At 68.5% G+C, this 56,158-nt stretch carries 52 protein-coding genes and 4 tRNA genes (2 of these 56 only partly in view); 27 read left to right on the top strand and 29 right to left on the bottom strand.

Annotation, left to right across the window (positions count from 1 at the left end; translation table 11 throughout):
- From LQZ85_RS13090 to LQZ85_RS13065, 6 genes are all read left to right on the top strand, one after another.
- A protein-coding gene (locus LQZ85_RS13090; protein ID WP_056276830.1) for a serine hydrolase domain-containing protein crosses the window boundary here: on the top strand, positions 1-779 show its 3' portion. Its footprint begins 187 nt before the window's first position; 779 of the gene's 966 nt are visible here — the last part of the coding sequence; its start codon lies beyond the left edge, outside the window; it ends in the stop codon at positions 777-779.
- Positions 780-874: 95 nt separating this feature from the next.
- Positions 875-1,267, top strand: coding sequence for an L-rhamnose mutarotase (locus tag LQZ85_RS13085; RefSeq protein ID WP_230100996.1), 393 nt, complete (start codon positions 875-877; stop codon positions 1,265-1,267).
- A complete protein-coding gene (rhaI, locus tag LQZ85_RS13080; RefSeq protein ID WP_053098756.1) occupies positions 1,264-2,430 on the top strand; it encodes an L-rhamnose isomerase in 1,167 nt (388 codons plus the stop codon). The genes LQZ85_RS13085 and rhaI overlap by 4 nt, the downstream gene beginning before the upstream one ends.
- 75 nt (positions 2,431-2,505) lie before the next feature.
- The gene (locus LQZ85_RS13075) at positions 2,506-3,360 is read left to right on the top strand and encodes an alpha/beta hydrolase (RefSeq protein ID WP_230100995.1); all 855 of its coding nucleotides are present in this window, start codon (positions 2,506-2,508) and stop codon (positions 3,358-3,360) included.
- Positions 3,357-5,393 (top strand): bifunctional rhamnulose-1-phosphate aldolase/short-chain dehydrogenase, encoded by a 2,037-nt coding sequence (locus tag LQZ85_RS13070; protein ID WP_056276821.1) that lies wholly within the window; start codon positions 3,357-3,359, stop codon positions 5,391-5,393. The genes LQZ85_RS13075 and LQZ85_RS13070 overlap by 4 nt, the downstream gene beginning before the upstream one ends.
- Positions 5,390-6,787 carry a rhamnulokinase family protein gene (locus LQZ85_RS13065; protein WP_056276819.1) on the top strand — a complete coding sequence of 466 codons (1,398 nt, stop codon included), beginning with the start codon at positions 5,390-5,392 and terminating at the stop codon, positions 6,785-6,787. Before LQZ85_RS13070 ends, LQZ85_RS13065 begins: the two co-directional genes overlap by 4 nt.
- A gap of 175 nt (positions 6,788-6,962) precedes the next feature.
- Here LQZ85_RS13065 and rhaS read toward each other — a convergent pair whose 3' ends face one another.
- Genes rhaS through LQZ85_RS13045 form a run of 4 tightly spaced genes read right to left on the bottom strand, consistent with a single transcriptional unit; the run spans position 6,963 to position 11,668 of the window.
- A complete protein-coding gene (gene rhaS, locus LQZ85_RS13060) occupies positions 6,963-8,006 on the bottom strand; it encodes a rhamnose ABC transporter substrate-binding protein (protein ID WP_056276817.1) in 1,044 nt (347 codons plus the stop codon).
- 55 nt (positions 8,007-8,061) lie between these two features.
- The gene (locus LQZ85_RS13055) at positions 8,062-9,114 is read right to left on the bottom strand and encodes an ABC transporter permease (RefSeq protein WP_053098751.1); all 1,053 of its coding nucleotides are present in this window, start codon (positions 9,112-9,114) and stop codon (positions 8,062-8,064) included.
- Positions 9,111-10,142 (bottom strand): ABC transporter permease, encoded by a 1,032-nt coding sequence (locus LQZ85_RS13050; RefSeq protein ID WP_053098750.1) that lies wholly within the window; start codon positions 10,140-10,142, stop codon positions 9,111-9,113. The genes LQZ85_RS13055 and LQZ85_RS13050 overlap by 4 nt, the downstream gene beginning before the upstream one ends.
- A complete protein-coding gene (locus LQZ85_RS13045) occupies positions 10,139-11,668 on the bottom strand; it encodes a sugar ABC transporter ATP-binding protein (RefSeq protein WP_053098749.1) in 1,530 nt (509 codons plus the stop codon). The genes LQZ85_RS13050 and LQZ85_RS13045 overlap by 4 nt, the downstream gene beginning before the upstream one ends.
- A 150-nt stretch (positions 11,669-11,818) precedes the next feature.
- On the opposite strand from LQZ85_RS13045, the gene LQZ85_RS13040 reads away from it, so the two are divergent.
- Positions 11,819-12,826: a LacI family DNA-binding transcriptional regulator gene (locus tag LQZ85_RS13040; RefSeq protein ID WP_053098748.1), complete on the top strand. Its 1,008-nt coding sequence runs from the start codon at positions 11,819-11,821 to the stop codon at positions 12,824-12,826.
- Between the two features lie 91 nt (positions 12,827-12,917).
- Here the strand turns inward: LQZ85_RS13040 and LQZ85_RS13035 are convergent, their stop codons facing one another.
- The gene (locus LQZ85_RS13035; protein ID WP_230100994.1) at positions 12,918-13,961 is read right to left on the bottom strand and encodes a peptidase M24; all 1,044 of its coding nucleotides are present in this window, start codon (positions 13,959-13,961) and stop codon (positions 12,918-12,920) included.
- A gap of 74 nt (positions 13,962-14,035) precedes the next feature.
- Here LQZ85_RS13035 and LQZ85_RS13030 point away from each other — a divergent pair, with 74 nt between their 5' ends.
- The 4 genes from LQZ85_RS13030 (at position 14,036) to LQZ85_RS13015 (ending at position 18,447) form a co-directional block, all read left to right on the top strand.
- On the top strand, positions 14,036-15,040 hold the full coding sequence (locus LQZ85_RS13030) for a LacI family DNA-binding transcriptional regulator (protein ID WP_230100993.1): 1,005 nt from the start codon (positions 14,036-14,038) through the stop codon (positions 15,038-15,040).
- Between the two features lie 85 nt (positions 15,041-15,125).
- Complete coding sequence (locus tag LQZ85_RS13025) at positions 15,126-16,454, top strand: Gfo/Idh/MocA family oxidoreductase (protein WP_230100992.1); 1,329 nt, start codon at positions 15,126-15,128, stop codon at positions 16,452-16,454.
- Complete coding sequence (locus tag LQZ85_RS13020) at positions 16,451-17,347, top strand: NAD(P)-dependent oxidoreductase (protein ID WP_230100991.1); 897 nt, start codon at positions 16,451-16,453, stop codon at positions 17,345-17,347. The genes LQZ85_RS13025 and LQZ85_RS13020 overlap by 4 nt, the downstream gene beginning before the upstream one ends.
- Positions 17,344-18,447, top strand: coding sequence for a mandelate racemase/muconate lactonizing enzyme family protein (locus tag LQZ85_RS13015; protein WP_230100990.1), 1,104 nt, complete (start codon positions 17,344-17,346; stop codon positions 18,445-18,447). Before LQZ85_RS13020 ends, LQZ85_RS13015 begins: the two co-directional genes overlap by 4 nt.
- A gap of 23 nt (positions 18,448-18,470) precedes the next feature.
- Here LQZ85_RS13015 and LQZ85_RS13010 read toward each other — a convergent pair whose 3' ends face one another.
- Positions 18,471-20,759, bottom strand: a complete 2,289-nt coding sequence (locus tag LQZ85_RS13010) for a glycoside hydrolase family 3 C-terminal domain-containing protein (protein ID WP_230100989.1) — start codon at positions 20,757-20,759, stop codon at positions 18,471-18,473.
- A 93-nt stretch (positions 20,760-20,852) separates the two neighbouring features.
- Here LQZ85_RS13010 and LQZ85_RS13005 point away from each other — a divergent pair, with 93 nt between their 5' ends.
- The gene (locus LQZ85_RS13005) at positions 20,853-21,449 is read left to right on the top strand and encodes a TetR/AcrR family transcriptional regulator (protein WP_230100988.1); all 597 of its coding nucleotides are present in this window, start codon (positions 20,853-20,855) and stop codon (positions 21,447-21,449) included.
- Positions 21,450-21,518: 69 nt separating this feature from the next.
- Here the strand turns inward: LQZ85_RS13005 and LQZ85_RS13000 are convergent, their stop codons facing one another.
- From LQZ85_RS13000 to serS, 4 genes are all read right to left on the bottom strand, one after another.
- A complete protein-coding gene (locus LQZ85_RS13000; RefSeq protein ID WP_053098742.1) occupies positions 21,519-22,772 on the bottom strand; it encodes an LCP family protein in 1,254 nt (417 codons plus the stop codon).
- A gap of 50 nt (positions 22,773-22,822) precedes the next feature.
- Positions 22,823-22,907: transfer RNA gene (locus tag LQZ85_RS12995), tRNA-Ser, on the bottom strand.
- A 42-nt stretch (positions 22,908-22,949) separates the two neighbouring features.
- Positions 22,950-23,771 carry an HAD family hydrolase gene (locus LQZ85_RS12990; RefSeq protein ID WP_053098741.1) on the bottom strand — a complete coding sequence of 274 codons (822 nt, stop codon included), beginning with the start codon at positions 23,769-23,771 and terminating at the stop codon, positions 22,950-22,952.
- Positions 23,768-25,051 (bottom strand): serine--tRNA ligase, encoded by a 1,284-nt coding sequence (gene serS / locus LQZ85_RS12985; protein WP_053098740.1) that lies wholly within the window; start codon positions 25,049-25,051, stop codon positions 23,768-23,770. Before serS ends, LQZ85_RS12990 begins: the two co-directional genes overlap by 4 nt.
- 74 nt (positions 25,052-25,125) lie before the next feature.
- On the opposite strand from serS, the gene LQZ85_RS12980 reads away from it, so the two are divergent.
- On the top strand, positions 25,126-26,124 hold the full coding sequence (locus tag LQZ85_RS12980; RefSeq protein ID WP_230100987.1) for a diacylglycerol kinase family protein: 999 nt from the start codon (positions 25,126-25,128) through the stop codon (positions 26,122-26,124).
- Positions 26,125-26,152: 28 nt separating this feature from the next.
- On the opposite strand, the gene LQZ85_RS12975 is transcribed toward LQZ85_RS12980, so the two are convergent.
- From LQZ85_RS12975 to LQZ85_RS12965, 3 genes are all read right to left on the bottom strand, one after another.
- Positions 26,153-26,893 (bottom strand): hypothetical protein, encoded by a 741-nt coding sequence (locus LQZ85_RS12975; protein WP_230100986.1) that lies wholly within the window; start codon positions 26,891-26,893, stop codon positions 26,153-26,155.
- 52 nt (positions 26,894-26,945) lie between these two features.
- Positions 26,946-28,406, bottom strand: coding sequence for a cardiolipin synthase (gene cls / locus LQZ85_RS12970; RefSeq protein WP_053098737.1), 1,461 nt, complete (start codon positions 28,404-28,406; stop codon positions 26,946-26,948).
- A gap of 100 nt (positions 28,407-28,506) precedes the next feature.
- The gene (locus LQZ85_RS12965) at positions 28,507-28,680 is read right to left on the bottom strand and encodes a hypothetical protein (protein ID WP_171821981.1); all 174 of its coding nucleotides are present in this window, start codon (positions 28,678-28,680) and stop codon (positions 28,507-28,509) included.
- A gap of 120 nt (positions 28,681-28,800) precedes the next feature.
- On the opposite strand from LQZ85_RS12965, the gene LQZ85_RS12960 reads away from it, so the two are divergent.
- Complete coding sequence (locus tag LQZ85_RS12960; protein ID WP_230100985.1) at positions 28,801-29,919, top strand: DUF4192 family protein; 1,119 nt, start codon at positions 28,801-28,803, stop codon at positions 29,917-29,919.
- On the opposite strand, the gene lysS is transcribed toward LQZ85_RS12960, so the two are convergent.
- Positions 29,912-31,438 carry a lysine--tRNA ligase gene (lysS, locus tag LQZ85_RS12955; protein ID WP_053098735.1) on the bottom strand — a complete coding sequence of 509 codons (1,527 nt, stop codon included), beginning with the start codon at positions 31,436-31,438 and terminating at the stop codon, positions 29,912-29,914. The two genes, LQZ85_RS12960 and lysS, sit on opposite strands and share 8 nt — an antisense overlap.
- An 80-nt stretch (positions 31,439-31,518) precedes the next feature.
- Here lysS and LQZ85_RS12950 point away from each other — a divergent pair, with 80 nt between their 5' ends.
- Positions 31,519-33,360 carry a DUF2207 domain-containing protein gene (locus tag LQZ85_RS12950; protein ID WP_230100984.1) on the top strand — a complete coding sequence of 614 codons (1,842 nt, stop codon included), beginning with the start codon at positions 31,519-31,521 and terminating at the stop codon, positions 33,358-33,360.
- 2 nt (positions 33,361-33,362) lie between these two features.
- Here LQZ85_RS12950 and LQZ85_RS12945 read toward each other — a convergent pair whose 3' ends face one another.
- From LQZ85_RS12945 to hpt, 10 genes are all read right to left on the bottom strand, one after another.
- The gene (locus LQZ85_RS12945; RefSeq protein WP_053098733.1) at positions 33,363-34,067 is read right to left on the bottom strand and encodes a DUF2520 domain-containing protein; all 705 of its coding nucleotides are present in this window, start codon (positions 34,065-34,067) and stop codon (positions 33,363-33,365) included.
- On the bottom strand, positions 34,060-35,964 hold the full coding sequence (locus tag LQZ85_RS12940) for a PH domain-containing protein (protein WP_230100983.1): 1,905 nt from the start codon (positions 35,962-35,964) through the stop codon (positions 34,060-34,062). Before LQZ85_RS12940 ends, LQZ85_RS12945 begins: the two co-directional genes overlap by 8 nt.
- Positions 35,961-36,557, bottom strand: a complete 597-nt coding sequence (locus tag LQZ85_RS12935; RefSeq protein WP_053098732.1) for a PH domain-containing protein — start codon at positions 36,555-36,557, stop codon at positions 35,961-35,963. Before LQZ85_RS12935 ends, LQZ85_RS12940 begins: the two co-directional genes overlap by 4 nt.
- Entirely contained in the window at positions 36,493-36,990 is a 498-nt protein-coding gene (locus tag LQZ85_RS12930; RefSeq protein ID WP_230100982.1) for a DUF3180 domain-containing protein, read from the bottom strand. Before LQZ85_RS12930 ends, LQZ85_RS12935 begins: the two co-directional genes overlap by 65 nt.
- Positions 36,987-37,526 (bottom strand): 2-amino-4-hydroxy-6-hydroxymethyldihydropteridine diphosphokinase, encoded by a 540-nt coding sequence (gene folK, locus LQZ85_RS12925; protein ID WP_230100981.1) that lies wholly within the window; start codon positions 37,524-37,526, stop codon positions 36,987-36,989. The genes LQZ85_RS12930 and folK overlap by 4 nt, the downstream gene beginning before the upstream one ends.
- A complete protein-coding gene (gene folB, locus LQZ85_RS12920; RefSeq protein WP_056276771.1) occupies positions 37,523-37,915 on the bottom strand; it encodes a dihydroneopterin aldolase in 393 nt (130 codons plus the stop codon). Before folB ends, folK begins: the two co-directional genes overlap by 4 nt.
- Before the next feature lie 3 nt (positions 37,916-37,918).
- Complete coding sequence (gene folP / locus LQZ85_RS12915; RefSeq protein WP_230100980.1) at positions 37,919-38,719, bottom strand: dihydropteroate synthase; 801 nt, start codon at positions 38,717-38,719, stop codon at positions 37,919-37,921.
- Positions 38,716-39,315, bottom strand: a complete 600-nt coding sequence (gene folE / locus LQZ85_RS12910; protein WP_053098727.1) for a GTP cyclohydrolase I — start codon at positions 39,313-39,315, stop codon at positions 38,716-38,718. The genes folP and folE overlap by 4 nt, the downstream gene beginning before the upstream one ends.
- A 3-nt stretch (positions 39,316-39,318) precedes the next feature.
- Positions 39,319-41,319, bottom strand: a complete 2,001-nt coding sequence (ftsH, locus tag LQZ85_RS12905) for an ATP-dependent zinc metalloprotease FtsH (protein ID WP_056276765.1) — start codon at positions 41,317-41,319, stop codon at positions 39,319-39,321.
- An 81-nt stretch (positions 41,320-41,400) separates the two neighbouring features.
- Positions 41,401-41,952 carry a hypoxanthine phosphoribosyltransferase gene (gene hpt, locus LQZ85_RS12900; protein ID WP_053098725.1) on the bottom strand — a complete coding sequence of 184 codons (552 nt, stop codon included), beginning with the start codon at positions 41,950-41,952 and terminating at the stop codon, positions 41,401-41,403.
- A gap of 137 nt (positions 41,953-42,089) precedes the next feature.
- On the opposite strand from hpt, the gene LQZ85_RS12895 reads away from it, so the two are divergent.
- Positions 42,090-42,680: a DUF937 domain-containing protein gene (locus LQZ85_RS12895; protein ID WP_230100979.1), complete on the top strand. Its 591-nt coding sequence runs from the start codon at positions 42,090-42,092 to the stop codon at positions 42,678-42,680.
- 93 nt (positions 42,681-42,773) lie between these two features.
- On the opposite strand, the gene tilS is transcribed toward LQZ85_RS12895, so the two are convergent.
- Positions 42,774-43,760: a tRNA lysidine(34) synthetase TilS gene (gene tilS, locus LQZ85_RS12890; protein ID WP_230100978.1), complete on the bottom strand. Its 987-nt coding sequence runs from the start codon at positions 43,758-43,760 to the stop codon at positions 42,774-42,776.
- A gap of 77 nt (positions 43,761-43,837) precedes the next feature.
- On the opposite strand from tilS, the gene LQZ85_RS12885 reads away from it, so the two are divergent.
- Entirely contained in the window at positions 43,838-44,494 is a 657-nt protein-coding gene (locus tag LQZ85_RS12885; protein WP_230100977.1) for a TMEM175 family protein, read from the top strand.
- Here the strand turns inward: LQZ85_RS12885 and LQZ85_RS12880 are convergent.
- Positions 44,461-45,258, bottom strand: a complete 798-nt coding sequence (locus LQZ85_RS12880) for a 3-hydroxybutyrate dehydrogenase (RefSeq protein ID WP_230100976.1) — start codon at positions 45,256-45,258, stop codon at positions 44,461-44,463. The two genes, LQZ85_RS12885 and LQZ85_RS12880, sit on opposite strands and share 34 nt — an antisense overlap.
- Entirely contained in the window at positions 45,255-46,634 is a 1,380-nt protein-coding gene (locus LQZ85_RS12875; protein WP_056276751.1) for an MFS transporter, read from the bottom strand. The genes LQZ85_RS12880 and LQZ85_RS12875 overlap by 4 nt, the downstream gene beginning before the upstream one ends.
- A 111-nt stretch (positions 46,635-46,745) precedes the next feature.
- On the opposite strand from LQZ85_RS12875, the gene LQZ85_RS12870 reads away from it, so the two are divergent.
- Together LQZ85_RS12870 and LQZ85_RS12865 are read left to right on the top strand one after the other, a co-directional pair.
- Positions 46,746-47,717, top strand: coding sequence for a LysR family transcriptional regulator (locus tag LQZ85_RS12870; RefSeq protein ID WP_230100975.1), 972 nt, complete (start codon positions 46,746-46,748; stop codon positions 47,715-47,717).
- A 68-nt stretch (positions 47,718-47,785) separates the two neighbouring features.
- Positions 47,786-48,277, top strand: a complete 492-nt coding sequence (locus LQZ85_RS12865; RefSeq protein WP_053098719.1) for an inorganic diphosphatase — start codon at positions 47,786-47,788, stop codon at positions 48,275-48,277.
- A 68-nt stretch (positions 48,278-48,345) separates the two neighbouring features.
- Here the strand turns inward: LQZ85_RS12865 and LQZ85_RS12860 are convergent, their stop codons facing one another.
- Complete coding sequence (locus LQZ85_RS12860) at positions 48,346-49,713, bottom strand: M23 family metallopeptidase (RefSeq protein WP_053098718.1); 1,368 nt, start codon at positions 49,711-49,713, stop codon at positions 48,346-48,348.
- 211 nt (positions 49,714-49,924) lie between these two features.
- On the opposite strand from LQZ85_RS12860, the gene LQZ85_RS12855 reads away from it, so the two are divergent.
- The 5 genes from LQZ85_RS12855 to LQZ85_RS12835 all read left to right on the top strand — a co-directional run bounded on the left by LQZ85_RS12855 (position 49,925) and on the right by LQZ85_RS12835 (position 52,366).
- Positions 49,925-49,997 (top strand) — tRNA-Glu (locus LQZ85_RS12855).
- Between the two features lie 29 nt (positions 49,998-50,026).
- Positions 50,027-50,100, top strand: a tRNA-Asp gene (locus tag LQZ85_RS12850).
- A gap of 70 nt (positions 50,101-50,170) precedes the next feature.
- Positions 50,171-50,243 (top strand) — tRNA-Phe (locus LQZ85_RS12845).
- A 261-nt stretch (positions 50,244-50,504) separates the two neighbouring features.
- Positions 50,505-51,128 (top strand): GntR family transcriptional regulator, encoded by a 624-nt coding sequence (locus LQZ85_RS12840; protein WP_082586498.1) that lies wholly within the window; start codon positions 50,505-50,507, stop codon positions 51,126-51,128.
- A 317-nt stretch (positions 51,129-51,445) separates the two neighbouring features.
- Positions 51,446-52,366 (top strand): AEC family transporter, encoded by a 921-nt coding sequence (locus tag LQZ85_RS12835; RefSeq protein ID WP_230100974.1) that lies wholly within the window; start codon positions 51,446-51,448, stop codon positions 52,364-52,366.
- Here LQZ85_RS12835 and LQZ85_RS12830 read toward each other — a convergent pair.
- Entirely contained in the window at positions 52,347-53,081 is a 735-nt protein-coding gene (locus LQZ85_RS12830) for a DUF2071 domain-containing protein (protein ID WP_230100973.1), read from the bottom strand. The two genes, LQZ85_RS12835 and LQZ85_RS12830, sit on opposite strands and share 20 nt — an antisense overlap.
- 69 nt (positions 53,082-53,150) lie before the next feature.
- Here LQZ85_RS12830 and LQZ85_RS12825 point away from each other — a divergent pair, with 69 nt between their 5' ends.
- The 3 genes from LQZ85_RS12825 to LQZ85_RS12815 form a co-directional block, all read left to right on the top strand.
- Positions 53,151-53,654 (top strand): hypothetical protein, encoded by a 504-nt coding sequence (locus tag LQZ85_RS12825; RefSeq protein WP_056276735.1) that lies wholly within the window; start codon positions 53,151-53,153, stop codon positions 53,652-53,654.
- A 163-nt stretch (positions 53,655-53,817) separates the two neighbouring features.
- Positions 53,818-55,248 (top strand): hypothetical protein, encoded by a 1,431-nt coding sequence (locus LQZ85_RS12820; RefSeq protein WP_056276732.1) that lies wholly within the window; start codon positions 53,818-53,820, stop codon positions 55,246-55,248.
- A 111-nt stretch (positions 55,249-55,359) separates the two neighbouring features.
- On the top strand, positions 55,360-56,158 hold the 5' portion of the coding sequence (locus tag LQZ85_RS12815; protein WP_230100972.1) for an ABC transporter ATP-binding protein. It continues 107 nt past the right edge of the window; the window shows 799 of its 906 coding nt (coding positions 1-799); it begins with the start codon at positions 55,360-55,362; its stop codon lies beyond the right edge, outside the window.

Raw genomic sequence — 56,158 nt, 5'->3', positions numbered from 1 at the left:
CCATCGAGCGGGGTCTGCTCACCCCGAACACTCCGCTCGCCGACGCCCTGCCGCAGTTCGGCATCTCTCGTGACGACATCGTGCGGCTGTGGCACCTGGCATCCCACACCTCGGGGATCTCCGAGCCGGCTCTCGACACCGCGCTTCCGCTGCGCGACGAGCTGCTCAGCCAGGGGCGGGACTTCGCCGCCGGCACCGCGTCGCGGTATTCCACCCTGGCCTTCGAGGGGATCGCGGCGCTGATCGAGCACGCGACCGGTTCGACCTGGGATGCCGGCACATTCGACTGGGCGCATCGCATCGGCGCGATCGGCCTGACCCTCGACCCGAGCGAGTCCCTCGGGGTTCCGGATGCCGCGGCCGGCGGACTCGACCTCGACCGGTTCCACGCCACGCGTGCTCCCGGCGCAGGACTCCTGGGCAGAGCCGAGGATCTCCTGCACCTCGGCGCCGAGCTGCTGCGCATCGGCCAGGGCGCGACAGACGGCATCCTGTCTCCGGCGGGACTGGCCATGATGCTCCGCCCGCTGACCGGCGCGATCCCCCGCCTCGACCCGTACCCCTCTGAGCGCGGTCAGGACTGGGGCTTCACGTTCAACCTGCGCTCACGAGCGCCGGGGCTGGTGGACCGTGACGTCTTCGGCCACGGCGGGTGGGCGGGCACGGAGTTCTGGGTGCACCCGACGGCGGGCGTCTGCTGGGTGCTGCTCACGAACGCGGCCGTGCGCCCGGGCGTGGACGCCGATCAGCTCGACAACGCGGTCATCACCGCCGTGTGACCGCCGACGCTCACTTGACACGTCGCTCGCCCGTGTCTAGGGTTGAGACATTGAATGAAACGATTCAAAATCCGCTCGATGAAGAGAGAACCATCATGACCCGCGTCGCGTTCAAGTTGCAGGTGCGTCCTGAACTGCTCGACGAATACCTCGCCCGTCACTCGCCGGTCCGGCCCGAGATGCTGGCCGAGATCGCGGCCGCCGGCCGCCGCAACTACTCGCTGTTCCTCGCCGAGGGCGGCACGCTCGTCGGCTACTACGAGACCGACGACGATGCCGCCGCCCAGGCGTATCTCGCCGCCTCCCCCGTCGCCGCGCGCTGGGAGTCCGAGATGAGCCGATTCTTCATCGGTCTCGACGGACGCCCCGACCAGGCCGCCACCGCACTCGCCGAGGTGTTCCACCTCGAAGACCAGCTCGCCGACGCCGGTGACTCCCCCGCATCAGACATCGCCAACCGCACCGACACCGAAGGCAGCGCCTCATGAGCATCCTCTCGTCCGACAACCTCGCCGCCCTCGAACAGCAGGGCATCGAACTCCCCAGCTGGGCGTTCGGCAACTCCGGCACGCGCTTCAAGGTGTTCGGCACGCCCGGCACGCCCCGCGACCCGTGGGAGAAGATCGCGGATGCCGCGCAGGTGAACAAGTACACGGCGCTCGCACCCTCGGTCGCCCTGCACATCCCGTGGGACCTGGTCGACTCGTTCTCCGACCTGCGCAAGCACGCCGAGGACCTCGGCGTGACCCTGGGCACCATCAACTCCAACACGTTCCAGGACGACGACTACAAGTTCGGCGCGCTGACCCACGAAGACCCGTCGATCCGCCAGAAGGCGATCGACCACCACCTCGCCTGCATCGACGTGATGGATGCCACGGGCAGCCGCGACCTGAAGATCTGGCTCGCCGAGGGCTCGAACTACCCGGGGCAGGCCGACCTGCGCGGCCGTCAGGACCGCCTGCAGGAGTCGCTGCAGCAGATCTACGCACGCCTCGGCGACGACCAGCGCCTCGTGCTCGAGTACAAGTTCTTCGAGCCGGCGTTCTACCACACCGATGTTCCCGACTGGGGCACGTCCTACGCCCAGGTCTCGTCCCTCGGCGACAAGGCCATGGTGTGCCTCGACACGGGCCACCACGCCCCCGGCACCAACATCGAGTTCATCGTCATGCAGCTGCTGCGCCTCGGCAAGCTCGGGTCGTTCGACTTCAACTCGCGCTTCTACGCCGACGACGATCTCATCGTGGGCGCGGCCGATCCCTTCCAACTGTTCCGCATCCTGTTCGAGGTCGTACGCGGCGGCGGCCTGAACAACCCCGATGTGGCGTTCATGCTCGACCAGTGCCACAACGTCGAGGACAAGATCCCCGGTCAGATCCGCTCGGTGCTCAACGTGCAGGAGATGACGGCGCGTGCGCTGATCGTCGACCGCGACGCCCTGACCGCGGCGCAGAAGTCCGGCGACGTGCTCGCCGCCAACGCCGTCTTCATGGACGCGTTCTACACCGACGTGCGCCCCGCGCTCGCCGAATGGCGAGAGTCGCGCGGCCTCGCAGCCGACCCGATGGCGGCCTACGCCGAGTCGGGCTACCAGCAGAAGATCGCCGCCGACCGCGTCGGTGGCGTGCAGGCCGGCTGGGGCGCCTGAGCCCGCACCCCGCCCCGTCGGGATGCGGGAGCCGATCCCCGTATCCCGACGCCCCCCGACAGAACGGATGACACCGTGAACGAGCAGGTGCTCGACGGACCGCACGGACCGCTGCGCGTGCGGGTGTACACCCCGACCTCTCCCGTCGGCCCCGGACTCGTCTGGGTGCACGGCGGAGGGTTCGCCGCCGGTGAGATCGACATGCCGGAGGCCGACTGGGTCGCGCAGAGCTTCGCCGAGCGTGGCATCGCCGTGTTGTCGGTCGACTACGCGCTGGCTCCCTTCCCTCGCACCTGGGCTGCGGCAGCCGGGGCACCCGAGCGAGAGGGCGTGCACTACCCGGTCGCCTCCGAGGAGGTCGAGGCCGCATTCCGTTGGGCGGTCGACTCCGGCCTCACCGAGGGGCCGTGGTCGATCGGCGGAGCGAGCGCCGGCGGCAACCTCGCGGCCGGCGCGGCACTGCGCCTCAGTCACGGTCCCGGGCCCTTCCCTGCGCTCGCGGTGCTCGCCTATCCGACGCTCCACGCCGTGCAGGCAGCCCCGGATGCTGCGCTGCGCGCCGCCCTCGACGCGGACCCCGATGCCGACGTGTTCGGCCCCGACCCGGTGCGCGGCATGTACGAGAACTACCTCGGCGGGCCGGTCGACGGTGGCGACGTCTACGCCGTGCCCGGCACCGCGTCCCCCGCCCAGCTCTCGCATTTCCCCGCCACGATCATGATCAACGGCGAGGTCGACGAGCTCCGTGTCTCCGGCGAGGCGTTCGGCGCCCTGCTGCGCGACGCGGGCGTCGAAATCGACATCTCGACCGAGGCGGGCACCCGCCACGGCCACCTCAATCAGCCCGAACTCGCGGCAGCGACAGCATCGATCGACCGCTTCGCCGCCCGCATCCTCGCCACGTCTCCACAGAACAGGGAACAGCCATGACCAACCCCACCGCCGCCGCCCTCATCGAGCGGTCGAACCGCCTGGGCGCCGACCCGAAGAACACCAACTACGCCGGTGGCAACACGTCGGCGAAGGGCACGGAGACCGACCCCGTCACGGGTCAGCCCGTCGAGCTGATGTGGGTCAAGGGTTCGGGTGGAGACCTCGGCACGCTCACAGAGCAGGGTCTCGCCGTGCTGCGCCTCGACCGCATGCGCGCACTCGTCGACGTCTACCCGGGCCTCGACCGTGAGGACGAGATGGTCGCCGCGTTCGACTACTGCCTGCACGGCAAGGGCGGTGCAGCTCCGTCGATCGACACCGCGATGCACGGGCTCGTCGACGCCGCGCACGTCGACCACCTGCACCCCGACTCGGGCATCGCGATCGCCACCGCGGCCGACGGCGAAGAGCTGACGGCGAAGATCTTCGGCGACAAGGTCGTGTGGGTTCCGTGGCGTCGCCCCGGATTCCAGCTCGGACTCGACATCGCCACCATCAAGGCGAAGAACCCGCAGGCCATCGGCACGATCCTCGGCGGCCACGGCATCACCGCCTGGGGCGACACGTCGGAGGAGGCCGAAGCCAACTCCCTCTGGATCATCGACACCGCGGCCGCCTACATCGAGGCCAACGGCAAGGCCGATCCGTTCGGCGGCGTCCGTGCCGGCTTCGAGGCACTCCCCGAGGCCGAGCGGCGTGAGCGCGCAGCGACCCTCGCCGGCACCATTCGCGGGATCGCGTCGACCGACAAGCCGATGGTCGGCCACTTCACCGACTCCGACGTCGTCCTCGACTTCCTCGCCTCCGAGCGCGCCCCTGAACTCGCGGCTCTCGGCACGAGCTGCCCCGACCACTTCCTGCGCACCAAGGTCAAGCCGCTGATCCTCGACCTGCCGGTCACGGCATCCGCCGATGAGCAGATCGCCCGTCTGCACGAACTGCACACCGAGTACCGCGCCGACTACCAGGCCTACTACGACGCGCACGCGACCGCCGAGTCGCCCGCGATCCGCGGCGCCGACCCGCTCATCGTGCTCGTGCCCGGCATCGGAATGTTCTCCTACGGCGCCAACAAGCAGACCGCCCGCGTCGCCGGTGAGTTCTACGTCAACGCGATCAACGTCATGCGCGGCGCCGAGGCACTGTCGACCTACTCGCCCATCTCTGACGCCGAGAAGTTCGACATCGAGTACTGGGCGCTCGAAGAGGCCAAGCTGCAGCGCATGCCGAAGCCGAAGTCGCACCAGGGACGCATCGCCTTCGTCACCGGAGCCGCCAGCGGCATCGGCAAGGCCATCGCCACCCGCCTCGCCGCAGAGGGCGCCTGCGTCGTCATCGCCGACCTCGACCTCGAGAAGGCACAGGCGGCCGCCGCCGAGCTGGGCAGCACCGACGTCGCGATCGGCGTCGCGGCGAACGTCGCCGATGCGGATGCCATCCAGGCGGCGCTGAACGACGCCGTGCTCGCGTTCGGCGGCGTCGACCTCGTCGTCAACAACGCCGGTCTCTCGCTGTCGAAGCCGCTGCTCGAGACCACCGAGAAGGACTGGGATCTGCAGCACGACGTCATGGCCAAGGGCTCGTTCCTCGTGTCGAAGGCCGCGGCCCGCGTGCTGATCGACCAGAAGCTCGGCGGCGACATCATCTACATCTCGTCGAAGAACTCCGTCTTCGCCGGCCCCAACAACATCGCCTACTCGGCGACCAAGGCCGACCAGGCCCACCAGGTGCGGCTGCTGGCCGTCGAGCTCGGCGAGTTCGGCATCCGCGTCAACGGCATCAACCCCGACGGTGTCGTGCGCGGCTCGGGCATCTTCGCCTCCGGCTGGGGCGCGAACCGTGCCGCGACCTACGGTGTCGCCGAAGAGGACCTCGGCCAGTTCTACGCCAACCGCACGATCCTCAAGCGCGAGGTCGTTCCCGAGAACGTGGCGGATGCCGTCTACGTGCTGACGGGTCCCGAGCTGAGCCGCACGACCGGTCTCCACATCCCGGTCGACTCCGGCGTCGCTGCGGCGTTCCTGCGATGACGGTGCGGTCCGTCGCCGCCGTCGACCTCGGAGCGACCAGCGGTCGCGTCATGATCGGCCGGATCGGCGACGGCCGGCTCGACCTCGAACTCGTCTCGCGGTTCCCGAACGGGCCCGTCGAGCGCGAAGACGGTCTGCACTGGGACTTCGGCGCTCTCTACGAGCACGTCGTCGCAGGGCTCGCCGAGGCGGTACGGCGCGAACCGGCGATCGAGAGCGTCGGCATCGACTCGTGGGCCGTCGACTACGGCCTGCTGCGAGACGGCGAACTCCTCGCCGAGCCGTTCCACTACCGCGACGAGCGCACGGCGCGCGGGGTCGAGGAGGTGCACACGGTCGCGCCCTTCGCCGAGCTCTACGGCCGCAACGGACTGCAGTTCCTGCCGTTCAACACGCTGTACCAGTACCGCGTCGATGCCCGCCTCGCCGACGCCGACACCGCGTTGCTCATTCCCGACCTCATCGCGTTCCTGCTCACCCGAACAGCGGTGGCCGAGCGGACGAACGCCTCGACCACCGGGCTCCTCGGCGTCGAGTCGGGCGAGTGGGACGCCGAGCTCGCCGAGCGCATCGGCATCCCGACGCACATCCTGCCGACGCTCGTCGATCCGGGCGAGACGATCGGCACACTCCGCGCGGACCTGGTCGAGCGCATCGGCAAGAAGCTGCCGGTGATCGCGGTCGGGTCGCACGACACAGCATCCGCCGTCGTCGCCGCTCCCCTGTCGACCCCGCACTCCGCCTACATCTCGTGCGGCACCTGGGGGCTGGTCGGCGTCGAGCTGACCGAGCCGGTGCTGACGGATGCCGCGCGCGAGGCGAACTTCACGCACGAGCTCGGCGTGGACCGTCGCTACCGCTTCCTGCACAACGTGACGGGGCTCTGGCTGCTGAGCGAGACCGTGCGCGCGTGGGAGGCGGAGGACGGCTCGCGGATCGACCTGCCCGAGCTGCTGGCTGCGGCCGCCGCCGTGACGGACGACGTGCCCCTCTTCGACGCGAACGACGCGTCGCTCAGCGCACCGGGAGACATGCCCGCGCGCATCGCGACACTGCTCGGGCCCGAGGCTCCGACGACGCGACCCGCCTTCGCCCGATCGATCGTCGAGTCGATCGCGACCGCCTTCGCGGATGCCGTGCAGACGGCAGCCGATCTGTCAGGGCGCGAACTCGACAGCATCCACCTCGTAGGAGGCGGCTCGCTGAACCGTCTGCTGTGCCAGGCCACCGCGGATCGCACCGGCCGTCCCGTGCTCGCCGGCCCCGTCGAGGCGACAGCCCTCGGCAACGTGCTCGTGCAGGCACGGGCTCTCGGCGCCGCCCCGGCATCCCTCGAGGAGCTGCGCGCCCTCGTCGCCGCGACGCACGAACCGGAGCGCTTCGACCCGCGCTGACTCCCTCACGCCCGTCGCAGCCCCTCATCCGACCGCCCGAGCCCCCGATGGATGCCGGTGCAGGATCCATCGGGGGTGCGGATGCCAGCCCTGTCAGGCGCCGGAGACGGCACACCGCGGCGCACACGGAAAGGGGCGCCGAGGCCGAAGCCCCGACGCCCCTCACGAACTCGACTCAGAAGTCGAACTCGCCGATGTTGTCTGCGTTGAACTCGAACGGGTCGCCGAGAAGAACGACGCCGTCGGCGCCGACCGTGTACTCGCCGAGGTCTCCGGCCTCGAAGGTGTCGCCCTCTTCGCCGGTGATCTCACCCTCGATCAGCGCCTTGGAGGCGAACGCGGCCAGGTAGCCGAGGTCGGCAGGGTTCCACAGCGCGAACGCGGTGACGGTGCCGTCTTCGACGTACTCGCGCATCTGGTTCGGCGTGCCGAGACCGGTGATGGCGACCTTGCCCTTGTAGTCCGAGGTGGACACGTACCGCGCCGCAGCCGCGATGCCGACCGTGGTGGGCGAGATGATGCCCTTCAGGTTCGGGTGGCTCTGCAGCAGCGCAGCGGTCTTGTCGAACGACGTCTGGTCGTCGTCGTCACCGTAGACGGTCTCGACGATCGTGATGTCGGGGTACTCGCTGGCGACGTACTCCTTCATCAGGTCGATCCAGGCGTTCTGGTTGGTCGCGTTGGCGGATGCCGACAGGATCGCGACCTCGCCGGCTCCGCCGATCTGGTCGGCGATCAGGTCGACCTGCACCTTGGCGATGCCCTCGGAGTCGGCCTGGTTGATGAACAGGTCGCGGCACTCGGGGTTCGTGTCGGAGTCGAAGGTGACGACCTTGACGCCGGCGTCACGGGCCTCGTTCAGCGCGTCGCAGATCGCCTTCGGGTCGTTCGCCGAGACGACGAGCGCGCCCACGGCCTGCTGCGTCGCGGTGTTGATGTAGCTGACCTGGGCGTCGGGGGTGGCTTCGGCCGGGCCGACCTCGGCGAACGTGCCGCCGAACTCGTCGACGGCGGTCTTGCCGCCCTCGCTCGAGGTGTCGAAGTACGGGTTGCCGAGGTTCTTGGGCAGGAACGTGATCGCGAGGTTGTCGGATCCGCCTTCACCCTCTGAACCCGAGCCTCCGGATCCGCCGCTGGTGTCGGCGCAGCCGCTCAGCACGAGCGCTGCGGCCACGGCGACCGCCGCGAACCCCGCGATCTTCTTACGTGCAAACGTCATTGTTCTTCCTTTCGTGATGATCACCGCTGGCGGGTGCCGGCGATGAGAGGCTGCCTCATGGTGCGGGAGAGGCTGCTACGCGCAGTGGCGGACCGGCCTTCGCGCGGACGCGCTGCGCCCAGGCGAGGACGCTCGCTGCGACGACCGAGAAGATCAGCAGCCCGCCGGTGATGATGTTGATGACGTCGGATGTGACTCCGGCGAGGCGCAGGCTGCTGCCCAGCACCCCGATCAGGAGAACGGCGGCGACGACGCCGTGGAGGTGTCCCCGTCCGCCGAACACCGACACTCCGCCGAGCACCACGGCCGCGATCACCTGCAGCTCGAGCCCGGTGGCGTTGTCGCCTCGGGCGCTGCCGAACCGCAGCGTGTAGAAGATGCCTGCGAAGGCGGCGACCACGCCCGAGAGCACGAACAGGATGAACTTCGTCCGTTCGACGTCGACGCCCGAGAACCGCGCGGCGTCCTTCGACAGACCGATCGCGAAGACACCACGGCCGAAGGGCGTGAAGTGCAGCAGCACCGCGAACAGCACCAGCAGGATCAGGAACGGGATGACGATGTACGGGATGGTCGTCCCGGCGATCTTCGCCTTCGCGAGCGCCGTCCATGTCTCGGGGAAGTCCGTGACGGCCGTGGTGCCGAGCAGGCCGACCGCAAGCCCGCGGAAGAGTGCGAGCGTGCCGATCGTGACGGCGAGCGACGGCAGCCCGACGATCGTGACGAGGAACCCGTTGAAGGCTCCGCCGACGACGCCGACGAGGAGGGCCGCAAGGGCGGCGACCTCGAAGGGAGCACCCGACTCGGTGAGGACTCCGGTGACGACGCTGGCGAGCCCCACCATGGATCCCACCGACAGGTCGATCTCGCCCGTGATCATGACGAGCGTCATGGGCAGCGCGATGAGCAGGATCGGTGCGACGTCGAGGAGGAGGTAGTTCGCGGTGATCGGCTGGGCGAAGCCGCGGATCGTGACGGCCGCCACGATCGTCACCAGCACGAGGAGCGCGATGATCGCGAACTCGCGGTTGATGAAGATGCGCCGCCACAGCGGACGGTCGTAGTCGCGGATGACGCGGGTCGACGTCGTCGTCGTTGTCGTGGTCATGATTCGTCCCTCGCCTCGATGAGCTGGCGTCTCTGTCTGACCGCGAGCACCCGGTCGAGCACGATGGCCCCGATGATGAGCACACCGACCACGGCACGCTGCCAGAAGTCCGGGATGCCGAGAATGGGCAGCGCGCGGTTGATGGTCATCAGGAGCATCGCGCCGATGGCCGCGCCCCAGACCGTGCCGACACCGCCGGTGATCGCGATGCCACCGATGACGGCTGCGCCGACGGCATCCAGCTCCCAGCCGCTTCCCGCCTGCGAGCTGATGGATCCGTATCGCGCGGCGTAGAAGACGCCGGCGAGACCTGCGAGTGCACCCGAGAGGACGAACGCGGAGAGCACCCGACGGGTGACCTTGAGGCCGTAGAGCTCGGCCGCCGAGGGGTCGGAGCCGATCGCGTAGTACTCGCGTCCGCCCCGGATGTTGCGCAGATACCAGGCCGCGAGCGCGAGCACGATCACCGCGATGATCGTCAGCACAGGGATGAACAGGATCTGCTGCGTGCCGAGTGCGAGGAAGTCCTTGGGCATGTCGGAGGCGTTGATGCGATCGCTGCCGGTCCACAGCACGTTGATGCCGCGGTAGGCATAGAGCGTGCCGAGCGTGATCACCATGGCCGGCACCTTCGCGAAGGCGACCAATGCGCCGTTGACCAGGCCGAGGAAGGCACCGAGCAGGACGGCCGCGATCACGACGACCACGATCGGGATGCCGGGGACGTCGACGAAGAGGCGTCCGGTCAGGTAGGCCGTGAGGCCCATCACCGAGCCCACCGACAGATCGACGTTGCGCGTGATGATGACGATCGCCTGGCCCACGGCGACGAGCATGAGGATCGACGGCGTGAGCAGCAGATCGCGCCAGCCGTCTGAGCTGAAGAGGAACGCCGGGTTCTTGACGGTCGCGGCGATCACGACGAGCACGAGCGCGGCGAGGATGCCGAACTCGCGTGCACGGCCGATGCCGCCGGGCTTCTTCGCGATCGCCGGAGCGGCGGCCGCGGGTGCGGTGGTGGTGCTCATGAGTGCAGCTCCGATGAGTGGGTGGCGGCGAACATGACGTTCTCGCTGGTGGCGTCGTCGCGGGAGATCTCGGCGGTGATGCGTCCTTCGCGCATCACGAGCACGCGATCCGCCATGCCGAGCACCTCGGGCAGCTCGGACGAGATCATCAGGATGCCCATGCCCTCGCCGGCGAGCTGCGACAGCAGTCGGTGCACCTCGGACTTGGTGCCGACGTCGATGCCGCGGGTCGGTTCGTCGATGATGAGGACGCGCGGGTCGGTGGCCAGCCACTTGGCCAGCACGACCTTCTGCTGATTGCCGCCCGAGAGCGTGGACGCCACGGTGTCGAGCGCGTGCGTCTTCACCTCGAGACGCGATGCCCACTCCTTCGCCGCACGGTTCTCGATGCCGCTCGTGATGAGTCCCCACTTCGAGAGGCGCCGGCGGATGGCGAGCGTGATGTTGCCTCCGACGCTCGCGTCGATCACGAGGCCCTGCTTGCGGCGGTCCTCGGGAACGAGCGCGAGTCCGCTGCGCATCGCGGCGGTCGGGTTGCGGCGGGCGACGCCCGCGCCGAGCATCCGCACCTCTCCCTCGTCGTAGGGATCGACGCCGAAGATCGCGCGGGCGACCTCCGAGCGACCGGCGCCGACGAGACCTGCCAGTGCGACGATCTCGCCCGCGCGCACCGTGAACGAGATGTCATGGAAGACGCCGGGACGGGTGAGCGCTGTGACCTCGAGCAGCGGCTCGCCGATGGCGGCCTCCTGCTTGGGGAACAGCTCGGTGACGTCGCGGCCGACCATCTGGCGCACCAGTTCGTCGACCGTGGTCTCGGCGATGGGAGTGGTGTCGATGTATGCCCCGTCACGCATGACGGTGACGGTGTCGCACAGGTCGAACACCTCGTCGAAGCGATGCGAGATGAAGAGGATCGCGCGTCCCTCGTCGCGGAGGCTCCGCGCGACCGCGAAGAGTCGGTCGACCTCGACGCCGCTGAGTGCGGCCGTCGGCTCGTCCATGATCAGCACGCTCGCGTCGAGGGAGATGGCCTTGGCGATCTCGATGATCTGCTGGTCGGCGATCGACAGACCCTCGGTGATGCGGTCGGGGTCGAGCGTCACGCCCAGGCGGCGGAAGATCCGGTCGACTTCGGTGCGCATGGCCTTGCGGTCGATGCGGCCGAGGAAGCCGGTGGGCTGACGTCCCATGAAGATGTTCTCGGTGACCGAGAGATCGGGGAACAGCGTCGGCTCCTGGTAGATGACCGCGATGCCCGCGGCCTTCGACTGGGCGGTGCTGGTGAAATCGACATCGTCGCCGTGCAGACGGAAGTCGCCTGAGTCGCGGCGGTACAGACCGGCCATGATCTTCACGAGCGTGGACTTGCCCGCGCCGTTCTCGCCGATGAGGGCGTGGATCGAGCCGGGGCGGAGCGTCAGGCTGCCGGAGCGGAGTGCGACGACGGGGCCGAAGGACTTCACCACCCGATGCAGCTCGAGCGCGGTGGGGGGAGCGCTGCGGGCGGAGGCTGCGTCTACCACTGGCTTTCCTCTCCGTTGAGGGGGATGATGATCGGAATGAACTTTACCTGAATCGATTCAAGCTCGTTTCAGGCTAGTGTATGTGATGCCGGTCTCAGGTCAACCCCCGATGCCGAAGCGTGATCCGCCCGACGACGAGAGGACTGCCGAATGCCGGTCAGCATCCGCGATGTCGCCGTTCGCGCTGGCGTCTCCGTCGGCACCGTCTCGAACGTCCTGAACCGACCGGACGAGGTCTCCAGCGAGTCGGTCGAGCGAGTGACGCAGGCGATCGAAGAGCTCGGCTACGTGCGAAACGATGCCGCCCGCAAGCTCAGAGCCGGCGTGAGCACGACCGTCGGGTTCGTCGTGCTCGACGGCCAGAACCCCTTCTACAACGATGTCGTGCGCGGTGCCGAAGATGAGGCGTCCAGCCACGGCATCGCGATCCTCTACGGCAACACCGACGACGACCCCTCTCGCGAGAAGGTCTATCTCGACCTCTTCCGCGAGCAGCAGGTGCGTGGTCTTCTCATCGCCCCCTACGGCGACGTCATGACGCAGCTGCGAAAGTTCCGGGCGAGCGGCATCGCCACGGTCCTCGTCGACCGGTTCAGCGCCGACAGCGGGTTCTCGTCGGTGTCGGTCGACAGCGTCGCGGGCGGGCGGCTCGCGGTCGAGCATCTGATCGAGGGAGGTCGACGGCGCATCGCCTTCGTCGGCGGCCCCTTCGACATGCGTCAGGTCACCGACCGTCTCGCGGGCGCTCGCGCGGCGGCCGAGAACGCGGCGGTGCACGTCGAGCTCGAGGTCGTGCCGACGGCGGCGATGACGGTCGAAGAGGGCGTCGCCGCCGGAGCGCGCCTGCTCACCCGCCCTCGGCGCGAGTGGCCCGACGCGCTCTTCGCCGCCAACGATCTGCTCGCCCTCGGCCTGCTGCAGTCGCTCGTGTCGGGCGGACGCCTGCTCGTCCCCGACGAGATCGCGCTGATCGGCTTCGACGACAATCCGTTCGCGGCCGCCGCCGCGGTGCCGTTGTCATCCATCCGTCAGCCCAGCCGCATGATCGGTCGCACGGCGCTGCGGATCGTGCTCGAAGAGGCGGCCGACCCCGAGAGCATCCCCCGCCAGACCGTGTTCCCGCCCGAGCTGATCGTGCGCAGCTCGACCGGCGGCTGACCCGGGGCGGCCTTCCCCGGACATCGGCGGCTCACGTGCATCCGCAACCTGAGCCGGCATTCGGGGCCGAGCCCCGCCATCGACCCCCCGATCAGGCCCCGTACGCCCTCGAGACCGGCCGATGCAGCCCCTCGTACTCGACCGACGGCCAGCGCTCATCGACCGTGAGCACCTCCCAGTCGTCATCTGTGCGCAGCAGGGTGTCTTCGACTTTGCGGCCCGGTGCGGTCGGGTTCCAGGCGAACGCCTGATCCTCGACGATCAGATCCGCAGTGGATGCCGTGGCGCGGGGATCGCGACCGGCATACCCGGTCGGTCCGCCCTGGTGGTGGCGCTGCCATTCGTCGGCGTCGAACCCATAGCGGGCGTACGCCGCGATGCCCGCCGTGAACGCGTCGTTCAGACGGGCTCCCGGCACTGACGCATCGAGGAGAGCCCGCTCCACGCCCCAGATCGGCTCGTCATCGACGGATGCGCCGACCCAGCGTGTCGCGTTGGCGATGAGCCCGTTCCGACGCCCGCACACGACGATCATCGCCCGCTCTCCGAGCAGCCCGGCGGTCGGAAGCGGATGCCGGAACGCAGTCCGATCGGAACCGGCGACCAGCACGACCAGCGGATCGATCCCTCGGGCGAGGAGCTCGGCGGAGACGATCGCGGCGACCATCCGCTCGCTCTGCTCCGGACCGACGCGGGCGAGCGCATCCGTCAGCGCCTCGGCCGTCTCCCGTCCGAGAAGTCGATATCTGGCACGCTCGGCCGGCAGCAGGCGCGCGCGAGCCGCGCGCAGTTCAGCCGCCACGTGCGATTCGGCGACGCCGGCCTCCTCAGCCGCGGCGGCAGCGGGTGGGATCCACCACGGCACGCGCACCACGCGCGCGGCATCCTCCGGCAGCAGCTCCTCGGCGATCAGCCGATCGGCCTCGTTCTCGGCGATGAAGAGCACATCGCCCTGCGCCTCCGCCCGCACCGCGAGCACCGGAGGACCCGCGAGCGACACATGCGTGCGCACGCCCTCGAGGTACCACGACAGCGATTCGTGAGAGACGAGCACCACGGGCGCCCCGTCGACCTCTCGGCGCACGCGCGCCAGCCGATCCTGCTTCTCGGCGCGGTCCTCGGATGCTCCAGCCATGAGACCCTCCCTGAAGAACGTTTTCTCGTAGTATGACGACAGCCGCGACCTCTCGCGGACACGAAGGGATGCCGATGGCACGCGAATCGACACGCCCCGGCATCACCGACGTCGCGAAACTCGCCGGCGTCTCGCTGTCGACGGTGTCGCGCGCGATGAACGGCAACCCGACGGTCGATCCGGCGCTCGCCGAGCGCGTGCAGGCAGCCGCTGCGCAGCTCGGCTACACGGCGAACCCCGTGGCACGGAGCCTGGTGCTCGGCCGCACCCAGACCATCGCCGTCGTGATCCCCGACCTCGAGAACCCGACGTTCCAGGCGATCCTGCGTGGCCTCAGCCGCGCGGCCACGGCCGACGGATATCACGTGCTGGTCGCCGACTCGCGTGAGGACCTGGATGAAGAGCAGGCGCTCGCCCGAGCGACCAGGCTGCGCACCGACGGCGTGATCCTCTGCGCCCCTCGAATGCCCGAGGAGGACCTCGGGCGACTGCTGCCGATGCTCTCCCCCGCCGTCGTGATCAACCGCGGCCCGCAGACGAGCACTCCCGTGGTCGGCGCCGACTACAGATCCGGCATGCGCGAGATCGTCGACCACCTCACCTCGCTCGGCCACCGCCGGCTCGTCTATCTCGCCGGCGCCACCCGCAGCGTGACGCACAGGGCGCGGCAGGATGCGATCGCGGCGGAGCTCTCCCGGACCGACGGGCTCGAAGTCGAGGAGATCACCGCAGGCGTCGACTTCGACAGCGGCACCGCGGTCGCCGACCAGGTTCTCGCGAGCGGAGCCACCGCAGTGATCGCCTACAACGACCTCGTCGCCATGGGGCTGCTCTCGGCCCTGACCGTGCGCGGCGTCGACGTGCCGGAGCAGCTGTCGATCACGGGTTTCGACGACATCCCCTTCGCCGCCTACACCTCACCCCCGCTCACGACCGTGGCCGTTCCCGCGGTCGAGATCGGCGCAGCCGCATGGGCTGCGATGCACGACCAGCTCACCGGCGGCGATCCCACGGCAGCGCTCACCTTCACGCCGACCCTGATCGTGCGCGGCAGCACCGCCACCGTGCACACGCCCTGAACCGCCGGCGGTCCCGGGGCCTGACACCTCTCCTGTGCTATCGTCGAGAAAACGTTTCCTGACCGGAGATCGAAGAGAGATCACGATGACGAAGACCCGCTACGCCCTCGCCGGTGCCGGAGCCCGCGCGCAGATGTACGTCGAGGGGATCATCGGCACGCACCGTGACCGCGCCGAGCTCGTGGCGATCATCGAGCCGAACCCGGTGCGGGCCGGGCACTACGCCGACCGCATCGCCGAGGTCGGTGCACCGGTGCCCAGACTCGCCGCCCCGGATGAGCTCGAGCAGGTCATCCTCGACGAGCACGTCGACCGGGTCATCATCTGCTCCCGCGACGACCTGCACGCCGAGCTGATCGTCCGGTCGCTCGAAGCGGGCGCCGACGTCGTCGTCGAGAAGCCGCTCACGATCGACGCGGCGAGCGCCGCCCGGATCGAAGACGCCGTCGAGCGCACCGGTCGCCAGGTCGTGCTGACCTTCAACTATCGCTACTCGCCCCGCAACAGCGCACTGCGCCAGGTGATCCAGGACGGCACGATCGGCGACGTCACGTCCGTGGACTTCTCGTGGATGCTCGACACGAACCACGGCGCCGACTACTTCCGCCGCTGGCACCGCGAGAAGAAGAACTCGGGCGGTCTGCTCGTGCACAAGTCGAGCCACCACTTCGACCTCGTCAACTGGTGGATCCGTTCGCAGCCGACCCGCGTCTTCGCCTCCGGCGGCCTGCGTTTCTACGGAGCCGAGAACGCGGCCGGCCGTGGCCTCGGCGAGCGACCGGCGCGAGGCACCCACGACGACGGCGACCTGTTCGAACTCGATCTGCGCACCGATGAGCGTCTCACCGCGCTCTACCTCGACGCCGAGGAGCACGACGGGTACCGGCGCGATCTCGACGTGTTCAGCGAGGGCATCACGATCGAGGACAACCTCGCACTCGTCGTCGACTATGCGTCCGGCGCGACGATGTCGTACTCGTTGAACGCGCACTCCCCCTGGGAGGGCTACCGCGTCGCCGTCAACGGCACCCTCGGCCGGGTCGAGCTCGAGGTGGTCGAGCGCGGCGCCGTGCTCGCGGGCGAGGGACTGCACCCGCACATCGACCCCAGCCTCTCCGGCGGCCACGGCACGACCGCACTGCGCCCTGAGAGCGAGCGTCTGATCGTGCAGCGCCACTGGGAAGAGGCCTACGAGGTGCCGATCGACGGCGGCGACGGAGGCCACGGCGGTGGAGACGAGCTGCTGCTGTCCGATGTCTTCGAGGACCCCGGGGACGACCCCCTCGCGCGTCCGGCCGACTGGACCGACGGCATCCGCTCGATCGCTGTGGGCATCGCGGGCAACCGCTCACTCGAGACGGGCCTTCCCGTGAAGGTCGACGAGCTCGGGATCGCCCTGCTGGCGCGGCCATGAGGATCATCATCACCGGCGGTTCGGGCAGACTCGGACGCACCCTGGTGACGGGCCTCGCAGATGCCGGGCACGAGATCGTCTCGATCGACCGGGAGCCGAGCGCGGCCCTCGACCGGGACGGGATCACGCAGGCGTCCCTCGACCTGACGGACGCGGATGCCACGGCATCCGCTCTCGCCGCGATGTCGGCGGATGCACTGATCCATCTCGCGGCGATCGCCGTGCCCTTCAGCGCACCCGAGGACGTGATCATCCGCACGAACGCGGCTCTCGCCCAGTCGGTGCTGGGCGGAGCCGTACGGGCCGGCATCCACCGCGTCGTCGCGGCGTCGAGTCCCACCGTGGTCGGCTATGGCGCACCTCGCGGCTGGACCCCTGAGCGCCTCCCCCTCGACGAGACGTCGCCGACCGAGCCCTGGAACGCCTACGCCCTGTCGAAGCTGCTCATCGAGCAGACCGTCGACATGCTGCGGCGTCAGGCCGGCGACGACGTGCGCTTCGCCTCCTTCCGCCCCTGCTACGTGATCGCCCCGGAGGAGTGGGCCGGCGCTCTCACCCAGCAGGGCCACACCGTTCTCGATCGTCTCGACGATCCGGCGCTCTCCGCGCCGGCGCTCTTCAACTATGTCGACGCCCGCGACGTCGCAGCCTTCACCGACACCCTCCTCGCCGCGCTCGACCACATCCCGAACGGCGAGAGATTCTTCGTGGGAGCCGACGATGCCCTCGCCCGCCGCCCGCTGAGCGAGCTGCTGCCCGAGTTCCACCCCGGCACCGAGCACGCGGCCGCGGCGCTGACCGGCACTTCCCCCGCCTTCTCGTCCGACAAGGCCGCCCGACTCCTCGGCTGGCGCCCGTCCCGCACCTGGCGTGCAGAGCTGGCACTGCTGTGACCACGATCCGGAGCCTGTCGACTCGTCTGCAGAGGGTGCCGCTGACTCGCCCGTGGGCTGCCGACGTCACCTCCGTCGGCGTGATCGCGACTCATGTCGTGCGCTCCGACGGTGGCGAGGGATGGGGCTTCTCGTGGAGTCCGCAGATCGGTGCGCCCGCCGTGCAGGCGCTGCTCGAGCATGACATCGCTCCCGCCGCGGTCGGCCGCTCCGCCACGCCCGGCGAGAGCTGGCAGGGGATGTGGGAGCACCTGCACGAAGCCGGAGGCGGGGGGATCACGACGATCGCACTCGCCGGTCTGGACCTGGCGCTGTGGGATGCGGAGGCGCGGTCGACCGGCGTCTCGGTGTCGGAGTCGATCGGCCGCCGCCGCGAACGGGTGCGCGCCTACGGCTCAGGCGTGAACCTGCACTACTCGCTCGACGAACTGCTCGCCCAGGTGCAGCGCTGGATCGATGCGGGGTTCGAGGCGGTCAAGATCAAGGTCGGAAAGCCCGACATGGCCGAGGACGCCGATCGGGTCGCCGCCGTCCGCGAGCTGCTCGGCCCTGATCGGGGGCTGATGATCGACGCGAACCAGCGGTGGGATCTGGCGCGGGCGACCGCATCCGTCGAGGTCCTGTCGCGCTTCGACCTCGCCTGGATCGAAGAGCCCCTGCGCGCCGACGACCTCGACGGACACACGGAACTCGCACGGCGCATCGACGTGCCTATCGCGCTCGGCGAGAATCTGCACACCGCGCACCGTTTCGGCGACTTCCTGCGCGCGGGTGCGGCGCAGATCCTGCAGCCCAACATCGTGCGGGTCGGCGGGATCACGCCGTTCCTCCGCATCGCCGAGCTGGTCGCCGCGCACGGTGCGACCCTGCACCCGCACCTTCTGCCCGAGCTCTCGGGTCAGCTCGCGCTGACTCTGCCAGACACCCGCCACGAGGTCCTGGTCGAAGACGTCGAAGACGCCGGCTTCGGTGCGCTGGGAGCTCTCGCCGACCCCTCGCCGGTGACGATCGCCGACGGCCACCTCACCGAGAACCCGCACCACGGCCTCGGGCTCCGCTTCGCTCCCCTGCTCGACGACGGGGCCCGCCTCGGCGCCTGAGTTCTCGGCGCCGAGGCGTGCGGTCAGGCCTGCGGCAGCGCGCCGGCGTTCGCTCCGGCGAGCAGCTCCTCGACCTGCTCGTGCGTCACGTCCACCCCCGGGAATCCGATGAGGCGGCCGATCGGGAACGACGCCATCATCTTCTCCATGGCCTCGTCGTTGGGCATCATCGATGCCGCCGACGAATCGGCGCCGCTCAGTTCGCCCAGGAAGCCGCCGAGCGCGCCCATCATGATCGGCCCCGCGACGGGGTGCGCCATCACATCGCCGATCGAGGAGTTCATGGTGAGGGGCAGCGAGACCACATCACCCGCCACCTCGACGGTCGCGGTGGAGCGGATGTCGCGGCTCGATGCCGCGACATCGATGCGGTACTCGCCGGGCTCGACGATCCAGCGGTCGACGCGGACGTCCCAGTAGGCGAGGTCCTCGCGACGGATGACCAGCTCGACCGTCCGGGTCTCGCCCGCGTCGATCGCCACCGAGGCGAAGGCCTTGAGCTCGCGAGGCGCGCGCTGGACGACCGAGGACACCGGAGCGGCGTACACCTGCACGATCTCGCGGCCGTCGCGGGTTCCGGTGTTGGTCACGTCGACGCGCACGGCGATGTCACCGTTCTCGGCCGCTTCGACCGTTGCCTCGCCGTACGAGAAGGCCGTGTACGAGAGCCCGTGGCCGAACGAGAACCTGACATCGAGTCCCTTCGCGTCGTACCAGCGGTAGCCGACCAGCACTCCCTCGCCGTAGCGGACATGACCGAACTCGCCGGGGAAGCTGCCGAACGACGGGTTGTCCTCCACACGCACCGGCACCGTCTCGGTGAGCTTGCCCGACGGGTTCACGGCGCCGTAGAGCACGTCGGCGACCGCTCCGCCGCCCGCCTGTCCGAGCAGCCAGGTCTCGACGATCGCGGGCACCCGGTCGGCGAAGGGCAGCGCGACGACGCCGCCGTTCGAGAGCACGACGACCGTCGCGGGATTCGCCTCGATCACGGCGTCGAGCACCGCCAGCTGAGCCGCCGGAAGGTCGATGTGCTCGCGGTCGAAGCCCTCCGACTCCTCTGCGGCGGGGAGGCCGAGGAACACGACCGCGACATCCGCTGCGGACGCGGCGGCGACCGCCTCCGCGCGCAGGTCGTCAGCGGAGCGACCGGATGCGGCGGTGTCGCCGCCTTCCACGGCGAAGCCCGGCGCATATGCGACGTGGTCCCCACCGATCGCGCGCAGCTCGTCCAGCGCCTTGTCGACCCTGGTCGGGTTGATGAGCGACGATCCTGCTCCCTGGAATCGCGGCTCGGTGGCGAAGGCGCCGATGACCGCGATGCGCTGCTCGGGGGCGAGCGGCAGCAGGTCTCCGTCGTTCTTGAGCAGCACGATCGAGCGACCGGCCGCCTCCCTGGCGAGCGCATGGTGCGCGTCGACGTCGAGCGGGCCGGAGACGGCCGGACGCCGCTGCGCCTTGCGGACCAGATCGATCGCGCGGTCGGCCGCTGTGTCCAGCACGCTCTCGGCGAGCTCGCCGGCGCGCACGGCAGCGACGAGCTGCGCATCCGTCCGACCTCCCGACGACGGCATCTCGAGATCGAGGCCGGCGGCGACGCCCGCCACACGATCGTTCACGGCACCCCAGTCCGACACGACGAGACCGTCGAAGCCCCAGTCGTCGCGGAGCACCTGGGTGAGCAGCCAGGGGTCCTCCGATGCGTAGACGCCGTTGATGCGGTTGTACGAGCACATGACCGTCCATGGCTGAGCGTCCTTGACCACGCGCTCGAAGCCACGCAGGTAGATCTCGTGCAGCGGTCGCGGGTCGACGTCGGAGCTCGCCCGCATCCGGTCGAACTCCTGGTTGTTCGCGGCGAAGTGCTTCAGCGACGTGCCGACGCCCTGCGACTGCACACCGCGCACCGAGGCGGCACCCAGGGTTCCCGAGACGATCGGGTCTTCGGAGAAGTACTCGAAGTTGCGGCCGCACAGCGGCGACCGCTTGATGTTGATGCCGGGGCCCAGCACGATCGCGACGTCTTCGATGGCCGCCTCGACTCCGATGGCGGCGCCGACCCGCTCGATGAGCTCGGGGTCGAACGACGATCCGATGCCGACGGCCGGTGGGAAGCACGTCGCCGGCACGCTGCTCGAGAGGCCGAGGTGGTCGGTTCCCCCCGACTGCTTGCGCAGGCCGTGCGGCCCGTCGGTCATCATGATCGACGGCAGACCGACGCGATCGATGGCCTTCGTGGTCCAGAAGTCCGCGCCGCTCGTGAGCGACGCCTTCTCCTCGAGGGTGAGATCGGATGCCGAGGTGTCGGTCATGGTCTTCCTTTCGCGCGCGACAACGGTGTCTTGTGAAAACTATATGCCAGTAAGTATTGGATCTCAAACGTTGTTCAGGATTACTCTCGAGGAATGGCACGACGAGGTTCATACGCGAAGGGCGTCGCCAGGCGCGAGGAGATCCTCGAGAGCGCTCTCGATGTGATCGGCCGCAAGGGGTATCAGAACGCCTCACTCAAGCAGATAGCCGAACTCGTCGGCGTCACCCCGGCCGCCCTGCTGCACTACTTCGGCAGCAAGGAGGAGCTGTTCACCGAGGTGCTGCGCACGCGCGACGAACACGACGGGATGGTGCCGCAGACCTCGAACCCCGCAGACGCGAAGTCCGCGTTCGTCGACGTCATCCGCCACAACACCGAGGTCCCGGGCGTCGTGGAGCTGTTCTCCCGACTCTCCGTCGATGCCGTCGACCCCGCGCATCCCGCGCATCAGTACTTCCTCGAGCGCAGCGAGCGACTCCGTGAGAGCATCACCGACGCCTTCGCCCACGATGCCGGCCGTCGAGCCACTCTCGATCCGGACACCATGGCGCGCGTGATCCAGGCGGTCGCCGACGGACTCCAACTGCAGTGGATGATCGATCGCTCGGTCGACATGCCCGGCATCATCAGCGCTCTGATGGATGTGCTCTACCCGCCGACCGATCAGCCCGACGCGCAAGAGGGCTGAATGCGGAGAACCGCCCCTCGCGCTGTAGGCGAGGGGCGGTTCTTCGTGACGGAGAGTACAGTCGGCGCGTCAGCGCACGTTCCCGTTCGAGCAGGTCTGCTGTGCGGCCGAGTTGCCCTTGATCGTGTCGGGCAGCGCCACCACGTTCTCGGGTGCGGCCGAGGGGTCCGGCGTCGCCGCCTCCGCTCCCGGCTCCGCCGGTGCCTGCGTTCCCGGGTCCGTGACGACGACGCCGTCGTTCTCGGTGTTCTGATGCGTGACCTGCAGTTGAGCGTTCTGGTTGATCGCGTCCCACATGGCCTCTGCTGACGTCTTGTCCGGCACGACGCGGTTGGGGTCGTCCGGGTCCGTGAAGGTCGGGTACTGCAGGAAGACGATGTCCTCGAAGGGCACGGACTTCACCGCGAGCGCGATCTGCACGATCTTCATCGGGTCGGCCAGCGACGTGCTCGCCTCGACGTTGTCGAGACCGGTCGTCGCGAGCTTCAGCATCATCGGCACGTTGCCGAGCGTCTCGCCGCTGATGAGCGTGCGCGCGAGGCTCGACATGTACTGCTGCTGGTTGCCGATGCGGCCGAGGTCGCTTCCGTCGCCGACTCCGTGTCGGGTCCGCAGGAACTGCAGCGCGGTGATGCCCTCGATCACATGGTTTCCGGCTGCGAGGTCGAGGCCCGTGTACCGGTCCTTGATCGGGGAGGCGAGGCACACCTCGACGCCGCCGATCGCGTTGGTGATCTCGATCACGCCGCCGAAGGTGACCGAGGCCGCGAACTGGATGTCCTGACCGGAGAGGTCGGAGACCGTCTTCGCGACGCAGTTGAGTCCTCCGTCGGTGTAGGCGACGTTGATCTGCTGCTTGTTCATCGCGGAGTGCACCTCGCCCTCTGCGTCCTCGCACTCGGGGATCGGGACCATCATGTCGCGCGGAAGGCTGACGACGGTGATCCGGCGCGGCTCCTCCGACACATGCATGAGGAGGTTTACGTCGTTGAGGGTGCCTTCGGAGTCCGCGCCCGTGCAGCGGTCGCCGAAGTACTGCGCGTACGCCTCTTCGCACGTGTCGACACCGGTGAGCAGCAGATTGAATCCGCCCTTGTACTCACTGATGTCGGGCGGCAGCTCCTCGGTGCTGTCGAGTTCGACAGCGTTGGCCGAGACGGTGCTCGAGAGGTCGTAGACGATGTAGGAGACGACGCCGAAGCCGCTCACCAGGACGACGGCGAGACCGATCGCGATGAACTTGAGCAGTTGGCTGAGGGGGCCCGGCGTGTGGAGCTGACCGTGGCGCGCGATGGTGCGGCGGCGTCGCGTGGTGGGACTCACTCGGGGCCTTTCGGTTCAGCGTACGGCGCGGAGGCACCGTCCCTGGAATGCGGAGGGTGTGGGATTCGAACCCACGAGACATCTCTGCCCACTGGTTTTCAAGACCAGCTCCATCGGCCACTCGGACAACCCTCCCGACAGACGAATCTGCCGACAAGCCGTGAGTCTAGCCGAGTTCTATTCTCCCGCGCTGACCTGGGCGGCCGCTGGAAGCGTGTTCAGCGCCATCGCGAGACCGCCGTCCTCGACATCGCCGGTCACCTCGCCCGCGGCATCCTTCACCTCTGTCGGCGCCTGCCCCATGGCGACCGCCCGGCCGTCGAGACCCAGCGCCCAGCCGAACATGCCGATGTCGTTGCGCCCGTCGCCGGCCACGAAGACGTGCCCGCGCTCGAAGCCGAGCTCGGTGCGCACGCGCTCCAGCGCCGTGCCCTTGTCCACTCCCTGCGGTGCGATGTCGAGCCAGGCCGTCCAGCCGATCGCGTAGGAGACCTCATTCAGCCCGGCGTCCGCCACGAGGCGGTGGAAGTCCTCCTCGTCGTGCCCGGGAGAGACGACGACGACACGGGACACCGGTTCGGCGACGAGCTCTTCGAAGCCGACCTGCCGTCCGCCGTCGAGCGTCCAGTCGTCCAGGTGCTCGGTGTAGAGCCGCAGCCCTGACCCGAGCTCGACCATGTAGCGGGCTTCCGGGAGCCGCTCGCGCAGCAGAGCGAGCACGGGAGACGGATCGAACGTCTCGATGTGCCACCGCTCCCAGTCGTCTCCCACACGGCGCATGGTCACCGCACCGTTCGAGCACACCACGAAATCGGCGGTCAGCTCGAGCTGCTCGACATAGCGACGCGTCGCCATCCAGCTGCGTCCGGTGGCGATCGTGACCACATGGCCGGCGTCTCGCAGGCGCGCGACCGCCTCGGGAACACCGGGACTCATCGTCTCGTCCTGCAGGATGATCGTGCCGTCGACGTCGAGCCCGACGAGCCAGGGAGCTGTCACGCGGTCGGCTCCAGAACCTCGAGCCCGCCGAGGTACGGGCGCAGCACCTCCGGCACGCGGACCGATCCGTCGGCCTGCTGGTGCGTCTCGAGCAGCGCGACGATCCATCGGGTCGTCGCGAGGGTGCCGTTGAGGGTGGCGACCGGCTGCGTCTTCGCGGTCTGCCCCTCCTGAGCCTCGGGTCGGTGGCGGATGTCGAGACGGCGCGCCTGATACGTCGTGCAGTTCGAGGTGGATGTGAGCTCGCGGAACGCGCCCTGCGTCGGGACCCACGCCTCGATGTCGTACTTGCGTGCGGCGCTGGAGCCCAGGTCGCCGGCGGCCACGTCGATCACGCGGTAGGCGAGACCGAGCGAGGTCAGCATCTCCTCCTGCAGCGCGACGAGGCGCAGGTGCTCGGCCTCGGCGTCCTCCGGGTTGGTGTAGACGAACATCTCGAGCTTGTTGAACTGGTGCACCCGGATGATGCCGCGGGTGTCCTTGCCATGGGAGCCCGCCTCACGGCGGTAGCAGGTCGACCATCCGGCGTACCGCAGCGCGCCCTTGCCGAGGTCGAGGATCTCGTCCTTGTGGTATCCGGCGAGTGCGACCTCGCTGGTGCCGACGAGGTAGAGGTCGTCGTCCTTGTCCAGGTGGTACACCTCGTCGGCGTGCTCGCCGAGGAATCCGGTGCCCTGCATGATCTCGGGCCGCACCAGGGTGGGCGTGATCAGCGGGATGAAGTCGTTCTGCAGCGCCTTGTCGAGGGCGAGGTTCATGAGCGCGATCTCGAGCCGCGCTCCGATCCCGCGCAGGAAGTAGAAGCGGGCGCCCGACACCTTCGCGCCGCGCTCCATGTCGATCGCGCCGAGGATCTCGCCGAGCTCGAGGTGGTCTCGCGGCTCGAAGTCGAATGCGGGGACCTCGCCCACGCGTCGCAACTCGACGAAGTCCGCCTCGCCGCCCGCGGGGACGCCGTCGACGACGACGTTCTCGATGCGTGCGAGAGCCACCGCCAGGGCGTCTGCCGCCTCGTTCGCGGCCTGCTGCGCCTGCTTGACGCGCTCGGCGAGGTCTTTGACCTGAGCGACGAGCGCCGCCTTCTCCTCCTTGGGAGCCTTCGCCACCAGCTTGCCGAAGGCGTTCTGCTCGGCGCGCAGCTCTTCGAACGCGGCGAGCGCCGCTCGGCGCGATCGGTCAGCCTCGAGCGCGGTGTCGACGGTGCCCTGGTCGTTGCCACGGGCGGCCTGAGAGCGGCGGACGATCTCCGGATTTTCGCGGAGGAGTGCGAGGTCGATCATCCATCAAGTCTATGGTGCGGCCCGGGCGCGTCCGCCGCGTCCGGGCGGGCCGACGCCCGGGCTAGAGTAGCGCCATGACCACGAGCGCCACCGGCCGACGCCAGGCAGCGCTCGTCTACAACCCGATCAAGGTCGACGGGAAGCAGCTGCGGGCGCGAGTCCGCGCTCTCTCGCACGAGGCCGGGTGGGAGCATCCGGCCTTCTATCCGACCACGATCGAAGATCCCGGTCAGGGTGCGACGGCCGAGGCCCTCGCACGCGGCGTGGATGTCCTGCTGGTGGCCGGCGGAGACGGCACGGTACGCGCTGTCTCCGAGGCCATCGCCAACACCGGGGTGCCGCTCGCGATCCTGCCGAGTGGCACGGGCAACCTGCTGGCGCGCAATCTCGGACTCCCGCTGGCCGACCCCGACGAGATGATCCGCGCGGCGCTGGGCGAATTCCGCCACGCGATCGACATCGGCTGGGCGCGTCTGACGAGAGAGAGCGGGGAAGACGAGGAGCACGCCTACGTCGTTCTCGCCGGCGTCGGGCTGGATGCCGACATGATCGCCAACACGCGCCCCGACCTCAAGAAGTCGGTCGGCTGGATCGCGTACGTCGACGGCGCGGCGAGGTCGCTCGTGAGCGCCGAGCCGTTCCGATCCGTGTTCCAGATTGACGACGGCCGCCTGCACTCGACGAAGGTGCACAGCATCCTGTTCGCCAATTGCGGCACCCTGCCTGCGGGAATCGCGCTGATCCCCGACGCCTCCATCACCGACGGCGTCCTCGACGTCGCCGTGATCCAGCCGACCGGCGTCTGGGGCTGGCTCGGCGTGTGGCGCAAGATCTGGTGGGACAACTCGGTGCTGCGACGCTCGCGCGCCGGCCGTCGCGTGCTCGAGCGACGGGGCCGGGACGCATCGGTGCACTACTTCCGCGGAGCCGTCGCCGAAGCCGCGGTGACGTCTCCCACCCCGATCGAGCTCGACGGCGACGAGTTCGGGACAGCGGTGCGCGTCACGTGCCGGGTCGATCCCGGGGCTCTTCTGCTGGCGCTCCCCGCCGATCACCCGGTCGCATCGCTCTGATCCACCGGGGCGCGCACTTCTTACAGCGTCAGCTGCGCACCTCGACCGTGCCGTCGAGGTTCCCGCCGACGAGCGTGAGGGTGAAGGCGTCATCATCGACGGCGTCCTCGCCGAATTCCAGGATCGTCGCGCGCGGTGCCATGTCCATGGTGCACACCTGATCGTCGTCGGTCGTGAAGGTCGCGGTGCCCGATGCACCAGATCCCTCGAGGCTCTCGACCACCGGGGGGCAGCCTGAGGAGCCCCACGTGAGCAGCACCAGCGAGCCGTCATCGAACCAGCCGGCACTCGGCGCGTACTCCGTCGATGAGCCGGGGGTGCCGGTGAACGACGGGTCGCCGTCGAGTTCGACGTCGTCGACCATGTCGCCGTACGTCACCTGCAGAGTGATCTCCTTCGTCGGGTCGACTCCCTCGGGCAGTGCGCCGACGCTCGCGCGGGAGGCCAGGTCAGCGGTGCACGCCTTCTCGCCGTCCGTCTCTGACTCCGGCTCGACCAGCGTCACCGATACCGTCTGCCCCTCGGACGTCACCGCGTCGACCTGGGGAATGCACGTCGAGGAGCCCCACGTCACCACGGCGAACATGCGGCCGTCGTCGAGCAGCGTGCCTTCGACGTCGTCCGAATCGTCGGTGCTCTGCCCGGGCCCGCTCGACGGGTTCGAGGTCGCCTGCGATCCTGTGGCCCCGGGGCCGATCGTGCACCCCGCGATCAGCAGCAGAGCGGCCAGGGACGAGAGAGCGGCGACGACACGCGACGGGGAAGCCATGCACACAGGGTACCGGCCGCGGTCTGCCGAAAGCACCCCCCCTATCGGCGCCCTATTGCAGCGCCGAGGTGAGACGGGCGAGGTTGTCGAGGACTGTCGACCGGAGCGGCTGCTGCATCCACTCCTCGAGAGTGAGCTCCCGGCTGAGCGAGCGGTAGACGTCTTCGACCGCGCGCATCTCGAGGACGAACTCCTCGCCGCGGACGAGCATCGACACCTCGAGGTTCAGACCGAACGAGCGCATGTCCATATTGCTCGAGCCGATCACGGCGACCTGGTCGTCGATGGTCAGACTCTTCGTGTGCAGGATGTACGGCTTGCGATACATCCAGATCCGCACCCCGGCCTTCAGCAGCGCCTCGTAGTAGCTGCGCTGGGCGTGGTAGACCATCGCCTGGTCGCCCTCTTCGGAGACGAACAGCTCGACCGCGACCCCCCGGTCGACCGCTGCGGTGACCGCGAGCAGCAGCGCTTCATCCGGCACGAAGTACGGGCTGACGATCATGATCTTCTCTTTTGCCGCGTAGAGCAGCCCGAGGAACAGACGCAGGTTGTTCTCGACCTCGAACCCCGGTCCCGACGGCACGACCTGGCAGTCCAGGTCGCCCGAGCCCGCCTCGGCGTGCGAGATGTCGATCTCCTGCAGCACCTCGTCGGTCTCGCTGTACCAGTCGCTGAGGAAGATGGCGTTCACGCTCAGCACGACGGGCCCGTCGATGCGGACCATGAGGTCGACCCAGTGCAGACCCCGCTTGATGTTCTTGGGAAGGTTGTAGGTCGAGTCGGTGACGTTCTGGGAGCCGAGGAACGCGACCTTGCCGTCGACCACGAGGAGCTTGCGGTGGTTGCGCAGGTCGGGCCGCTGCATGCGTCCCTTCAGCGGCTGCACCGGCAGCATCAGGTGCCAGTTCGCGCCCATCCGATTGAGCCGGGCGACGGTCTTCCGGTACTTCGGCTTCCACCTGTTCGCCCAGTGGTCCAGCAGCACGCGGACATGCACGCCGCGTTCTGCCACCTCTTCCATCGCGCGGAAGAAGTTGTCCGTCGACGCATCGGACTGGAGGATGTAGAACTCGATGTGGACGTAGTCCTGGGCCTTGCGGATCTCGTCGGCCATCGCGTCGAGCGAGTCCTGATAGTCCGCGATCAGATGCGCGCCGTTGTCGCCGGAGATCGGCAGCGCTCCGAGACGGTGGTTCATCTCGACGAGCGGGGGAAACCAGCTCGGCGCATTCGGGCGCAGGGTGCCGAAGTGCAGGTGCTCGCTCGTCTCGGCGATGTACTCGTTGATCTGATCCTGCTTGCGACGCCGCGCTCGCGGCAGCCGTGGATTTCCGATGAGCAGGAAGAGGAACACGCCGACGAACGGGATGAAGAAGACCGCGAGCAGCCAGGCCATCGCCGCCGTGGGACGCCGGTTGCGCGGGATGATGATGATCGCCGTGATGCGGATGGTCAGGTCGAGGGCGATCAGGAACGCCGCGGTCCACCAAGCCCAGATCTCGGGCGTCATCCCTCGTCCTCTCGGCCGCTCGGCACTTCGACGCCGGGCGCTTCAGTGGGCACCGATGACGGTGCGCTGGCTACACAGTAGCCGATGGTTCCGACGCCGCTCAGGAGCGCGGCGGCAGACCGCGTGCGGCCCGCTCCTCGGCTTCGATCCGTGCGTGCACCTTGCGTTCGGTGCGATCGAACCGCAGGATTCCGCGGAGCACGAAGAAGAACACGACGCTCACCCCGATGGTCGGGATGAGCGACCATGCGGCTGCGAGCCAGAAGTTCTCCATGGCTCCATGGTACGCGACTCACTACCCCACTGCTCCTCCACACTCGGGCGCAGAAGGGGGATAGACCATCGGCGCTGTGGAGACCGACCGCGAGCGTGCTCGTGCGATGAGACTCGCCGGATGACAACACTGCTCCGCGCTTCCGGCTCCGCTGAGTTCCTCAGCATCGTCCCCTCTGTCGCAGGCTTCACCCCGACTGAGAGCCTCGTCCTGCTGCCGTTCCGTGGCACCCGCACGTACGGCGCGATGCGACTCGACCTCCCCCGCAGCCACGACGACCTCGCCGACTACGCGGATGCCGCGGTCGGCCTCGTCTCGCGAGTCGAGCGGACGGATGCGGTCGCCCTCGTGGTCTATACGGATGACACCGTGCAGCGCACACGCGACGGGCTGGTGCTCCCCTTCGCCGTCGAGGTCGATGAAGTGCTGGGTCGGGCGGAGGACGCCGGACTGCGTATCGTCGATGCGCTCTGCGTGACCCCCGACGGGTGGTCGAGCTACCTCGACGGAGATCCGCAGGTCCGCCGTCTCGACCGCCGCGCACCCGAGGTGCCGGGTGTCGGTGACGTCTCCGGGGACCAGCTGTCCGGTGCTGCTCTTCCTGCGGCCGGCTTCGCCGACAAGGAGCGGGTGGGGCGCGCACTGCGTGACGTCAGCGGTCTCCTCGAACGAGGCGGCACACCTGGGGCGACGAGCACGGAGAACCCTCAGGCGATCGCGGCGCTCGTGCTCCTCGAGGACATCCCGGCCTTCTTCGAGTCCGTTCTGGCATCCCCGGACGATCTGCCGCCGTTCGCCACCGCGGCCCTCCTCTGGTGCCTCGATCGCCCGCTCTTCCGAGACGTCGCGCTGACCCAATGGGCGACCGATGCGCGCGGCGGCGAGCGCACGCTCCAGGCGCAGCTCGACTTCGCGGGCGCGACGACCAGGGTGCCCGACGACCTGGGCGATGTCTTCCTCGGCCGGGGACCCACTCCTGATCCGCAGCGACTCGCAGTCGCCCTCTCACTCGTCCGCACGGCTGCCGCTCTCGCCCCGCATGCGGCGAGACCCGCTCCGCTCACCGCTGCGGCATGGCTCTCGTGGGCACTCGGCCGCTCGAGCCATGCCGCGCAGTACCTCGATCTCGTGCGGGCGATCGATCCCGAGTACGGTCTCGCCGCGCTGCTCGCGTCGATGATCGACGCGGCCATGCTGCCGGAGTGGGCGTTCAGACGCGGCGCGACGCCCGCTATTTGACGAGGGGGAAGAGGATGGTCTCGCGGATGCCGAGCCCGGTGATCGCCATCAGCAGGCGATCGATGCCCATGCCCATGCCGCCGGACGGCGGCATGCCGTGCTCGAGCGCCCGCAGGAACTCCTCATCGACCGGCATCGCCTCGACGTCACCGCGGGCGGCGAGCTTCGCCTGCTCGACGAAGCGCTCGCGCTGGATGACGGGGTCGACGAGCTCGGAGTATCCGGTCGCCAGCTCGAACCCGCGGATGTACAGATCCCACTTCTCCACGACGCCCTCGATCGAGCGGTGCTCGCGAACGAGGGGCGAGGTGTCGACGGGGAAGTCCATGACGAAGGTCGGGCGCACGAGGTCGCCCTTCACGAAGTGCTCCCACAGCTCTTCGACGAGCTTGCCGTGCGTGGCCTGAGCAGGCAGGTCCACGCCGTTCGCCTCGGCGAAGGCGATCAGGTCCTCGACCGGATCGCTCGGGGTGATCGTGCGACCGGATGCCGCCGACAGCGACTCGTACATCGAGATGCGATCCCATTCGCCACCGAGGTCGTACTCGGTGCCGTCCGCCCAGGTGACCGTGGTCGAACCGGCGACCGCGATCGCCGCCTGCTGCACCAGCTCCTGCGTCAGCGCGGCCATCTGGTTGTAGTCGCCATAGGCCTGATAGGCCTCGAGCATCGCGAACTCGGGGCTGTGGGTCGAGTCTGCGCCCTCGTTGCGGAAGTTGCGGTTGATCTCGTACACCCGCTCGATGCCGCCGACCACGGCACGTTTCAGGTACAGCTCGGGCGCGATCCGCAGGTAGAGCTCCGTGTCGAACGCGTTCGAATGGGTGACGAACGGGCGAGCGGACGCTCCACCGTGCTGCACCTGCAGCATCGGGGTCTCGACCTCGAGGTAGTCGTGGCTGCCGAACGTCGCTCGCAGGCTCGCGTTCACCGCCGCACGAGCGCGGACAGTCGTGCGCGCCTGCTCGCGGACGATCAGGTCGAGGTAGCGGCTGCGGACCCGGCCCTCTTCACTGAGCTCCGAGTACGCATTCGGGAGCGGCAGGATCGCCTTCGAGGCGATCGCCCACCCGTCGGCCATGATCGACAGCTCGCCTCGGCGGCTGGAGATCACCTCGCCGTGCACGAAGACGTGATCCCCGAGGTCGACGTACTCCTTCCAATCGGCGAGCGACTGCTCCCCGACGTTCGCGAGCGAGATCATCGCCTGGATCCGCGAGCCGTCGCCGGCCTGCAGCGTCGCGAAGCACAGCTTGCCCGTATTGCGACTGAACACCACACGACCTGCGACTCCGACGACGACGCCCGTCTCGGCACCCGCCTCGAGCTCGCCGTACTCGGCGCGCAGCGCCGGGATCTGGTGAGTCACCGGCACGCTGACAGGGAACGCGCCCCCGCCGGCATCCGCGCGGTTCGCGACCAGACGCTCGCGCTTCGCCAGGCGCACGGCCTTCTGCTCGTGGACGTCTTCTTCGGTGGCGGCGGTGGTCGTCTCGGGCGCGGCAGACGCGTCAGTCATTCGGGGCTCCTTGAAAGTCGTGTCCAGTTTACCGAGGTCCGACCCCTCACCCTGCGGTCGAGTCTGGGTAGCCTCGAAGCATGGCAGCCACCAGACTCGCCCGCACGCTCGTCACGATCGGTCTCACCGCCGCTGCACTGCTCGTGCCCACGACACCGGCAGCTGCAGCAGTGGCGGGACCCGCACCCGCCGCCGGCGCCTCGACCGCAATCCGCGCCGACGTGGACGACTTCTCCTACGCATCGTGGGATGCACGGTACGAGGTGGGTCTCGACGACGACGGCCGCTCGCACATGCACGTCACCGAGTCCCTCACGGCTCGATTCCCCGAGGTCGATCAGAACAAGGGGATCGTCCGCGGCCTTCCGACGAGCTACGAGAACGCGTGGCTCGATGTGCGAGTGCTGTCGGTGACCGACGAGACCGGGGCCGACGTGCCCTACGAGACCGAGCAGGAGGACGGGCTGCTGCTGGTGCTCACCGGCGACGACGACTACGTGCGCGGACTCACGACCTACGTGCTCGAATACGAGATGCGCGACGTGATCCTGGCGGCAGACTCCGGAGTCGACGAGTTCTACTGGGACCTCCTTCCTCTCGACAGCACGCAGCCCGTCGAGGACTTCCGTGCGGAGATCGTGTTCGACGAGACGATGACGGATCGGTTGACCGGAAACGCCCGCTGCTACACCGGCTACCAGGGATCGACGAACGAGTGCGACCTCGTCGCGTCGCCCGACGGCGCGCAGTTCGCTGTCGAGGCGAAAGAGCTCTCCCCCGGCGAGGGGATCACGGTCGCCGTCGGATTCGACCCTGGCACCGCTGTGCAGCCGTCGGCTCGGCAGCCCGATCCCGTGACCGACACCGTTCCCGCGATCGCGGCACTGGGCGGGCTCGGGCTCTCGGTCGGAAGCTGGATCGCCGTGTCGGCGTTCAAGAAGAAGCGACGCACATCCAGCGGCATCATCGTCGCGCAGTACGACGTGCCGGATTCGCTGCCGCCACTGCTGGCCGCCGGGATCGTGCCCGGCGCCAAAGACCCGATCCCCGCAGAGATCATCCACCTCGCGGTACGCGGCCTGCTGCGCATCGAGGAGGGCACCGACGTCGAGCAGCCACGGCTGCGACGCCTTCCGGGTGGGAGGATTCCTGACGAGCTCGACGCCCAGGCACTGGATGCGCTCTTCGTCGGCGCCGACGCCGCAGGAGTCGCCGAGGTTCCGAGTTCGAGCGAGGACTTCGCGGCCCGCATGAAGACGCTGTCGCAGAGCGGCATCGAGGCAGCGGTGTCACGCGGCCTCACCACCAAGGCGCGCAGCAGGGGCGCGATGATCCTGCAGTGGTGTGCGATCGGCGTCGTGCTCGCAGGCTTCGCCCTCGGCCTCTGGGGGATCATCGGCGGACGTGTCACAGCGATTCCTGCGTTCGTCGCGATCGCGTTCGGTGTCTTCCTCGTTCTCCTGTCCTCCTTCTACGGCTTCTCGAAGCACACCGTCCTCACCGCCGAAGGCGCCCGACAGTACGAATACCTCATGGGCGTCAGAGAGTTCATCCGCGTCGCCGAAGCCGATCGACTCCGGATGCTCCAGTCGTACACGGGCGCCGAGAGGCGACAGGACGGCAGCGCGAACGTGATCGTCGTCTACGAGCGCCTGCTCCCCTACGCGATGCTGTTCGGCATGGAGAACGAATGGGGCGCCATTCTCGAGCAGGTGTACGCCTACGAGCAACGAGGCGCGTCGTGGATCGGGGATCCCAGCGCGCCCTTCGTCCGCGGTCAGCTCGTGGCGTTCGCTGCGACGTCGCACGCGTCCGCGACGTACGCGGCACCGAGTGCGAGCTCGTCGTCGAGCGCAGGCGGATCGTTCGGCGGCGGCTTCTCCGGCGGAGGCGGTGGAGGCGGCTTCTCGGGCGGTCGCTGACGTCAGAGCAGAGGGGGCGGCCCTGACGCATCGCGGAGCGCCCGTTCGACCGTCGACTGCACCAGGGCGGAGAGGTATCCCCCCGGGTTCTCGACGCCGAGTTCACCGAGGCGCGAGGTGGACTGCGCGATGATCGAGCGTGAGAACTCGGTGACGGTCTGGATCGCGTCGGCGTAGGCCTCCCGATCCGCCTCCGAGATCACGACCGGCTCGCATCCCATCTCGACTGCCAGAGCCTGTGCGATGGGAAGCACCGCCGCCGGAGCGGTGACCGCCGCATAGCTCGCCTGCAGCTGACGCAGATCGATCGACGTGCCCGTGAAGGTGATCGCCGGATGCACGGCGAGCGGGATCGCACCGCTCGAGGCCGCCGGTCGCAGCACCTCGATGCCGTGACCGGGGTCCGTGTGCAGCACGAGCTGGCCGAGCTGCCAGCCTCCGACCTCGGCGATGCCCGCGATCAGGCCCGCCAGCTGATCGTGAGGAACGGCCACCACGACCAGCTCGCTGCGACGCACGACCTCCAGCGCATCGAGGATCGGGACGTCCGGCAGCACCGCTGACGCACGGTCGTCGTCAGAGCCGCTCGTGATGCCGATGATCGCGTGTCCTGCTCCGGCGAGAGCCGCGCCGATGACCGGCCCCACTCGTCCCGCGCCGATGATGCCGACTCCGAGGCGCCCATCGCGGCGCGTCGGATCACTCACCGTTCGGAGCCGGCGCTGCGGGCGGGGCCGGAGGTACGGGCGGAGCGACAGGCGGAGCCGGAGGCACGACAGGCGGAGCCGGTGGCGCGACAGGCGGAGCCGGTGGCGCGACAGGCGGAGCCGGAGGAGGCAGCGGGGTCCCGGAGACGCCTGCAGCGGCATCCGCCCCGGCGACCGGGTACCCGGGAACCTGCGCTCCCTCGGCATCCGTCACGTATTCGCCCCACCGGTGGGTGTGATCGCGCGCGGCGGCGGCGACCGCTGCCGAGCTCACCCTGTCGAGCAGGTACAGCGCGTCATCGCGTTCGAGACCCGACAGATAGCCCGTGATGAGCCCCTGCACGGAGTGCACCTGCGCACCGGACACACGCTGCGCACGGTCGATCGGCCCCTGCGAGAGCGACACTCCCTGCAGCCGGGCGAGCGGGAAGATCGCCAGCTTGCGCCAGACGATGCCACGCCGGAGCAGGAGTCCGAACTCGGTCAACGCGAAGCCGTGACGCTTCCACGACACGGGCCTGCGCCACCATGCGCGCCGAGGCATCGTCCGGTACGGGTCGCCCTCGACCGGCCCGAGAATGCCGTGCTCCCACACGAGCGGGATGTCGGCGACCGGAGCATCGGGAAGGATCAGCGCGAGCACGCGTTCGACATCGGCGCGCTTGCCGACCGGCAGCACGACGCTGAACTGCTGCGCCGAACCTGACGACTGCTGAGCGGCGCTCTTGCCGCTCATGCGGTTGATCCTGATGGTCCACCAGCCGAACGGCCGCCACAGCAGCGACTGCGTGACCTCCACGGCGAAGATGCGTCCAGGCGGCAGCGTCTCGGTCACGGTCGTCAGCAGACCGTAGGTGATCCGCACGCCGTCCGGCGTCGGGGCGATCGAGTAGCGCAGCGACTTCGAGATCTGCGCCCAGGTGATTCCGACGATCGCGATGATCATGGGGATCGCGATCCCCAGCGTGATCCCCAGACCGAGGAACCCGCCGATGGGGTCTCCGTCGATCAGCGAGCCGATCGCGACGCCGCCGACCGCGACGCCGAAGATGATCCCGAAGAAGATGAGCCAGAGGACGCTCGAGATGAGCTGGGAGCCGACGAGACGCCCCGTCGGGATCTTCACCACACTCTCGGGCTCGACGTCGGCGAGGTCGACGCCGCTGATCAGATCGTTGACGCCGGCGTTCATCGATCCGACGAGCTGTGCCCGTGCCGAACCGGGCGCGACCGTCCCCGAGCCTGCGGCGTCAGAGGAGCGCACGCCGGCCGCGGCGTCCGCAGCTGTGAGTCTGGCCGCGCGCGCACCCGAGGCGAGGCGCAGGATGTCGGTGCGCACCGCCTCTGCGCGCGGAGTCGCGAGGTACTCGAGCTCGACGTTGGAATCGGTGCCGGCACCGACGACCTCGAGCTTCGCGAGTCCGATGATGCGCGCGGGGAACGGACGGGTGAGGTTGACGCCCTGCACCCGGTCGAGCGGAGCGCGACGGTGCGAGCGGAAGACGATTCCCTTGCGAACCTCGACGTGATCCCCCGTGATCCGGAACTGCTGGAAGCGCCAGATGAACCAGAAGATGAGGACGAGGATGACGACCAGTCCGAGCACGCTGAGCAGCACGATGACGATGAGGTTGTTCTGCAGCACCCAGTCGACGGGATCCCCGCCGCTGTAGTCGTACTGCGCCTCTTCGGGGGTGAAGAGGTCGACGAACCAGGCGATCAGACGGTCGCGAAGGTTGGCGATCGCGATGCCCGCGATGATGATGAGGGCCAGCCCGCCCTTGAAGAGCGGGGTGAGCGGATGCATCCGATGCCACTCGCCGTCGGCGAGGGTCTCGCGCCCGGTGGCCGCGCTGGGCCGCTCTCCCGTCGGTGCCGGCGGCTGGTGCTCGCTCACAGGCCCGTCCGGCGAGTCTCGGCGACCTCGATCAGGGTGTCCCGCAGCGCTTCTGCCGCCGTCTGGGTGAGACCGGGGATCTGCACTCCGGTCGTCGCGGCGGCGGTGACCATCTTCAGCTGGGAGATGCCGAACGCGCGATCCAGCGGCCCCTGGGTGATATCGACGAGCTGCATACGTCCGTAGGGCACGGCGATCATGCGCTGCCAGAGGATGCCCTTGCGGAAGACGATGTCGTCTTCGCGGAGCATGTATCCGATGGCCCTCGCCTGCCTCGGCAGGATGACCATGGTGATCAGCGTGATGAGCACGACGACACCCGCCGGGATCCACGCCCAGGTCTGATGCAGCACGAGCGCGAGAACCGCCGCGACCGCGAGGACGACGGCGATGAAGATCAGGTTCTGCACGTTCTGCGAGACCACGTAGCGAGGTGAGATCTGATGCCAGGTCCCGTCGAGCTCGAGTCTCGCCTCGCTGCGCGCGGTGCGCAGCTGCGGGTACGTGCCCTGGTCGAGGGCCGCGCGGTCAGTGACCTCCGCCGAGTTCAGCGGGGCCGGGATCCCCGGCTCGATCTCTGGGTTCTGAGTCATCAGGATCCTTCGGAAGTATGCAGAACTGTTCGGCGATGAGCGCGGCGACGGCCAGCACGACCGCGCTTCCGATCAGTGCCAGCATCGCCACAGTCGACCCTACCGGGGGATCGATCGGCCGGGAGAGGAGGAACGCCAAGAGGCCCGCTCCGAACCCCGCCATGATCGCCCCGACGAGACTGGACGCGCGGGCCAGCGTCACCGCGCGCGTCGCACGGAACGGATCGATGCGGACGCCGTTGCGGACACTCGCGCGCACGGGCCAGGCGACGCCCAGCGAGGCTGCGCTGATGAGCAGGAGCAGCACGGGCAGCAGCAACGACGGCGTGAAGGTCGTGCGGCCCATCGCCGTCAGCATGTGGTCGAGGACGAAGCCCCCGCCGGCGGCGAGCACGGCGAGGAGCACGAGGAGTCCGATCGAGGTGCGCTTCATCGCTGCTCCCGGCGTCGCAGATCCGCGACGAGGTCGGCGACCCGACCCGCACCGGGAAGCACTGCGTCACGATCGAGTTCGAGCCACGGCTCGAGGACGAACAACCTCTCGAACGCACGGGGATGCGGCAGCTGCAGTCCGTCACCCTCCGCCGACTCGTCACCGTAGGCGATCAGGTCGAGGTCGAGTGTCCGATCGCCCCATCTCTCCAGGCGCTCGCGGCCGTACTCGTCTTCGATCGCGTGCAGCATGCCGAGCAGGATCGACGGAGCGAGGCGGGAGGTGACCAGGGCGACCGCGTTCACATACCCCGGGGCGTCGGGATCCGGCCCGTCGAGCCGCAGCGCGACGGTTTCGATCAACGAGGACAACCGCACGTCTCTGACCAGCGGCAGTCGCGAGATGCGCTCGGCGGCGGCGCGGATCGTGCCTTCGCGATCACCGAGATTCGCGCCGAAGGCGACGACCGCGACGGCATCCTCGCGCCCGGGTCGCGAGCCGGGGAGACTCGGCGGGTTCGCCAGATTGCGACTCATCGCGACTCCTCCTCGGCGAACTGCTGTCGCGCCCGGTGCACGGTGACGGCGACGTCCGAGAAGGTCAGGGCGATCGGAGCATGCGGCTTGTGCACCGTGACGGTGACGGAGTGCACCCGGGCGTCGGCGAGCGCGACAGCCGCGATGCGATCGGCGAGCGTCTCGATGAGGTTCACCGGCTCGCCCGCGACGACCTCTGCGACTCTCTCGGCGAGCTCTCCGTAGTGCACCGTGTCGGCCACGTCGTCCGATGACGCCGCATCGTCCAGCGGCATCCGAAGGCGCAGATCGATCGTGAACTCCTGACCGTTCTCCCGCTCGTGGTCGTACACGCCGTGCCGACCGAACACGGTCAGTCCGGTGAGGACGATCTCGTCGAGGACATCCATGGTTCATCCCTCCCAGGCATGCACGATGGCCAGAGCATCGCGGGTGGCACCGACATCGTGGACTCTGACGGCCCAGACTCCGGCGCGGGCGGCAAGGGCGCTCGTGACCGCTGTCGCGAGGTCGCGACGCGCCTCGGACACCGCCGCAGGGTCGGCGCCGATGGTCTCCGCGAGGAACCTCTTCCGGGAGGTGCCCACGAGCACGCGTGGCCCCAGCGCGACGATCTCGTCAAGGCCGCGGAGGACGCCCCAGTTCTGGCCGCCCTTCTTCGAGAATCCGATCCCCGGGTCGACGATCAGGCGCGACGGCGCGATTCCCGCAGCCGCGGCCTCGCCCATGCGCTCGCGCAGCTCTCCCGCGACCTCGCGGGCGGCACGACGATACTCGGCGTGCTCGTACATGTCAGCGGAGAAACCACGCCAGTGGCCGATCGCATAATCCGCGCCGGACTCGGCGACGGCAGCCAGCATGTCGGGGTCGGCGAGTCCGCCGGAGACGTCGTTGACGATCCGAGCGCCCGCTCGGACGGCCGCCGCCGCAGTCGACGCGTTGATGGTGTCGATGCTCACAGGCGCGCCCTCAGCGACGAGTCGCTCGATCACGGGGAGCACGCGCTCCTGCTCGATCTCCGCCCCCACGCGCTCGGCTCCCGGCCTCGTCGACTCGCCGCCGACGTCGAGCACGGTTGCTCCCTCGGTCCGCAGCCGCAGGCCGTGTTCGACGGCCCGATCCACGTCGAGATACCGACCGCCGTCGCTGAACGAGTCGGGCGTGACGTTGACGACCCCCCAGATCCCCGTCATGCGTGCCCCGCGCTCGGGGCGCCGATCAGCGCGATGAGCTCCGCCCTCGCGATCGGGTCCGTGTACTCGCCGCGGGCGGCGATGGTCAGCGTGGACGCCTCCGGCTGCCGTCCTCCGCGCATCGTCACACAGCCGTGGCTGGCATCCAGCACGACGAGCACTCCGCGGGTGTCGAGGTGCTCCGCGATGGTGTCGGCGATCTGCTCGCCGAGTCGTTCCTGCACCTGGGGGCGGGTGGCGAGGATCTCGACGACGCGCACGAGCGCGCCCAGCCCGACCACCTGCTCGCCCGGAAGGTAGGCGATGTGCGCGCGCCCCGCGAACGGCAGCAGGTGGTGCTCGCACACCGACCGGAATCGGATGTCCCGCAGCAGCACGGCACCCGAGGGGAGCGTGTCGGGTGCGGGACCCCGGGCGACGCTGATCGTGTGCGCGAGAGGCGCTGCGGGGTCTTCGCCGACCCCGGCGAAGAACTCCGCATACAGATCGCCCATCCGCGTCGGCGTCTGCTTCAGCCCGGGACGGTCAGGGTCTTCGCCGATCGCCTCGAGCAGTTCCCTGGTGAGTCGCTCGACACGCGCGCGGTCGACAGACACGGGTCAGGCCGTCGCTGGTCGAGCCTGACCGGCTCCCGCCGATCCTGGCTGTGTGCGCGGAGCCGACGCCGGCGCCTGGATCGAAGCAGCCAGCGAGACGTCCTTCTTCGGGACCTCGATCGGAGGACGCTCCGAGACGGGGCGGTCTTCGCTCGAGAGCCACAGCGGACGTTCGGGGAGCTTCTTCACCTCGGTGAAGATCTCGGCGATCTGATTGTGGTCCAGCGTCTCCTCCTCGAGGAGGGCCAGAGCGAGCCTGTCGAGGATGTCGCGGTTGGCGCTGATGACCTCGTACGCCTCGTTGTGCGCCTGCTCGATGAGTGCGCGCACCTCGGCATCCACCCGCTCCGCGACCTTCTCGGAGTACTCGCGGCCACGGCCCATGTCGCGCGCGACGAACATGTCGCCACCCTCGGAACCGAGCTTGACCGGACCCACCTGGGTGGTCATGCCGTACTCGATGACCATCTTGCGGGCGATCGAGGTCGCCTTCTCGATGTCGTTCGAGGCACCGGTGGTCGGGTCGTGGAAGATGATCTCCTCGGCGACGCGGCCACCCATCGCGTACGTGAGCTGATCCTGCAGCTCGTTGCGCGTGACGGAGTACTTGTCGTCGAGCGGCAGCACCATCGTGTAGCCGAGGGCCTTGCCGCGAGGCAGGATCGTGATCTTCGTCACAGGGTCGGTGTAGTTCATCGCCGCAGCTGCGAGAGCGTGACCGCCCTCGTGATACGCGGTGATGAGCTTCTCCTTGTCCTTCATCACGCGGGTGCGACGCTGAGGGCCGGCGATCACACGGTCGATGGCCTCGTCGAGCGCACGGTTGTCGACCAGCTGCGCATTCGAGCGGGCGGTCAGCAGCGCGGCCTCATTGAGGACATTCGCGAGATCGGCACCCGTGAATCCGGGAGTCTTGCGGGCGACGACCTCGAGGTCGACGCTCTTCGACAGCGGCTTGCCCTTGCTGTGCACCTCGAGGATCTTCTGGCGGCCGCGGAGGTCAGGGGCGTCGACGCCTATCTGGCGGTCGAAGCGGCCCGGACGCAGCAGCGCGGGGTCGAGGATGTCGGGACGGTTCGTCGCGGCGATCACGATGACGTTCGCGTTCGGGTCGAAGCCGTCCATCTCGACGAGCATCTGGTTGAGCGTCTGCTCGCGCTCGTCGTTTCCGCCGCCCATGCCGGCACCGCGGTGACGACCGACGGCGTCGATCTCATCGATGAAGATGATGGCGGGAGAGTTCTCCTTCGCCACGTTGAACAGGTCGCGCACTCGCGATGCGCCGACACCGACGAACATCTCGACGAAGTCGGAACCCGAGATCGAGTAGAACGGGGCTCCCGCCTCGCCGGCGACCGCGCGGGCGAGCAGCGTCTTTCCGGTTCCGGGAGGGCCGTACAGCAGCACGCCCTTCGGGATGCGGGCGCCGATGGCCTGGAACTTGGCCGGGTCCTGGAGGAACTCCTTGATCTCGTGGAGCTCCTCGATCGCCTCATCCGCACCGGCGACGTCGGCGAAGGTGACGGTCGGGGTCTCCTTGTTGACGAGCTTGGCCTTGGACTTGCCGAACTGCATGACCTTGCCGCCGCCGCCCTGCATCGACGACAGGAGCCACCAGAACAGCAGGCCGAGCAGCACGAGAGGAAGAAGAAGGGAGAGGATGCCGTCGAACCAGGTCGCACGCGGAACGGCATCGTTGAAGCCGTCCTTCGGGTCGGCGTCGTTGATCGCCGTGACCACTTCTTCGGCCCGGGCGTCGACGTAGTAGAACTGCACCTTGTCCGCGCCCTCGAAGGCCTTGGACAGGGTCATGTCGACCCGCTGGTCGCCGTCGGTGTTGACGACCTCGGTCACCGTCTTGCCGCCGAGCAGCTCGAGACCCTCCTGGGTCGTGATCTGCTTGGGGGCGCCGAGGTTCGAGATCAGCAGGAAGCCGCCGAACAGCAGCAGTCCGATCAGAGCGACGTAGATCAGCGGGTTCCGCGTGAGCTTCTTGACATCCATGGTCGGATCAGCGTATCGCGCGCGCCCTAGGTGGCCGCTGTGCGTTCACCCACGGCGTAGCGGGTGCGCCGGAGCGTCCGCTCAGCTGTAGACGTGCGGGGCCAGCACGGCCACATCGCGCAGGTTGCGGTAGCGCTCGTCGTAGTCGAGGCCGTAGCCGACCACGAAGTCGGTCGGGATGTCGAAGCCGACGTACTTGCAGTCGATGACCACCTTCGCGGCCTCGGGCTTGCGGAGGAGGGCGAGCACCTCGATGGACTCCGCGCCGCGCGACTCGAAGTTCTCGAGCAGCCAGCTGAGGGTCAGACCCGAGTCGATGATGTCCTCGACGATCAGCACGTGCTTGCCGTTCAGGTCGGTGTCGAGGTCCTTGCGAATCTGCACGACACCACTCGACTTGGTGCTCGCACCGTAGCTCGAGACGGCCATCCAGTCCATCGGAGCGTGGAACGGAAGTGCGCGGGCGAAGTCGGCCATGACCATGACCGCGCCCTTGAGCACGCCGACGAGGATGATCTCCTTGCCCTCGTAATCGATCGCCACCTGGGCCGCGAGCTCATCGAGCTTCGCGATGATCTCCTCCTCTGTGACGAGGATCTGAGCAAGGTCGTCCTGGATCTCCGCGGCGCGCATGGATCGATTTTAGGCGACGCATCACCATGGTCCTGCACAGCATCCGCAGATCGTCGACCAGAATTCCGGATGCGCGCCGGCATCCCCACTACTCTGACGGTGTGACGGGCGGACGCCCCGGACGGAAGGATTCACCCATGGCTCTCGACGACATCCTGAAGCAGGTCCCGATCGACGACATCGCCGCGAAGCTCGGAGTCTCCCCCGACGTCGCCAAGGAGGCGGTCGAACAGGGCGGAGCGGTGCTGCTCGGCGGCCTCGCCAAGAACGCCTCGACCGCTGAGGGCTCCTCCGCGATCGAGAACGCGCTCAAGCGCCACGAGGGACGGACCGGTGCGGCGAAGGTCGACGACATCGATCAGACCGACGGCGGCAAGATCGTCTCGCACATCCTCGGCGACGACGAGCAGAAGGTCACCCAGAAGCTCACCGAGTCGAAGGAGACCGCCGGCATCGACTTCGGCAAGCTCCTTCCGATCCTCGCTCCGATCGTGATGGGCCTGATCGCGAACGCCACCAAGGACAAGTCCGCGAAGTCCGCGCCTGCAGAGTCGCAGTCGGGCGGCGGCGGAATCGGTGACGTCATCGGCGGCATCCTCGGCGGCGGCGGCTCCACGGGCGGCGGCGGAATCGGAGACATCCTCGGCGGCATCCTCGGCGGCGGAAGCTCGTCGGGCGGCGGCGGAATCGGAGACATCCTCGGCGGCCTGCTGGGCGGAAAGAAGTAGCCCCGCCAGCCTGCTGGACGACACCCCTGCGGCCCCCTCCTGAGGAGGAGACCGCGGGGGTTCTCCGTCTCTGCGAGGGTGGGATGCCGCGGCTCAGCGCGCGGTGAACACGATGCGACCGCCCGCTCGAGCCGCCGAGCACCCCGGCAGATCGATGGGCCCCTGACCCGACCAGTCGATCGCCAGACGAGCGACCTCGAGGGTCTGCGATCGGGTCAGGCTCACGCCGAACTCGCTGTCGACCACGAGTCGGATGATGCGGTTGCGGAGAGCTGCGGGGTTAGCGGCGAGCGCGGCGACGCTCACGGAGATCCCCGCCTCGGCGTGCTCGACGATGTCCTCGATCGTCTCGTGGATCATCTCGTCGAACGCCTCGGCGTCTTCGCGCAGCTGCTCGGCGGTGCGCGCGAGCGCCTCGGCGATGCCGGGGCCGAGCTCGGTCTCGAGCACGGGAAGGACCCGGTCGCGCGCCCGCACCCGGGCGAACCGATCCTCTGTGTTGTGCGGGTCGTCCCAGACCTCGAGATCGGATTCCGCGCAGAACGCTCGTGTGGTCTCGCGCCGCACCCCGAGCATCGGGCGCACCCAGCGCAGTCCGTCATCGTCCTCTCGCACGGGAGCCATCCCCTGCAGGCTCGCGGCGCCGGATCCGCGTGCGAGACCGAGCAGCACCGTCTCGGCCTGGTCGTCGAGCGTATGCCCGAGGATCACGGCCGCCGCACCGGCATCCGTCGCGGCGTCCTTCAGCACCCGGTACCGCGCGTCTCGCGCCGCTGCCTCAGGGCCTCCGTCAGCGCCGACCTCCACGCGCACGACCAGCGCGTCGAGCCCCAGCGCGGCCGCCGCTCTCGCAGCGCGCGCGGCGACGGCATCCGACCCGTTCTGCAGCCCATGGTCGACGGTGAGCGTGCCCACCCGAAGCCCGAGCTTGGGCGCCTCGAAAGCGGTCGCCGCGGCGAGCGCGAGGGAGTCCGCTCCCCCGGAGAGAGCGACGACGACTGTCGACCCCTCGGGCAGATCGGCGAGCGCGGTGCGCACGGCGAGGCGGATCTCGGCGATGACGGGAGAGAGCGACGGCACAGACCAACGGTAGATCACGGGGACGGATCACCGCACAGCGCTCGCGCTCGACGGGCATCGCGCTCTAGCCTGGCGCCGTGACGGATCACGTGCTGCGGTTCAGGACCGAACGATTCAAGGCGTTCGTCGACGCGGTCGTCGCCATCTCGATGACGCTGCTGATCCTGCCGCTGATGGAGTCCGTGTCCGAGGCCGCCGCCGGAGGTCTGGGCACCGCCGAGTTCTTGCAGGAGCATGCAGGACAGCTGCTGAGCTTCGGGCTGAGTTTCGTCCTCATCGCCAATTTCTGGATGGGGCACCACCGACAGTACGACGAGGTCACGCGGATCACGAGACCGCTTCTCTGGCTCAACGTGGCCTGGATGGCGACGATCGTCTGGCTGCCGGTGCCTACGGCGATGCTCGGTCAGATGGACACCGACCCACTGCAGGTGGTCCTCTACATCGGCACGCTCATCGCCACGCAGATCACCACGCTCGGCGCGCGCATCTATCTGCTGCGGCACCCTGACCTGACGAAGACGCCGCCCTCCCGCATCCGTCACGGTGCCGCCGCCGACATCGCCTCGATCCTGCTCTCGGCGGTGGCGATGCTGCTGGCGATCAGCCTCGGAGGGGTGGGGTACCTCGCCCTGCTGCTGCTCTGGCTCACCGGACCTCTGTCATCGCTCCTGGATCGGCTCTGGACGCGGATCGTTCCTCATCGCGCCGACCAGCCGCCGTCCATCGCATAGCTCGCCCCGGTGACCATCGACGCCTCGTCGCTCGCCAGCCAGGCGACCAGCGATGCCACCTCGTCGGGCTCGATCAGGCGCTTGATCGCGCTTTCGGTCAGCATGATCTTCGCCAGCACCTCGGCTTCAGGGATGCCGTGCACACGCGCCTGGTCGGACAGCTGCTTCTCGACCAGCGCCGTGCGCACGTAGCCGGGGTTGACGCAGTTGCTGGTGATGCCGTGCTCCCCTCCTTCGAGCGCGGTGGCCTTCGACAGTCCCTCCAGCCCGTGCTTGGCCGCGACGTAGGCGGACTTGTAGGGCGATGCGCGCAGTCCGTGCACCGACGAGACGTTCACGATGCGGCCGAACCCGTTCGCGTACATCTCCGGCAGAGCCGCGCGGATCAGCAGGAACGGAACCTCCAACATGAGGGTCACGATCCGTCGGAAGTCCTCGGGATCGAAATCCTGGATCGGGCTGATGTGCTGGATCCCGGCGTTGTTCACCAGGATGTCGACACCGGCCAGCACGTCGACCAGCCGGTCGTCGGTGACGGCGGCCGGCTCCAGCAGATCGACCACCCAGCTCGAGCCCCCGACCTCGGCCGCGGCGGCCTCGCACTGCGCGCGATCCTTGTCTGCGACCACGACGTGAGCGCCACGCGCGGCCAATGCTCGCACGACCGCCAGGCCGATCCCGCTGGCGCCTCCCGTCACCAGGGCTCGGCGGCCGCTCAGCGACAGACCGGCCGCACCCGGCCTCTCGATGCTTCGCTCGGTCATGCCGCGCTCACCCGGGGAGTGTTCAGCCCGTGCTTGCGTGCATCCGCGTCATCGATGTCGTGCAGGGACACCCCGCGGGTCTCCTTGAGGGTGACCACCGCGACCGCGGTGACGGCGCAAGCTGCCGCGACGTAGATCGCCACCGGCAGCCACGAGCCGAAGTCCTGCAGCAGGGCCGTGGCGATGATCGGCGCGAGCGAGCCCGCGACGATCGAGGTGACCTGGTACCCCAGGGAGACGCCGGAATAGCGCATGCGGGTCGGGAACATCTCGGCCATGATCGCCGGCTGCCCCGCATACATGAGCGCGTGGAAGCACAGACCGATCGTGACCGCCGCGATGATCACGAACGGGTTCTGGGTGTCGAACATCGGGAATGCGAAGAACGCCCAGCTGGCTCCGAGCACCGCGCCGGCGAGGTAGACGGGCTTGCGTCCCCAGGCGTCCGAGAGCCGGCCGACCTGCGGGATCACGACGAAGTGGATGGCGTGCGCGACCAGAAGCGCCAGCAGCAGCTGACTCGTGTCGTAGGCGTGCACCGTCTTCAGGTACACGATCGTGAACGAGACGATGATGTAGTACAGGATGTTCTCCGCGAAGCGCAGGCCCATGGCTCCGAAGATGCCCCGCGGGTACTTGCGCACGACCTCGAGCACTCCGTAGCTCACGGCCTTGTCGGCCTCGACCTGTGCGCGGGCCTCGAGGAAGATGGGCGCCTCGCTGACGTGCCGGCGGATGTAATAGCCGATGACGACGACGATCGCCGAGACCCAGAACGCCACGCGCCATCCCCAGCTCAGGAACTGGTCGGCGGGAAGCGCCCAGGACATGCCGAGCAGCACCAGGGTCGCCAGCAGGTTGCCCACCGGGACGGCGGCCTGGGGCCAGCTCGACCAGAACGCGCGAGACCTGTCGGGGCTCTGCTCGGCGACCAGCAGCACGGCACCGCCCCATTCACCGCCGACGGCGAACCCCTGGATGAATCGCAGGAGCACGAGCAGCGCCGGCGCCCAGTAGCCGATCGAATCGAAGCCGGGCAGGCACCCCATCAGGAAGGTCGCGACCCCGACGAGGATGATGGTGATCTGCAGGGTGTGCTTGCGGCCGAGCTTGTCGCCGATCTGGCCGAACACGATGCCGCCGAGCGGACGGGCGATGAATCCGACCGCGTAGGTCAGGAATGCGGCGATGATGCCGTCGAGCTCGGTGCCGGCGTTGGGGAAGAAGAAGGTGCCGAAGACGAGCGATGCGGCGGTGGCGTAGAGGAAGAACTCGTACCACTCCACCACCGTGCCCACCATCGAGGCGGCCACGATCTTCTTCAGCCCGGATGTTCGGGTCTCGACCTGCGAGTCGACCGGTTGCTCGACGCCCATGAATGCACTCCTTCGTGTTCTGCAGCGTCCTCGTCGACAGCTGCCTGGCGGGCCGGTACCCCGTCTGCGGGCGGCCTCCGCCAGTATGTGCACGCCCGGCTCTGTGCGCCAATGACCAGTCGAGCAGAGACGGAGTGCACAATTGCAGATGTGACATCTTCCCCGAGTACCTCCGAGCCGCACGCCGACGACCTCCTCATCCTTCTCGCCGTGTCGCGCACCGGTCGCTTCACGACTGCCGGCCAGAGCCTGGGGCTGAATCACACGACAGTCTCGCGACGCATCGCCGCATTGGAGAGAGTCCTGGGCGGGCGGGTCCTCGCCCGCAGCTCGGGAGGGTGGGAGTTGACGGACCTCGGGCGTCGGGCGGTGCGCGCCGCCGAGGACGTGGAGACGGCGGTGGCGACGATCCATGAAGGAGAAGCCGAGTCCGATCAGATAGTCGGGGTCGTGCGAATCTCCGCCACCGACGGGTTCAGTGCGTTCGTCATCGCGCCCGCGGTCGCGCAACTGCGGCGAAAGTATCCGAGACTCAGCGTCGAGATCGTCAACGTCACGCGGCGGGCTCTGCAGTACCGTTCCGGGCTGGACTTGGAAGTGGTGGTCGGAGAACCGCAGGTGCACCGCGCCGAGGCCATCCGACTCGGCTTCTACACCTTGGGCATGTACGCGTCGCACGGGTACCTGGACGAGCACGGGACGCCCGCCGATTCGCATGAGCTGAGCAGGCATCCGCTGGTCTACTTCGTGGATTCGATGCTCCAGGTCGACGATCTGGATGCTCCTCGACGACTCGTGCCGGGGATGCCGGATTCGCTCAGCTCCACCAACGTCTTCGTCCATGTCGAGGCCACACGCGCCGGCGCGGGGATCGGCTTCCTTCCGTGCTTCCTGGCCGACGGCCACGCCGATCTGGTGCGGCTCCTCCCCGACGACTTCGCCGAGCGCCTGCCCTACTGGATGGTGCTGCGTCCGGACTCGCTGCGTCAGCCCGCGGTCGCCGCGGTGGCTGCCGCCATCCGCGACCGCACGGCGGCCGTCCAGGATGCACTGCTCGGCATCGCCCCGGCCGCCGAACGCTGACAGCACCCGTCGACGGCCCGGCTAGGCTAGTGCGCGGCATCCAACCGTCATTTCTGAGGAGCACACGCATGGGCGCACACGACGCCGTCATCGAGATCCCGCGCGGCAGCCGCGTGAAGTACGAGGTCGACCACGAGACCGGACGAGTGCACCTCGACCGCGTGCTCTACACGACCTTCGGGTACCCCGCCGACTACGGCTACTTCGACAACACCCTCGGCGAGGACGGCGACCCGCTCGACGTTCTCGTGCTCCTCGACCACGCCATCTACCCCGGCGTCGTCGTCGAGGTGCGCCCGGTCGCCGTGCTCAAGATGAGCGACGAGGCCGGCGGAGACGACAAGCTCGTCGCCGTGCTGTCGAAGGACCCCCGTTGGGCCCACATCCAGGACATCGGCGACGTCGCCGAGTACACCAAGAAGGAGATCGAGCACTTCTTCGAGCACTACAAGGACCTCGAGCCCAACAAGTGGGTCAAGGTCGACGCATGGGGCGACGCCGCAGAGGCGCAGCGCATCCTCGACGAGGCGATCGTCCGCTTCGGCGAGCAGGGTCACTGACCCCAGGCTCCGACGAGAAGACCCCCGGTTCCGCTCAGCGGCCGGGGGTCTTCTCGTCGTGGTCGTTCTCAGACCGAGACGCCGCGATCTGCGAGGAACGTGATCGGGTTGGTGTACGCGCCGTTGATGTACACCTCGAAGTGCAGGTGGCAGCCGACGGATGCTCCGGTGTTGCCCGCATAGGCGATGACCTGACCGGAGTTGACCCATGACCCGCTGCGGACGGCGAAGCCGCCGTCCCTGATGTGGGCATAGCCGGAGGAGACTCCCCCACCGTGCTGGATGCGGATGTAGTTGCCGTAGTTGCCGCGCGGACCGGCGTAGTCGACGGTTCCGGACTGCGCCGCATAGATCGCCGCGCCGCACCCGTTCGCGAGGTCGACGCCGTAGTGGTAGCCGGAGCAGGCTGCGCAGGGCTTGGGCCGGGGGCCGAATCCGGCGCTCCGGTGTCCTCCGTGCGGTCGAACCCAGCCGCCGGAACCCGGTGAGCCGCCGACGCCTCCGCCGCCACCTCCTCCGCCGCCGTTGCCTGCGGCGGCTGCCGCGGCCTCGGCCGCTTCGCGACGCTTGCGCTCCTCCTCCGCGACGCGCACGCCCTCCTTGTACCCGGCCACGGTCGTCGCCGTGGCGTCTTTCAGGGCTGAGAGCTGTGCCTGCATCGTCGCGAGGTTCGCCGACTGCTCGTCGAGCGCAGCCTGAGCGGCGTCCGCAGCGGCCTGAGCCTCGATCATCTTCTGCTCGGCGATCTGCTGCAGGCGATCGCGCTCCGTGCGGGCGACGACAGCCTGATCGGTGAGCTGCTGGGCTGAGTTGCGGGCAGCGACCGCGTTGTCGTGCACCGTCTGGTTGTACTGATAGACCTTGTCCATCGTGCCGAGACGCGAGAGCAGCTGGTCGGCGTTGTCGGCCGAGCCGGCGAAGAACAGCTCGAGGGCGGTGTCGTCGCCGCCGTTGCGATACAGCTGCGCCGCGAGCTGGGCGGCTTTCTTCGTGGCGTCATCGGCGGCGACGGCCTGCTCGTCGGCCTTCGACTGGAGCTCCTCGGCGACGGCGATGGCGTCGAAGTAGGCGAGCTGCGCGGCGTTGTACTCCTCGCCCGCGAGCACGGCCTTGGCCTGCGCATCCGCCACCCGCTGCTTGAGCGACTGGATGAGTCCCTCGATGCGCGTGACCTCCGCTGCCTTCGCGGACTCGTTGTTCATGGCGTTCTGCACGTCGTCCCAGCTGGGGTACGAGGCGGCGTACGCGGCGGTCACTCCTGAGGAGACGCCGAAGGCGCTGAGGGCGACGACGCTGAGCGCGCCGAATGTGAGAGCGCTGCGACGGGTGACCGAACGGTCCTTCCAGAACGCGCGGCTCTCCGCAGGGGTCGGCGCGCAGCCGCAGTCGTCGGACGCCGCCGCAGCAGCATCCGACGTGGAGTGATGGTCGTTCACACGGCCCCTTTCGCCGGTTTCACAGATGCCACACTAACAACTTCTTTCACATCCGCACCAGGGGGCGGACAGCGGGAGAGGGCACAGCGATGTGAGTCCATCGTCCTCCTGAACACGCCCGGGAGACAGCAGGCTCGCCCTCGATTCGCGTTTTGCTCAGATCTTCCCTTATGCTTGAGCGTCGGCAAGGAAGTCCTCCGGGACAGACTTCGGCCCCATCGTTTAGCGGCCTAGGACGCCGCCCTTTCACGGCGGTAGCACGGGTTCGAATCCCGTTGGGGTCACTCCTTCCGGTACAATTGAAAACAAGTATGGCCCTGTAGCGCAGTTGGTTAGCGTGCCGCCCTGTCACGGCGGAGGTCGCGGGTTCAAGTCCCGTCAGGGTCGCTCTAAGCGACGGGCCCTTTTCTTCGAGAAGGGCCTTTCGTCTAGATGCGACAGGTCTAGCCGGTCGCATGGCTCTGTAGCTCAGTTGGTAGAGCGCACGACTGAAAATCGTGAGGTCACGGGATCGACGCCCGTCGGAGCCACAGGGTGATCATTACAGTCACCTTAGGAACCCTCGCCTAGCTTCTACATGGCGGGGGTTTCCGCTTTTTCCGGTGAGAGTCGGTGTCTGCTCCGCTCCCCTGGGCTGCTGGTTCTGTGCTTGTCGTCACGCGCACCAGCCACGAGACGACACGTCTCGGGACGACCGTCTCGATGCGTCGAGCAGGTGCACGGGCCGCAGGTCAAACACGCATCTGCTCGGCGGACAGCCGCGCCATACCTATGCGCCGTAATATACCGATATGGGACCTGAACTGCCCGTTGTGCCTGGGGCGCAGCGGAACCTCGGAGCTGAAGAGCTCTTTCGTCGACTCGCGACGTCGATCGCCGACGGCACCTACGCGCCTGGCGCGAAACTGAGCGACAAGGCGATCGCAGACGATCTGGGAGTCACCCGCACCCCCGTCCGAGAGGCCGTGCAGCGACTGGCGCGCGCCGGTCTGATGGAGGTCCACGCGAACCGCTACTCGATGGTCACCGACATCACCGACGAGCGGTCCCGCATCACCCGCGAGTTCGCCGCCTCTCAGGGCGGGGAGATCATCCGTGAGGCCGCGCTTGCGCTGTCCGAGGCGGATCTCGCCATCGCGTGCGAACTGATCGCCGACGCCATCCAGTCCGTCGAGACGGGCGAGGGATGGATCGAAGCCCATGTGGAGCTCTTCGAGTTCCTCACCGACCGCGCGCTCAACGATCTCTATCGACTCATGCTGAGCGACTTCTGGTATCTCGTGTTCCGCGACCTCTACCTCGGCGAGCCCCGGGTGGACACGAAGGAATCACTCGAGGAGCTCGAGTCCGCGATGCGCGCCCGCAGCGCGAACGCCGGCGTGAAGGCCGTGCAGAGGATGCTCCGCCTGAAGTAGCGGCCACTCCCGAGGGAGTTGGTTCCGGTCCCCCGCGCCCGAACGGGGGGACCGGAGCAGTCGATGAGAAGGTCCGCAAGCGCACCCACCCCCATGTGGGCGCTCAAGACCGAGAGAACTCGAGGGCACCGTCTGGTTCGACCGACGGAGAGCGGCAGATGCTGCTCGTCGTGTTCTCAGCGTATGGCCGCACCCCGTCTTGACGCTGATCGGAGCTCATCCATTGACGCGGGCCCACTCCGACTGCTACGGCGGACTCCCGCGCGCCGACCGTGCCGGTGGCGACGACGTGCGTCCGGGCTGGATACGCTCGAACCATGCTCGAGACGCTCACCGGATTCGCCGTCGTGGGAGTCGCGATCGCACTCGGCTATCTGCTCGGCCGGATCGACCTGCTCGGACCGCACGCCCGGCACGTGCTCGGGCGTCTGATCTTCTTCGTGCTGTCGCCGTTCCTGCTCTTCACCGTGCTCGCCCACGCCGATGCGAAGATGCTCTTCTCCTCGCTGCTGCCCGTGTCGGCGATAGCGGCCGTCGCGATCATCGGGATCTACACACTCGTCGCGCGGCTCTGGTGGAAGCGCCCGGTCGGAGAGACCCTGATCGGAGCGCTGTCGGCGGGGCAGGTCAACTCGAACAACATCGGCATCCCGTTGTCGCTCTACCTTCTCGGCAGCGCCGCGTACCCCGCACCGGTGGTGCTCATGCAGCTGCTGGTGTTCACCCCGATCTCGCTGACGATCCTCGACGCCGTCACGAGCGATCGCGTCTCGCTGCGCAAGACGCTCGTGCGCACGGCGACGAATCCCATCATCATCGCGTCGCTCCTCGGCACGCTCATCTCGGTGCTGGGCCTCACAGTGCCGCCCCTCATCATGGAGCCGGCTCAGCTGATCGCCGATGCCGCCGTGCCGGTTCTGCTGATCAGCTACGGCATCTCCCTGCACAGCCAGCGCGTGCTCGGGGCTCCCGGCCACCGGCGGGACATCATCCTCGCCACCTCGCTCAAGCTCATCGCGATGCCGCTGATCGCGTGGGTGGTGGCCGAGTTCGTCTTCGGGCTCTCGCCGGCCGAGGTGCTGATCGTCGTGATCCTCGCCGCGCTCCCCACCGCACAGAACGTCTTCAATTACTCGCAGCGCTACGACATCGGCGAGACGATCTCGCGCGACACCGTATTCCTGACCACTCTCGGCTGCCTGCCCGTGCTGATCCTCATCATGTTCCTGCTGGGCTGAGCACCGCGTCGATCCGGGACTCGCGCACGTCCGACAGCGTCAGCGGAAGATCGCGCATCACGACGACACTGTCGAACACCGCTGAGCCGGCGGGAAGAGCGTCGAAGAACGACGAGCTCACGCTGTGCAGGTGTGCGTTCTCGACCCTCCACGCGTCGGTGGTGAGCGCGACCGATTCGACGCCGCGCCCTCCCCGCGCCGCCGACCAGCCGAGCCGACCGGCGCGATAGAAGTCCGAGGCCTCGTCGATCGAGGCGAAGAGAGAGCTCGACCATGCGCCTCCCACCTCGACATCCGCGCAGAGACTGTGCTCGCCGGCATCCATCGTGACCGCGTAGCGATCATCCCCCTCCTCGATCTCGAACCTCGCTCGGCGATGCACCCCCGGGAACAACCGTCCGCCGAAGATGACCGGATGCCACGCTGAGCTGTGCCGACCGACGATGAAGACGCCTTTCTGCACGCCATCCGCGGTGTCCCACTCGACGGCGACCCGGTGGGCGGCGTTCTCGGAGCGCAGACCCCACCGGCCCCGCGCCCAGCTCGGTCGGATCGACTCCAGCCCCAGCACGCACACGCCGGCCACCGCAGACCCGTCGACGATCTGCGGGCGGAATCCCGTGGGCAGCAAGGAGGAGGCGACCTCCGGCTCGACCCGATAGGTGATCAGGAGTCGCCGACGGAGCTGAGCACGGACACCGCGGATGATCGTCATGCTCCGAATGTAGCACTGGAGCTAAATTCCTCCAAGGCCTCGGGGACGAGGTGCACGTAGGTTGTATCCGTGGACAATCCGCTCATCTACATCGCCGCGATCGGCGCGATCATCGTGCTCGCGATCCTCCTGCCCCGCTGGGTCCGTCGCTCCACCGGCGCCGCCGGCGGCAGAGCAGGGCAGCGTCACGTGGCCGACCGCCTCACCGGGATACTCGAGGAACTGGGCACGACGCTGGTGCTGCAGACGTCTGAGGCCACGGCGAGGGAGATCGTCGACGGGGTCGTGCGTCAGCAGCCACGCAAGTTCACCCCGCTCGCGAGCGGAGGCTACGGTATCCGATTCGTCGAACCGGATGACGCGATCGTGCGGGTGGTCGACGATGAGAACGGGACCCGTCTGCAGGTGGAGAGGATCCGCGAGCATCTGGGCGTTCCCAACACTTCCGAGTTCTGGTCAGACCTGCGCTCTGCCGTCTCCGCCGCAGCACGCGCTGAGGGCGTCCAGGTCTCGCCCGGGCCGCCCTTGCGGCACCGGCGCGACGATGCGACCGAGTCGTGGATCGCGGAGTAGAGAAGCCCAGTGCGTACCGGAACATCGGGTGCATCTCACAGCCGTCGCAACTAGGCTGTGTTACTGCTGATCACGCACCGGCCAGCCCACAGTCGGCCTCGCGACGGCACCATTTCTCATCACAGCTCTCAGTCCCTGTGACCTGCGCCGGAAAGGCCGACCCATGAGTGAATCCCCCGACAACGACCGGACCCCCGACTTCTTCGACAAGCTGATCGAAGAGACGCCGCGCGAGCAGTCCGGCTTCACGGCCTCGTTCCGCGGGTACGACAAGGCGGAGGTCGACTCGGCCCTCAGCACTCTGCGCAATCAGCTGAAGCAGGCGAAGGCCGACCTCGCCGCCACCGAGGCACGTCACGAGGACGCAGTCGAGGCGCTTCGCGAAGAAGAGCGCATCGCCCGCGAAGAGCTCGAGGCGGAGCTCCTCGCCACCAAGGCGAAGGCTGCCGAGACCGAGCAGCAGGTCGCCACCCTCACCAACGAGCTCGTCGACACCCCGCGCGCGGATGGCCAGGAGGCACCGTCGCGGGAGCAGTTCGAGGCGATCCTCCGGGTGGCCGAGGAGCAGGCCAACGTCCTCATCCAGAACGCCGCCGTGCAGGCCGACCGTCTGATGGCGGCCGCGCGCGAAGAGGTCACCGCACAGCGGGCCGAGGCGGATGCCGACGTCACCCGCATCATCGCGCACGCTCAGCACGACGCCGACCAGGTGCGCCTGAAGATCGACACCGAGTACACCGCCCACCAGGCGACGCTCGAGCGCGAGGCCGCGCACGCCGCAGAGCGGGTGCATCAGGCGACTCAGGAGGCCACGGCCATCCGCACCGAGGCGGAGAAGGGCGCTGCGGCGCTCCGCTCGCTCGTCACCCGCGAGACCACCCAGCTGCGCGCCGAGGCCGAGCGCGAGGTGCGCGAGATGAACGCCCGCGTCCTCGAGTTCGAGGAGACGCTCACCCGTCGGCAGGACGACGCTCAGCAGGAGTTCCTGGTGCTGCACAACCAGGCCGTCGCCCACGCCGAGCGCATCACCACCGATGCCAACGAGCAGGTGGCCGCTTCGCTCGATCACGCGCAGCGCATCTCGGCGAAGGCTGACGACTACGAGCGCCTGATGCGGTCGCAGGCGCAGACCATCGAAGCGGATGCTCAGGTGCGCGCCCGCGACACCCTGGACCGTGCCCGCGTGAAGTCGCAGAAGATCGTCGACTCGGTGACGGGTCACACGTCCGCCGTGCTGCGGGATGCCGAGGACCACGCGCGCCAGCTGCGCTGGCAGCAGCAGCAGCTCGCCAGCTTCATGGCCGAGGTGCGCGAGCTGATCCGCCCGGAGGGCATCTTCAGCGACGAGGCATCATCCGTCGGCTCTGCAGCAGCCGCGTCGCAGGTCGATGACGACACCGACGCCGAGACCGTCGAGGTCGAGGAAGCCGAGCTGATCGACGACTCCGACGACGCGGTCGACGAGGTCACCGGCGACGAGGAGTTCCGCGGTGACGAGGCACTGGAGGACGAGCTCCTCGACGAGAACGCCGAGACGATCGACGGCAAGATCACCATCGAGGTCGTCGAGTCCGATCAGAAGGCCTCCCGCTGAGCGACTTCTCCTGACTGACCGAGCGGGGGCGTGGGCGGATATCCGTCCACGCCCCCGCTTCGTTCACCCGTCCTGCTATCGCTCGGAGCCGTCAGCGTGCACGCTGTACCTATGACAGACAGCGTGATCGAGGTGCGGGATCTCCGCAAGGAGTACGGGGGTGCCGTCGCAGTCGACGGCATCAGCTTCGACATCCGCCGGGGAGAGACCTTCGCTCTTCTGGGCCCGAACGGCGCGGGCAAGTCGACGACCATCGAGATCCTCGAGGGCTATCGTCACCGCACGTCCGGCGACGTGCGCGTGCTCGGTGTCGACCCCCAGCGCGGCGGTCTGGCGTGGAAGGCGCGACTGGGGATCGTGCTGCAGTCCACCGGAGAGGCCGGCAACTTCACCGTGCGGGAGCTGCTCACCGAGTTCGCCGGTTACTACCCCCACCCTCGTCCGGTCGACGAGGTGATCGCCGCCGTGGGGCTCGAGCACAAGCAGCGATCCAGAGCGGGCAAGCTGTCCGGTGGTCAGCAGCGCCGTCTCGATGTCGCCCTCGGGATCATCGGACGCCCCGAACTCCTGTTCCTCGATGAGCCGACGACCGGCTTCGATCCCGAGGCCCGACAGCAGTTCTGGCAGCTCATCCGCACCCTGAAGTCCGAGGGCACCAGCATCCTGCTGACCACTCACTATCTCGATGAGGCCGCCCGGCTGGGCGATCGCGCGGCGGTGATCACAGACGGGCGCATCGTGGCGATCGGGAAGATCGACGAGATCGGCGGGCCCGAGGCGAGGACGCCGATGGTTCGCTGGAGGGATGCCGCCGGCGTGCGCCACGAGCAGCGCACGACCGCTCCCGGCGCGGTCGTCTCCGAGCTTCAGCGAGCGGGCGGCGAGCCGGACGGCCTCGAGGTCGTGCGTC

Source organism: Microbacterium sp. Bi98 (assembly GCF_918698045.1).
GTDB lineage: Bacteria > Actinomycetota > Actinomycetes > Actinomycetales > Microbacteriaceae > Microbacterium.
This window is presented reverse-complemented; position numbering and strand designations above follow the sequence as displayed.

Excerpts from the sequence above, each read along its gene's own strand:
- LQZ85_RS13085 (WP_230100996.1), top strand. The coding sequence starts at position 875 with ATGACCCGCGTCGCGTTCAAGTTGCAGGTGCGTCCTGAACTGCTCGAC.
- rhaI (WP_053098756.1), top strand. The coding sequence starts at position 1,264 with ATGAGCATCCTCTCGTCCGACAACCTCGCCGCCCTCGAACAGCAGGGC.
- LQZ85_RS13070 (WP_056276821.1), top strand. The coding sequence starts at position 3,357 with ATGACCAACCCCACCGCCGCCGCCCTCATCGAGCGGTCGAACCGCCTG.
- LQZ85_RS13065 (WP_056276819.1), top strand. The coding sequence starts at position 5,390 with ATGACGGTGCGGTCCGTCGCCGCCGTCGACCTCGGAGCGACCAGCGGT.
- rhaS (WP_056276817.1), bottom strand. The coding sequence starts at position 8,006 with ATGACGTTTGCACGTAAGAAGATCGCGGGGTTCGCGGCGGTCGCCGTG.
- LQZ85_RS13055 (WP_053098751.1), bottom strand. The coding sequence starts at position 9,114 with ATGACCACGACAACGACGACGACGTCGACCCGCGTCATCCGCGACTAC.
- LQZ85_RS13050 (WP_053098750.1), bottom strand. The coding sequence starts at position 10,142 with ATGAGCACCACCACCGCACCCGCGGCCGCCGCTCCGGCGATCGCGAAG.
- LQZ85_RS13040 (WP_053098748.1), top strand. The coding sequence starts at position 11,819 with ATGCCGGTCAGCATCCGCGATGTCGCCGTTCGCGCTGGCGTCTCCGTC.
- LQZ85_RS13035 (WP_230100994.1), bottom strand. The coding sequence starts at position 13,961 with ATGGCTGGAGCATCCGAGGACCGCGCCGAGAAGCAGGATCGGCTGGCG.
- LQZ85_RS13030 (WP_230100993.1), top strand. The coding sequence starts at position 14,036 with ATGGCACGCGAATCGACACGCCCCGGCATCACCGACGTCGCGAAACTC.
- LQZ85_RS13025 (WP_230100992.1), top strand. The coding sequence starts at position 15,126 with ATGACGAAGACCCGCTACGCCCTCGCCGGTGCCGGAGCCCGCGCGCAG.
- LQZ85_RS13020 (WP_230100991.1), top strand. The coding sequence starts at position 16,451 with ATGAGGATCATCATCACCGGCGGTTCGGGCAGACTCGGACGCACCCTG.
- LQZ85_RS13010 (WP_230100989.1), bottom strand. The coding sequence starts at position 20,759 with ATGACCGACACCTCGGCATCCGATCTCACCCTCGAGGAGAAGGCGTCG.
- LQZ85_RS13005 (WP_230100988.1), top strand. The coding sequence starts at position 20,853 with ATGGCACGACGAGGTTCATACGCGAAGGGCGTCGCCAGGCGCGAGGAG.
- serS (WP_053098740.1), bottom strand. The coding sequence starts at position 25,051 with ATGATCGACCTCGCACTCCTCCGCGAAAATCCGGAGATCGTCCGCCGC.
- LQZ85_RS12980 (WP_230100987.1), top strand. The coding sequence starts at position 25,126 with ATGACCACGAGCGCCACCGGCCGACGCCAGGCAGCGCTCGTCTACAAC.
- LQZ85_RS12975 (WP_230100986.1), bottom strand. The coding sequence starts at position 26,893 with ATGGCTTCCCCGTCGCGTGTCGTCGCCGCTCTCTCGTCCCTGGCCGCT.
- cls (WP_053098737.1), bottom strand. The coding sequence starts at position 28,406 with ATGACGCCCGAGATCTGGGCTTGGTGGACCGCGGCGTTCCTGATCGCC.
- LQZ85_RS12965 (WP_171821981.1), bottom strand. The coding sequence starts at position 28,680 with ATGGAGAACTTCTGGCTCGCAGCCGCATGGTCGCTCATCCCGACCATC.
- LQZ85_RS12960 (WP_230100985.1), top strand. The coding sequence starts at position 28,801 with ATGACAACACTGCTCCGCGCTTCCGGCTCCGCTGAGTTCCTCAGCATC.
- lysS (WP_053098735.1), bottom strand. The coding sequence starts at position 31,438 with ATGACTGACGCGTCTGCCGCGCCCGAGACGACCACCGCCGCCACCGAA.
- LQZ85_RS12950 (WP_230100984.1), top strand. The coding sequence starts at position 31,519 with ATGGCAGCCACCAGACTCGCCCGCACGCTCGTCACGATCGGTCTCACC.
- LQZ85_RS12935 (WP_053098732.1), bottom strand. The coding sequence starts at position 36,557 with ATGACTCAGAACCCAGAGATCGAGCCGGGGATCCCGGCCCCGCTGAAC.
- LQZ85_RS12930 (WP_230100982.1), bottom strand. The coding sequence starts at position 36,990 with ATGAAGCGCACCTCGATCGGACTCCTCGTGCTCCTCGCCGTGCTCGCC.
- folK (WP_230100981.1), bottom strand. The coding sequence starts at position 37,526 with ATGAGTCGCAATCTGGCGAACCCGCCGAGTCTCCCCGGCTCGCGACCC.
- folB (WP_056276771.1), bottom strand. The coding sequence starts at position 37,915 with ATGGATGTCCTCGACGAGATCGTCCTCACCGGACTGACCGTGTTCGGT.
- folP (WP_230100980.1), bottom strand. The coding sequence starts at position 38,719 with ATGACGGGGATCTGGGGGGTCGTCAACGTCACGCCCGACTCGTTCAGC.
- ftsH (WP_056276765.1), bottom strand. The coding sequence starts at position 41,319 with ATGGATGTCAAGAAGCTCACGCGGAACCCGCTGATCTACGTCGCTCTG.
- hpt (WP_053098725.1), bottom strand. The coding sequence starts at position 41,952 with ATGCGCGCCGCGGAGATCCAGGACGACCTTGCTCAGATCCTCGTCACA.
- LQZ85_RS12895 (WP_230100979.1), top strand. The coding sequence starts at position 42,090 with ATGGCTCTCGACGACATCCTGAAGCAGGTCCCGATCGACGACATCGCC.
- LQZ85_RS12880 (WP_230100976.1), bottom strand. The coding sequence starts at position 45,258 with ATGACCGAGCGAAGCATCGAGAGGCCGGGTGCGGCCGGTCTGTCGCTG.
- LQZ85_RS12875 (WP_056276751.1), bottom strand. The coding sequence starts at position 46,634 with ATGGGCGTCGAGCAACCGGTCGACTCGCAGGTCGAGACCCGAACATCC.
- LQZ85_RS12870 (WP_230100975.1), top strand. The coding sequence starts at position 46,746 with ATGACCAGTCGAGCAGAGACGGAGTGCACAATTGCAGATGTGACATCT.
- LQZ85_RS12865 (WP_053098719.1), top strand. The coding sequence starts at position 47,786 with ATGGGCGCACACGACGCCGTCATCGAGATCCCGCGCGGCAGCCGCGTG.
- LQZ85_RS12840 (WP_082586498.1), top strand. The coding sequence starts at position 50,505 with ATGGGACCTGAACTGCCCGTTGTGCCTGGGGCGCAGCGGAACCTCGGA.
- LQZ85_RS12835 (WP_230100974.1), top strand. The coding sequence starts at position 51,446 with ATGCTCGAGACGCTCACCGGATTCGCCGTCGTGGGAGTCGCGATCGCA.
- LQZ85_RS12830 (WP_230100973.1), bottom strand. The coding sequence starts at position 53,081 with ATGACGATCATCCGCGGTGTCCGTGCTCAGCTCCGTCGGCGACTCCTG.
- LQZ85_RS12820 (WP_056276732.1), top strand. The coding sequence starts at position 53,818 with ATGAGTGAATCCCCCGACAACGACCGGACCCCCGACTTCTTCGACAAG.